The organism is Gordonia rhizosphera NBRC 16068, from assembly GCF_000298195.1.
GTDB classification, from domain to species: Bacteria; Actinomycetota; Actinomycetes; order Mycobacteriales; family Mycobacteriaceae; genus Gordonia; species Gordonia rhizosphera.
In genome coordinates this window covers 1-43,474 of record NZ_BAHC01000117.1, presented here as the reverse complement: position 1 = coordinate 43,474, position 43,474 = coordinate 1, and the positions used below count along the sequence as shown (strand labels likewise).

The following is a 43,474-nucleotide window of genomic DNA, read 5'->3' as shown; positions in this document are numbered from 1 at the left end:
ACCTCTGCGCCGCCGGGTGGTGCGGCGGCGAGGCAGTCACGGCCTATGTAGGTGGCGTGCGGTTTCACCGACCGATCCATATCGGTCAGGTGGTCGAAGTCTCCGCCCGACTCTTGCACACCGGTCGTCAGACGCTGCACATCGCCACGCGTGCCTCTGTGTCCTGGCCACACGAATCCGGAACGCACAAGGCTGCCGAGTCACTGCACGTGCTCGCCGCTCTCGGTTCGGACGGAAACGCCACTGTCGTGCGCCAGTGGGAACCGCGCCTGCCGGGTGATGTGTCCCTCGACGAGCACGCACGACGTCTGATACAGATCCGTGGACCCCGCCCCGCAAGCACCGCGACGCGGATGGTGGCGATCTGATGAGTTGGGCCCCAGACGGATTCGTTCGTAACTTGCTCCGTTCTTCACGCCGCTGCTTGTCGGGCCTTCGCGGGGGCGATCGGTCGGCTGTTCGAGGCCACCGCCGCCTCGGCTTCGATCTTCGGTTGCCGCAATGGGCTGATCGGTATTTGCGCGGTGTCGAATCATGTCGGCATGGAGCCCCGAAATCGCTCTGTTCGACGCCGAGTTGGCGTTGTGCGGCCGGCGAGGTCAATCCGATCTTGCGGCCGACGACCCGGTGCCCGACACGGCGGGCGGCGGCGACGTTGTGCTGTTGGACGGCGTAGGCGCTGTCGATGTCGGTGACGTCGACGTGGTCACGGATCGGGCGCTCGGCATCCGGGTGGCCTCGGCCTAGCCTAGTACTACAGCCGGAGATAGCTGATTGTGAGGTTTGACGGCGTGTTTGCGCTGGTCAGGACGGTTGCCGGGGCATGATCCGAATTTGTGAAGAAACAAAACAAGCCCACGGCAACCGTGGGTCTGAGCGTAGACCATGACAGGTGGCGAGCGGAGTTGGACGCGCTGATGGACACGATCGCACCACGGTTCGCCCGCTGTGAAGCCGCCCGCAACGCGGGCGCATTCGTGCTGGGGGTGCTCTCGTCGCTGGAGACCAAGAACTGCTGGACGATGGCCGAACTGTCCGGGCATGCGACCCCGGACAAGTTGCAGCACTTGTTGTCCCGCGCGAAATGGGACGCCGACGACATTCGTGATGACCTGCGAACAATGGTGGTCGATGCGTTCGCCGAACCGGACGCGGTGTTGGTGATCGACGAGACCGGTGATCTGAAGAAGGGTGACAAAACCGTTGGTGTGCAACGCCAATACTCCGGCACCGCTGGGCGGATCGAGAACTGCCAGGTCGCCGTGTACTTGAGTTACGCCAGCTCGAAGGGCCACGCGTTGATCGATCGCGCGCTCTACCTCCCGAAAAGCTGGACCGATGATCGTGCCCGGTGCGCGGACGCTGACGTCCCCGACGACGTCGGTTTCGCGACCAAACCCGAACTGGCCACCACCCTGATCGAACGCGCCCTCGATGCCGGCGTGTCGGCCCGCTGGGTGGCCGGCGATGAGGTGTACGGCGCGGACCCGGACCTGCGAAAAATGTTGCATGACCGTCAGGTTGGCTATGTGCTGGCCGTGCGCCGCGACACCGTGGTGCCCACCGACGGTGGATCGATGCGCGTCGATGCGCTGGCTGGCATGGTCTCGGAGGCTGCGTGGCAGACGATGTCGGCCGGGGCCGGCGCCAAGGGTGATCGCCTGTATTCGTGGGCGTGGCTGACCACGCGCGAGGACCCCGGGACCGGCGAGTGCTCGGTGTTGATCCGCCGCAACGACGACACCGGAGAGTTGGCGTTCTACCGCTGCTACAGCCCGCACCCGGTGCCGTTGGCGACGCTGGTGCGGGTGGCGGGGCGGCGCTGGACGGTCGAGGAGTGCTTCCAATCCAGCAAGGGATTGACGGGTCTGGATCAGCATCAGGTACGGACCTGGACGTCGTGGCATCGCTGGACCATTCTGGTCATGCTCGCGCACGCTTTTCTGGCCGTTGTCACCGCCGCTCAACGCACCCGAGAACACCCCAATCCGGCGCTTATCCGGTTGAGTGTCAACGAGTTTCGTCGCCTGTTCATCGCGTTGGTTCTGACCCCACTGCACGCCATTGGGCATCGCCTGCTCGACTGGTCGGTGTGGCGACGCAAACACCAACGCCGAGCCCAACTCTGCCATCAAAAGCGCAGGTCACAACCACAATGAACGCGAACTACGACTGTAGTACTAGGCGAGGCGATCGGCCGTGGCGGGGACCCGGACGGGCGATGTCGTGGACACAGTCATGAGAGGTGGGTTGTGTCGGTCGGGTTGGACGCGTAACGACTTCTTCAGACTAGTTGCACTAGTTTGATGGGTGTATCGTTGCAGGATGAAAACGGTCAGCAGCACTGAAGCCAAGACGAGGCTCAACGCATTACTGGCCGAAGTCGAGCGGACCGGCGAATCGGTGACGATCACCAACCACGGACGCCCCGTGGCCGTGGTCTCCCCTGCTGTCCCCCGCGGTCGCCGGTTCGGCCAGTTCCCTGGACTGGTGATCCCGGATGACTTCGATGCACCTCTACCTGGTGACGAGTTGGACGCCTGGGAGCCCGCTTCGTGACCGGCATCCTCCTGGACACGAACGCGCTCCTGTGGTTGCTCCACGATCCTGATCGACTCGCTCGTCCAGCGCTGGAGATCCTCGAGAACCCGGCCAACGACCTGTACGTATCGGCTGTCTCGGCGTGGGAGATCGCCATCAAGACGCGGTTGGGACGCCTCGATGGGGCCCCGCTCTTGTCGGCATGGAGTGACGCCTTGACGGCGATGGCAGCGACCGATCTCGCAATCGACTCAACCGATGCAGCAACGGCAGGGCAACTCCACTGGAAACACCGAGATCCTTTCGACCGCATGATCGTTGCGCAAGCCACCCGCCGAGGCCTGGCCATCGCAACAAGTGACAGCGCCATCCAGGGTGGGACCATAACCCCTGTCATCGACACTCGACGATGACGGTCAGGGAACGGATATAGCACGTCAAGGTTGGGATTGGGCAGTGGTTACGTCACACTGGCGAATCTGTGCGAAGCGTTCGGCATCGCGTCGTGAACGTGGCAAATTGCTCACACGGCTATCGCCCCAAGGTTCGCGTCGATGAGTACCCTGATCCGCTCGGGCGACGCCACGCACAGACCCCTCACGGCGGACCATTCGCAATAGTCTCGAACCGCCAGGTCGCCAAGCGAGTGGACAACGGATGGCACGGTTCGAGGCGGTGGTTCGCAGCCGGCAACTTGGATGGGGCCATCCGATCCGGATACCGAGCCACCGCGGCGATCCTCGACAGCACCAACTGAGCACATCCCAGGGTCGAAAGTCCTCGATTGCCCGGTCACCGCGATCACCCAGAGTGACGACGGGGTCACCGTGACGGCAGCCGCAACGATCACCGCTGCGAAAGCGGTTGTGACGGTGCCACCGCCGATCGCGGCCAAGATCGCCTTCCAGCCCCATGCCCGACAGCCGAATCCGTCTGCAACGCAATACCCATATGGGTGCGGCATATACGGTTTCCTCGCTGCGATCCTCGGTCATGGCGGTGATCATGGGATGACGGTTCTCGAAGTCGACCGTCGCGCGAAACCGCGGGTAACTGTCGGCTCAATGCGGCACCAGGTTGTAGGCTTGCCATCGAGCTGTTTCGCACCACTGCCAGAGGGAAACCGGTGATGTCGCTTCCGCCGTTTCGTCAAGAGCGATATACCTCGCGATCTCCGATACGAAATACTCTACTGCACAGCATCTTTCGTGCCGCTTGTGTTTGCGTGCTCCTGTTGTCCGTGATCGCAGGCGTGGCGGTGCATGTCGGGTCGGCAACTGCGTCGGCTGGGACGAGTTACAACTATGTGGCACTTGGTGACTCATATACGGCGGCGACCGGATTCGACAGTCCGCCCGACACGAGATTCGCGCCATTCGGGTGTTTCCAATCGACTACCAACTACCCGCGCCAGGTCGCCGCCATCCTCAAGGGTGAGAACGAGCTGGGTTCATTTGTCGATGCGTCATGCGGCGGGGCGACGACGGCAGACTTCATCGAGGCGCAACACACACCGTTCGGTTCAATCCTCCTCAGCTCAATCGGATCACCCCGAGAACCAACCTGGTCACCATCGGCATCGGCGGCAACGACGTGGGGCTGATACCGCTTGCACAGGAGTGTGTCGAGGACGGTTTGGCGAACAAGTCCTGCAGAGACGCGCATGTCAGAAACGGCGTCGACGACGTAACCAGAGCGTTCAATCTCACCGAACCCAAGATCGAGGCGATGATCAGACAGGTACGTACCCGCGCCGCAAAGGACGTGCGAATCTTGGTCGTCAACTACCTCGAGGCCGTGCCCGACAACGGCAAGGGCTGCTACCCCATCGTCCCGGTCCGGCCTGTCGACGCAGCGTGGTTCACTCAGAAATATCAACAACTGAATGCGATGCTCGCCACGGCAGCCCGAAATCAGAACGCACAACTCGTCGATACCTATACAGCCACCATCGGTCACAACGTGTGCACCGCCCCGGCCACCCGATACGTGGAACTCCTGGGCGGCCCGTCGTCGAATCCGCCCTTTTCGCTCGCAGCGCCGCTGCACCCCAATATCGGAGGGGCACAAGCCCAGACGCGGGTCGTCGCCGCAGCAATTGCGCGCAAGTGAGATCCAGCGCGGGTCACGCCGCCGGTCCTGTGGGTCTCATCTCCGGCGGCGTTCACGGTGCGAGGAGTCTGAAGGGCGGGGGCCCGGTTCCGAAGGAGGCCGCCTGACGCTCGTCGATCCCACAACGATTTGGCATATCTCGTGTGGCGGTCGCGATGAGTTTTGCCCTCAGGTGCAGTCGGCTCTATGAACTGATGTCCGCGTTCTGGCCGACTGCCGACCAGGACGCAGATGCCACCCCTGTGATCGTGGACTTCGTCTGCATCTGACGCGACATGCCCAAGGTCGTGTTCTCGCACACCCTGGAGTCCGTTGACTGGAACTCCCGCCTGGAACGCGGCGACCCGGTCGAGGTGGTGACGAAGCCGAAAGCCGAGACCGACGGCCAGCTGGAGGTGGCCGGCGCGACGCTGGCCGCGCCGATCGTGCAGGCCGGACTGGTCGACGAGTTCCGGATCGTCATCGCGCCCACCGCCGTGGGTGGCGGTACCGCGTTCTCCCCGACGCTGCCGTCCTGGATCTCGCTGCGGCTGCTGGAGAACCGCACCTTTGCGGGCGGCACGGTCCTGCTGCGCTACGAGGCGAAACACGACTGATCGGACACACAGCCAGGCGAGCTGCGGATGCACTACGAGATACCTGACTTGCTCGTCGAGGGTCACCGAGCTGTATCTGCGTAACTACTGACCAAGTACTTGGTGCCGTGGTGGTTTTGCCGCATCGCTGTCGATCTTGCACACATCGAAGCGAGGTGCCGCCCTCTCGTCGCGGAGTACTGTGGCGTCATGGCTCGCCATTCCGACGCCGAACATGCCACCGCGATCATCGCGAGCAGCGGCCGCCCGGGAAGTTCGTCATCGAGGTCTACGACACTCGTTGGCCGGAACGGTTCGCGGCAGAGCGGGACACGATCATTTCGGTTCTCGACCCGCACACAGTAGTGCGCCTCGAGCACACCGGTTCGACGTCGGTGCCGGGACTGGCGGCCAAACCCATCATCGACATGCTGCTGGTGGTGGCCGCTGTCGGGAATGAGGACAGCTACGTACCCGATCTGCAGACGATCGGCTACCGTCTCGCTGCACGGGAACCGGGATGGTACGAGCATCGTTTCCTGACCCGCCGAACCGACGAGGGCGCCCCGTGCGACGTCAACCTGCACGTGTTCGGCCCCGCTGCGGCACCCGAGATCGAGCGCATTTTGGCGTTCCGTGATCGCCTGCGTACACACGCAGAAGACCGCGCACTGTACGAGCGCATCAAACAGGAGCTTGTCCACCGTGAGTGGATATCGATGCTGCACTACTCCAATGCCAAGAGCGACATTGTCGAGGAGGTCATCGCGTGGGCCTTGGCGGAGAGGGCGAACGGTTGGTCGGCACTGACACAACCAGCCCACTCATCCGACGGCGGCACCGCGATGACGAGAAGGCGCAGCTCTGGCGGCAGCGGGTGAAGGCGTACCGTGGGTATGCGAACTACCAGAAGCGGACCACCGGGGATATCCGTGGCGGTCTGCGAGGGGTCCTGAAGTGGGAAGTCCTCTGCACCTGCGGCTTTCGGCCAGTCCTGTAGGCGGACACCATCATCAGCGGTCACAATCGTCGAACGGAGGAATCACTGTGGACATCGACATCATCGACACCTCAGGTCTGGGCGACCGCAGTTACATGGTGAGTCAGGACGGTGTGGCGGCCGTCATCGACCCGCAGCGGGATATCGACCGCGTGCTCGCGCTCGCGGCCGATCGGGACGTGACGATCACTCATGTGCTGGAGACCCACATCCACAACGATTACCTCACCGGCGGGCTGGAATTGGCGCGCGCGACGGGTGCTCAATACGCGGTGTCCGCCGCCGACGAGGTGGCCTACGAGCGAAGCGCGATCAGCGACGGCGACGTCATCGACGTGGGCCCATTCCGCTTCGAGGTCATGCACACCCCCGGACACACCCACACCCATGTCAGTTACGTGCTGCAAGACGCAGCCGGCACGGCGAAGGGCGTGTTCTCCGGCGGTTCAATGCTGCACGGGACCACCGGCCGCACCGATTTGCTCGGCGCCGACCACACCGAGGAGTTGACCCACGCGCAGTTCCATTCCGTCCGGCGTCTGGCCGCCGAACTCGCCGACGACGTGCAGGTCTACCCCACCCACGGTTTCGGCAGCTTCTGCTCTGCCAGCCCCGCCAGCGGTGACTCGTCGACGATCGCCGAACAACGCAGCACCAACCCAGCGCTGACTCAGGACGAGCAAACCTACGTCGATGAGCTGATCGCAGGACTGTCTGCCTATCCGGCCTATTACGCGCACATGGGCGTCATCAACGCCAATGGCCCCGCTCCGATCGACTTGTCGCTCCCCAAGCCGGTGGACCCCTCGGAGTTGCGCCACCGCATCGACGCCGGTGAATGGGTCGTCGATCTACGCAACCGCACGGCGTTCGCCACCGGGCATCTGTCGGGGACGATGGGCTTCGAACTGTCCACCCAATTCGTCACCTACCTCGGGTGGCTGTATGCGTGGGGCTCCCCGCTGACGCTCATCGGAGAGGACGTCGACCAAATCATGGACGCGCGCCGTGAACTGTCGCGTATCGGCGTCGACAACGTGACCGGCCAGGCTGTCGGCCCCATCGAAATGTTCACCGACGGTGAGACGTTGGCCAGCTACCGCGTCAGTGACTTCGCCGACCTCGCCGACGTTATCGGCACCGATTCCCTCACCGTCCTCGACGTGCGACAGAGCAACGAGTTCGAGGACGGTCATCTCGTCAGTGCGATCAATATCCCCCTCCACGAGTTGATCGCCCGCCTCGACGAGGTGCCGCGCGGAGACGTGTGGGTGCACTGCGAATCGGGCTACCGGGCATCGATCGCGGCATCGCTGATCGAATCACCCGACCGGACCGTCGTGCTGGTCGACGATCAGTTCGAGAACGTCGCCAGCCACCACCTGACTGGGTAGCCCTGGTGGAGCGATCCCATGACGGCGCAATCCCCGGAGTCGATGTTCTGACTCCGGGGATTCTCTACACCCGTTGTGCCGCAGCGCGTTCGCGGTCACCCGTTGGGTCGGGTATTCCCACGGTGACCGGCGGGACCACGGGCCGGGCCGCTGGCCTCTGGGTCGCAAAGCGGATCAGACGGCGAGGACTTCGACGAGGTCATCCAGACCGCGAAAGCCGCTCCCTATCTGGCGGGAAATCCAGCGAGAGGGTCGAGATCTGGTCATGCTGCAAGTACGAGCCCGCCCCCTATCAGTACGCGGCAAAGGTCGCGAACCCCGGCAGGGACGGTTGACCTGCGTCCGGGTAGGCCTGCGATCCGATGACCTCGATCTGGGCGACCACCCGACCCACGCCGGTGTCGGCGGTGGCGACCACCGGTGTGGGATCGACGAAACCCGCGCACGGCTTGACCGTGGCGGTCCCAGATCGCAAGCCGGTGATGTTGATGTAGCTGATCCGCACGAGTGCTCGGCCTGCGCTGCTGCTGCACACATAAGGACTCGCCGGCGCGCTGAACGCAGTGGTCCCGGGAGTGCTGGTCGGTGCGGCGGTGACCGCAGCGAAGTAGGGGCCGGGAATGCCCGACCCGCTCATGGTGACAGCAGTGGCCGGGATCTGGTAGACGGTATGCGCTGCTGCATCAGCAGTTCCCGCGCCCTGAACGATGCCCACCCCGACTGCGATGACGCCGATCGTCACCAGAAATCGCCCGACTGTTCTCCCCATGACACACACCTCCACTCCACCGGGCTCAGATACCAGTCTCCCGCATCGTCCATGCCTGGCAAACGACGCTGTGACCAGGATATCGTCGGCCGGCGCACCGTTTCCCCAGAACGCTCATCACGCATCGGGTCTCGGAGGCATCTGTCATCCGGCCAGCGGCGAGATGACTCGGCGGACTTCGCAGCGGTGGTGGTGGGTGAGCATGACGGGTGTGCCGTTGGCGGCCCGTCCACCGGTTCGCGGCCACGGTCGAACCCGCGGTGGTCATACGCCGCCGCGATCGCCCGGCGGGTCGTCGAGGCGGCGTTCGAGTTCGGCGAGGAGATCGTGCTTTGCGATGAGGCGCAACAGCGCGGGATCCGGGCGATCCGCGTGGGGCGCGCAGCACCGTTCGACGAGCCTCGCCAACACGTCGAGGGCTCGCTGGGCCTCCTTGCAGTCGCGTTCGCGGTCGTCGTCGCCCCACCCACCGTCGTCGGTCTGGCCGGGCACGAAGATCAGGCCCGTCATCTGACGGAAGCGCGTGACATGGTGTCCTGCCGGTGTGGTGGCCGACACCTCCGTCGAGATGAGGTACGAGCCGACGAGCCCCGTGTCGCCGAACGTCGCCCGGTACGCGCCGTGCGCGTCGGGTCCCGCAGTCAGCACCTTGGTCACGCCGTCCGGACGCACGATGTCGAGCCGAACCGGTGGGTCGAGCGAAACCGGTCGCCCGTACAGGGTCGGTTCGAGCACGATCTCCATCGGGGTCCCCGGCAGCTTGCTCGGCTGGACGACGCGTCCGCCCAGTCGCAGGTCGCTCCGGGCCTTCGCCATCACGGAATAGGTGAGGATGCCGGCGAAGAAGTGTTCGCCGCGGGAGAGGTTCTCCACCCAAACCTTCCACTGCCCCACGTGCGCGTCGGGCGCCTCTGGCTTGACGGGGAACTGCACCCGGTAAAAGGCGTGCCCGTCGCCCTGGACGAACTCGGCATTCGGCATTGTGGCGACGTCGGCAGGACCGTAGCGCGTGCCGTCCGGTGCCTCGAGTTCGACCAGCATGTACTTCGGGAACAGGTAGGTCCGCCGGAAGACCACGATGAAGTCGCATGCCACGTCGACTTCGCCGAGGTGGACGGTCGTGGCCTGCCGGTCGCCCGGGTTCGCGATGCGTTTCGGATCGCGAACGAAGGCGTCGTCGGCGACGTCGGACAGGATCTGGACGTAGAGCTTCTGGAGCAGGAACTCACGTTGGTCGACGAGCTCGCCGGTGATCTGGGCGGTGCCGTTCGTGACGCTGGCGATCTGGTCGAGCTTGTCCTCGAGCTGGTTGAGCCCGAGGCCGACGGAGAACACCCGCTGCTTCGGTGTCTTCGGCGAGACGACTGCACTCGCGGCGGGGATGTCGGGCGCTCGATTCTGGATGCCGTCGGTGAGGACGACGAGGGCGCGCGCGGTCGCCGATGCGGCGTCGAGCACCCCGCTGCCGTTGATGATGCCCCCGCCGATCGACGTGTAGCCGTCCGGATGGAGGTTAGTTGTGTTGAGCACTCCCCGTGCGGCGAGGCGTCCGGCGCCCGACGGTGACGGGCCGGCGGGACGCAGGGTGAGCAACACGTCGCCCGGCCCCGACACCTGGTTGTAGCGGACGACGCCGATCTGGTCGCCGTCCTTGAGCAACGACACGTACAGGTTGGCAGCCTCGATCGCGTGATCGATCTTCGTCTGGCCGGGAACTCCGGTCGGATCGCTCATGCTGCCCGAGCGGTCGATGACGAGGACCGAGTCGACCGGCGGAGGTGGCACCGGTCGGGCCGAGAGGGCTACGCCGACGCTCGGATGGGCCGGATCGTCGAGCGTCGACACCACCGCCTGGCCGGTCGGGGTCGGGCTGCCGAGGGACGACGACGTGTATGACACGAAGACGAGTCGTGAGGTGTGCGCGGTGTCGACCGGCGTGGGCAGCGTGAACGACAGCTCGGTGCCGGGTGCGTACGTGAACTCGCCGGTGGGCGGTGTCAGCGTCACACGCAGCGGGCCGGGGCGACCGTTGCGGACGTTGCGGACCTCGAAGGGCAGGTACAGGGTGAGCCCGTGTGCGACGTCGCCGAAATCGAGCGTCAGCGGCACGACCTCGAGCATCGGCGTGGCCGGGACGTACTCGTTCGTCTTGATCGCGATCGCCTCGACGCAGACGCGGCAGAACCCCTGCGTGTTGTCACGCATGCGACAGCGGTAGGCAGGCCGAAAGCGCCCGCAGTGGTAGTACTTCGCGCCCTCATACAGGCCGATCGCGTCGTCGTCGGTCAACACGTTCGCCCTGTCGTCGCAGTGCGCGCAGTCGGGGTTGAGCATCGTCGGGACGGGCACGCCCGGGGTGAGCAGATGCGACCACTTGAGCCCGGCGCGCGTGGTGACCGTCGTGACATTGGGTTGGGCGGGCTCGCCCACCGGCGCGTTGTCCCGGTCGGTCTCACCGCTCGAGCAGCCCTCCCAGTAGTGGTACTCGTCCGCCAGGCCGAAGCCGGCATGGCCGAGTTCGTGGAGGGCGATGTTCTCCCATCCCGTCCGCACGGCCGTCCAGAACACGTCGCCGTTGGCGCAGCCACCGTGGTCGGTTGTGTTCACGAGCACTGCGCCGACGTCCCATTGGGGCAGCTGCGCGGTGAGCGTCGTCCGCACAAGGCCGTAGTCTCCGCTGAGGCAGCGCCGGATCCCGTCGTTGCAGAACGAGGCGTCGAAGTAGGTGTCGACCGCCGTCCCGGACCCGGTCGAACCGTCGCCGCACGTCGTGGGGTCGTCCACGCCGGAATCGTCGGATGCCACGTTGAGCCGGTGCACGTTGATGGCGCTACCGAACAGTGGATACCACGGCTCGGCTTGCAGCGCGGTGACGAAGTTGGTGCAGAGGCCGTTGAACGTTGCCTGTTGGGTTGTCGTGAAGCCCTCGGCGACGAGCACGATGTTCATGCGTGAGGTGTCGGGGCCGTTGTCGAGGATCTTGGTCGTGCCCTGGACGGTGCCGTCGGCGATTCCCACGTCACTGCCCCCGCTTCTTGCCTCGAACCGGCTTCTTCTCCTGAACGAGATCGTGTTCGAGCACGGATGTCGGGGCCTTCTCGCCGGCGTCGCGACCCTGGACGTCCACTGTGCTGGGCACGTAGAGAAGTCGGACCTTGGCACCCTTGTCGACGAGAGGAACGCGCAGGTCGGTGCCGTAGGCGTCGGACGCCGCGGTCATGCGGGAGAGTCGGCCGTCACGATGGTGCAATTCGGGACCAGGTGGCGGCTCGTGAAGGATTTGGCGGTAGAGGACGTGGTCGTCCGCGTCGACCACTTCGAACCACAATCCCGTGACCCGCCGCGCTGGCCCAGGGTCGGGAAGCTCCTGGCTGCCGGGAACGGTCATCTCGTCGACACGGGTCTCCCCGACCACCCGCCATTGTCCGTCGTGCCGCTCCACTGTCAGCCGCAACACCGGACCGGGCCCTCGATGTGCAGCCTCCATTGCCCACCTCCGTCGTCGGTTTCACACTACGACGATCGGCCGCCGCCCGAATGGCATTCGCACCTTGCATGCGCCTCGACTGAGAATCTCTGAACTGCCGCCCGTCGAGAATCGGCCGAAATGGAATTGGTATTCGATCCCGGGATCGTCGTCGGCCACCGCACTGCGGAGTTCGTGCGTCGGTACACGCCGTGTTCGGCGGCGAACCGCACCGACGTGCAATAGCGCACGACACCGCCCTGCCGGGTCGACAAGGACCCGAATCTTAGTCAACGTCAACGTCTTTGACTCACCAGCAACCAAGCCGGTGGTCGAGCCGCCGGGATTCCGCTCGACCAGCGGTGGTCCCGATTCGATGAGTCGGTCCGCGTGCCGAGGGCGGCCCTGAGCGCGACCGATGATTGTTCCGTGTCTACGCTGAATGACCATTGAGCACCCAGCGCCGCTGCCTATAGTCGGTCCATGAGTTCATCGCAGATCCGCACCGTGGTTTCCGGCATGTCCTTCACCGAGTGCCCGCGTTGGCACGATGGCCGTCTGTGGTTCGTCGACTTCTATACCCACACCGTGAATTCGGTGAACGACGACGGCTCAGACCTGCGCACCGAGCTCGAGGTGCCTACGCAACCGTCGGGGCTCGGGTGGCTTCCGGATGGACGACTGTTGGTGGTCTCGATGAAGGACCGCAAGGTGCTGCGCGTCGGAGCCGACGGTGTGGTCGAGGTGCACGCCGATGTGAGTGGTCACGTCAGCGGGCATCCGAACGACATGGTCGTCGACGAGCATGGTCGCGCATGGCTCGGGAATTTCGGTTTCGACCTCATGGCCGGCGCCGACCTCGATACCGCCGATCTGCTCCGCATCGACCCTGACGGAACGGTCACCACGGTCGCGGCAGGGCTGTATTTCCCGAACGGCAGCGTCGTGACACCCGACGGCACCACGCTGTTGGTCGACGAGACCCTCGGTAACCGGATCAGCGCGTTCGCCATCGGAGCGGACGGCTCCTTGGGCCCGCGGCGGGACTGGGCGAGATTTGGTGATCCGCCGGCGACGACGGCGCTCGGCGAGGTCTTGGCGGGCGCGGTGGTTGCGCCCGACGGGTGCGGTCTGGACGCCGACGGTTGCCTGTGGACTGCCGACGCCCTGGGGAACCGCGTGATCCGGGTCCGCGAGGGCGGTGAGGTCGTCGATGAGGTCGTACTCGACACGGGCGCATTTGCCTGCATGCTCGGTGGACGTTCCGGCACCACGCTGTTCATCTGCTGCGCACCGGATTTCGATGAACATGCGCGGTCGGCCGCACGGGAGGCGACGATCCGCGCCGTCGAGGTCGCGGTTGGGCACGCCGGACGACCGTGAGCGGTGTCGACGGACGACCCCGTTCGAGGTGACCCGCCAAAACCCGCAGCCGCGCTCAACACCGGCGGCAGCACCTCGACCACCGTCACAGCTTCGTCGCCACGGCCGACACACACACTGAGCCGCAACGAGAGGATTGGGCAATGGACATCGAAGTCCTCGGGCGTTACCTGTCGACGCTGCCCGCCGACGATGATCACCCGTACCGCACCGGACCATGGCGACCGCAGACCACCGAGTGGCGAGCCGACGACCTCGACGTGGTGTCCGGCGAGATCCCCACCGACCTCGACGGTGTCTACCTGCGTAACACCGAGAACCCTCTGCACCCGTCGATCAAGCACTACCATCCTTTCGACGGTGACGGGATGGTGCACGTCGTCGGCTTCCGCGACGGAAAAGCCTTCTATCGCAACCGTTTTGTCCGTACCGATGGACTCGTGGCGGAAACTGAAGCGCAGCAGTCCCTCTGGGCAGGCATCGCGGAGATGCCGTATGTCGCCAAACGTGAGGACGGCTGGGGTGCCCGACGGCTGATGAAGGATGCGTCGAGCACCGACGTCATCGTGCACCGCGGCGTTGCGCTCACCACCTTCTATCAGTGCGGCGATCTCTACCGGCTGGACCCGTACAGCGCGATGACCCTCGGCAAGGAGTCGTGGAACGGCGCGTTCCCCGCGCGGTGGGGCGTATCGGCGCATCCCAAGGTCGACGACGCCACCGGCGAGATGCTGTTCTTCAACTACGCCAAGGACGCCCCTTACCTGCACTACGGCGTTGTCGACGAGAACAACGACCTGGTGCACTACGTCGACATCCCACTGCCCGGCCCACGTCTGCCGCACGACATGGCGTTCACCGAGAACTACGCCATCCTCAACGACCTGCCCCTCTTCTGGGATGCGACCGCGCTTGCGCAGGGCGCGCACGTGACGCGGTTCCACCGGGATCTGCCGTCGCGCTTCGCGGTGATCCCGAGGCGCGGGCAGCTCGAGGACATCCGCTGGTTCGAGGCCGACCCGACGTATGTGCTGCATTTCGTGAACGCCTTCGAGGATGGTGACGACGTGGTGCTCGACGGCTTCTTCCAGGGTGACCCGGAGCCCCCTGACAATGGCATGGGCGACAAGTGGCAGCGCGCGTTCCGGTTCCTCGCGCTCGATCGGATGCAGGCGCGCCTGCACCGCTGGCGGTTCGACCTGCGCACCGGTCACGTCAAGGAGGAACCGCTCTCCGAGCGGATCACCGAGTTCGGGATGATGAACGCCACGCAGACCGGCCGTGACTACCGTTACGTCTACGCCGCCACCGGCAAACCCGGCTGGTTCCTCTTCGACGGTCTGGTGCGGCATGATCTGCACACCGGTGCCGAGGACCACTTCTCCTTCGGGGAAGGTGTCTATGGCAGCGAAACCGCGATGGCACCGCGGGTCGGGAGCACCGGCGAGGATGACGGATACCTGGTCACCCTCACCACCGACATGAACGACGACGCCTCGTACTGCCTGGTTTTCGATGCGGCCCGGGTCGGCGACGGGCCCGTGTGCAAGCTGCGGCTCCCCGAGCGGATCTCCAGCGGAACACATTCCACCTGGGCCGACGGCGCAGAGCTCCGACGGTGGCACACCGCCGACTCGCCTGCGGACGCGCTCGGGCTCTGAGAACGAAGGTCACCACTGTGCTCGGGGAGCGTTGAGCGATGGCCGAACCGATCTGGGGCGACTGGGGCCCCAAGCTGATGAACAAGGCGCACTGGGTGGTCCTCACGCTCAGTGGCGGTCGGCTGCTGAACAAGCCGTTCGGCATGCCGCTGGTGGAACTGCACACCGTCGGCCGCAAGTCGGGCCTACCCCGCTCGTGCTACCTCACCACCCCGGTGCACGACGATCAACGCATAGTGCTGGTCGCGTCAAAAGGCGGCGACGATCGCCATCCCGACTGGTATCGGAATCTGGTGGCCTCGCCCGACGCGGAGCTCGTGCTCGATGGGGAGCGGCTGCGAGTGCACGCGCGCACCGCAACCCCCGACGAGAAGGCGGAACTCTGGCCACAGGTGGTCAAGGCTTACCGCGGCTATGCGAACTACCAGAAGCGCACCACCCGCGACATCCCGCTGGTGATCTGCGAGCTGGTCTGAAGTCGGAAGTCCCTCTACGCCGACAGCTTTCGGTCACGCGATGAAGTGGCCGTGTGTCGAGGTTGGGCATCCGCTGGGCTTCCGTGGAGGGTTGGTAGGCGGCCTCATTTCCTCGATAATTGCCGTATGGCTGATAGCAGGCTGACAAAGACCGGTGTCGTCGTCACCATCGTCTGCACGATCATCGGCACACTCATTGCCGTGGCCACCTACCTTCGCAGCAACGACGGGTCGACGAACCGATCGCCGGAACCACCGACGATCTCTGTGGGCGGCACGGGGACCAGTGGCGATGGCTGCGGATTGGCCGAACCGGCAGAAGTCACGCTCTCAACTGGCCAGGCCGCCAGGGGCGATCAGGTCACAGTCTTTGGGTCGTGCTTCGAACCCGGTGAGAGAGTGGTGATCCGCGTCCACACGACAGAAGTTGGCTCTGCCACTGCGGACTCCGACGGTGCCTTCGTTCAGACGATCACCGTTCCCGCATCGGCACCACCGCCTGGCTTCCCCACCGATATCAGCGCGACCGGCAAACAGTCTGCAAAGACGGGATCTGCACCGTTCGAAACGAAGTAAACCTCAGAGCCCGTCGCCGCGGGACTCGTGATCACAGTGATGGCCACCCCAGTGCCTCTGGGCGGGCCATCCGCGACTCAGCGCATCGAGCCGGTCTGGAGATAGCGCTGGTGAAAACCGAAGGCCTCGCCCAGGATGTGCGGCGTGTGCCCGGAATCGGGTTGCGCGTCCGCGCGCTCGAAGTAGTCGCGCAGCATCGGACGGTAGTCCGGGTGGGCGCAGTTCTCGATGATCAGGCGTGCTCGTCGTCGTGGGGACAGAGCGCGAAGATCGGCAAGTCCGTGCTCGGTGACGATGATCTGCGTGTCGTGTTCGGTGTGGTCGACGTGCGGCACCATCGGGACGATCGCCGAGATCGCCCCGCCGCGTGCGGTGGACGGACTCAAGAACATCGAGACGTATCCGTTGCGGGCGAAGTCTCCCGAGCCGCCGATGCCGTTCATGATCTTGGTTCCCATCACGTGGGTCGAGTTCACGTTGCCGTAGATGTCGGCTTCGAGCATTCCGTTCATCGCGATGATGCCCAACCTGCGGACGATCTCGGGGTGGTTGCTGATCTCCTGCGGTCGTAGGGTGATGTGCTCGCGGTAGAAGTCGATATTGGCGGTCAGTTCCTCGATGCCGTTCTCGCTCAGGGCCAGTGCCGTCGACGACGCGTGCGCGACGGCTCCGTCCTTGATCAGGCGCAGCATGCTGTCCTGGATGACTTCGGAGTAGCAGGTCAGGCCCTTGTATCCACCACGGTCGAGGCCGCCGAGCACTGCGTTGGCGACGTTGCCGATACCGGCCTGCAGCGGCAGCAGCGTGTCGGCCGGCAGTCGTCCGGCGCGGACTTCGTGCGCGAAGAAGTCGACGACGTGCCCGGCGATCGCCTCACTCACGGTGTCGGGTGGTGTGAGTGGACTAGCGCTGTCGCGAGCATCTGTCTCCACCACGGCGACGACCTTGGCGGGATCGACCCGGTAGGTGGTCTGACCGATGCGATCCTCGACCCGGGTGAGCTGTATCGGAGTCCGATGGGGCGGCAGTGCGGTGCCGTAGTAGACGTCGTGCATACCCTCCATGGCGGCCGGCACCCACGAGTTGACCTCGAGGATGATCTTGTCGGCGACGTCGAGCCAGGTCTTGTTGTTGCCGATCGACGCTGACGGGATGAGCTCACCGCTCTCGGTGATGCCGGCGACCTCGACGACGGCGACGTCGATGGTGCCGTAGTAGCCCTCCCACACCTGCTGGGCGACGTGCGACAGATGAATGTCGACGTAATCCATGCGGCCGTCGTTGATCTTCTTGCGGGCTGTCGACTCGGACTGATAGGGCATGCGCAGCGCAATGCCGTCGATCTCGGCGAGCAGTCGCTCCGTCTCGGTGGAGACCGACGCCCCGGTCAGGAGATTGATCGTGAAGTTCGTCCCGGCCGCTCGGCTCTCGCGGATCCGGTCGGTAAGTGCGGGGATGATCACCTTTGGTGTCCCCGCACTGGCGAAGCCGCTGATGGCGACGGTGTCGGCGGGGTGGATGAACTTCACCGCCTCATCGGCAGACATGACTTTCGTCACGAACGCCGCATTGCGGATCCGTCCTGACGTCTCGGACTGCTCTGATGAGGTGATCACGTCTCAGGATAGACACACCCACATCTGGTCGATGCGAGGTGATCGCGACGCGAATGCCACCCCGGTGTGCAGCGCGCTCGATCACCGCCCCGGAGTCGGTGTCCCGACTGAGCGAACCACGCGGGGTTCGGTGGCAGTTGGCCGTCGAACCCGTGGGCGAGGCTCGGTTGGCAACGGTCTGGGGTACTTCAACTACCTGCTGAGTGGTTGACGGGACAGCCAGGGGCGAAGGTGCCCATGCGCTCGATATCGAAGCCATCGGGGTAGCTACGAATGCGTGACATCTCGTAGACGTACTGCGGCCTGCGTCGGGCCGGCAGCACGGCGACCAGGCGGCCACGCAACTTGAGTCCGCCGATCGACAGTCTGCGAACCAGTTCGGATGGCTTCTGGTAGCCGAAGGCCTCCAGGAGGGCGTCGTCCATCAGTGACCGGCTGAACACCTCGATGACCCGCTTGAGTGGTTTCGGATAGAACGAGCACATCAGGTCCATCGTCGAATCCGCGACGTTGCGGCTTCCCTCGTCGAAGGCGAAATGCTCACGCTCGTAGTCGTCCATCAATGTCGCGAAGTCGTCGTAGGTCTGTGGGATGTCCTTGATGGCCATATGCCGGCCCAGCGTCCCGTAGTAGCGCACCGAGGCCTCGAGTTCGGCCGGGGTGAATGCCCGCGAACCGTAGTCGTCCATCCATCGCTTGGGCACCACGACGAATGTCGACAGTACGTAGCGCATGTCGTCGTTGCTGATGTCGTACATCTTGTGCATCTGGTTGATGCGCCGAACCGCCGCTTTCGCCCGGGGGCTGTCGAACCCCTCCAGCAGTGGCACCTCCAGCAGGATCGACGTGTCGTCGTACCGCTTCTGCGTGTCGCCGGTGAACGCGCCGGTGTCGGCGAGCAGACGACCGATGCTCGGTACCGCGTAGGTCCGAAACAGAGCGAAGCTCAGCGCCTGATTGAGATCCCACGGGAACTCGTAGGTGGCCAGGTTCCGATACATCTCCAGGTAGTCGACCGTCGGATCCAGTCCATCGCTGCGAGAGCTCTTGCCCATGTGTTCCTCCTGGTGTGATTCACGACTCGCTGTAAGTTCACTTGCGGCGACTATAAGTAGACTTACAGTTTTGTGCAAGAGGTCACATCCACCGATCTGGAAAGGTGGACACATGACACCCACCAAGCGCGCGCGACCCTCGGAGTACGCCCGCCGGCGCTACCTCGACGCAGGGCTCGAGGTCTTGGCCGACCGCGGACATGCCGGCCTGAAACTGGCTGCGGTGTGCGAGGCGACCGGCACGACGACCGGCAGCTTTTATCACGCCTTCGCGAACTGGAGCGAGTTCACATCGGCGTTGATCGGCTACTGGCGTGACGAGAAGAGCCGCCGGCCCATCGCCGAGGCCCGCGCAGTCGCCGACCCCCGGGAGCGACTCGACTACCTCATCGACATCGGATTGCGACTGCCCCACGAGTCCGAAGCCGCCATCCGTGTCTGGGCAGCGCACGACCCGGAAGTCCTCGAGATTCAACAAGCCGTCGACGCCGAACGTCGAGCCTTCATCGCCGACACCTACGCCGAGGTCCTCGGCGATGCTTCCGCTGCGAACCAGTTCGCAACGGCGGCAATGTATCTCCTGATCGGTTACGAGAGTGGCACGCTACCGTCGCAGGACGCGCTCGCGACCGGATTTCGGAGCATCCTCTCACACGCACTGAGCACTCATACGCTGCCACAGTGACGACACGTCGCACCCCGCCGAGCGAGGTGCGATGTGTGGTCGCTTTGCGCGCAGTGCATCACACGTGCGGATTGTCCGACAGGTCGAGGACGAGCTTGCCGCGGGCGTGTGCGGCGTCGAGACGCCGGTGGGCCTCGACGATGTCGGTGAAGGGAATCGCCTCCACGGGGAACCGCAGGGAACCGTCGACGACCGCGGAGGCCAGGCGGGCCAGTCGCTCCTTCGAGCGCTGCACGCGCACCAACGGAATGCCGTGGGACGATGCCGTTTCCGGTACGAGGGTGATCGCTCGTCCGCCGGATGCGAGCACGGATTTCGCGATATCACCGGCCTGCGCGGAACCCGCCAGATCGATCGACACCGTGACAGGTCTGGTCGCGGCATCGCGGATTCGGTCGGCGAGTCCGGCACCGTAGACGACGGGAACAGCCCCCAGCTCGCAAAGGTGGTCCTGATTTGATGCGCCGGCGGTTCCGATGACGGTCACGCCGTCGGCGACGAGAAGCTGGGTCAGCACGGAGCCGACACCGCCGGCCGCGCCGTGAACCACGGCCACGTCTCCCGCCCGTGCGTCGACCGCCTCCAGCGCGGTGACCGCCGACTGGCCGACGCCCGACAGGCCGCCTGCAACCGTCCAGTCCAGCGTTGCGGGCTTGTGCAGGAGCTGGCCCGGGGCCGCGTCGACGAGGTCGGCGTCGGCGCCGGAGACGCCGAAGCCGATCACATCGTCACCGACCGCGAAATCGTCGACCCCGGCGCCGACAGCGACGACGGTGCCCGCGAATTCGGTACCCGGGATGTACGGGACGGATCCGCCGAACGACCCGGAGCGGATGCGGGCGTCGACCGGGTTGAGTCCACCGATCCGGACCGCGGCGCGGACCGTGCCGGCAGCCGGTGCGCCCGGTATCGAGAGATACTCGATTCCGATCGCCTCGGGTGGCCCGAAACGGCGGACCACCGCGGCGCGGAAAGTGTTGGGAGCAGACATCGCAAGTCCTCCTAGCTGTCAGGTCTCGTGTCAGCGGGTGGCGACGAGTTCGTCGCCGGCCAACGCACGGAATTCGTCGGCGACCGGCCGGGCGCGTCCGTATCGGCCGGTGACGGTGTTGAACATCCCGCCGATCTCGATGTGGCGCGAGCGTGAGATGTCGCCCGCATACCAGGGCAGCCAACCGGTTTCGGCCAGCAGTGGCCGCACGAGGGCGGCGGTGTCGTCCGAGTCGGCGAGGAAGGGCAGAACCGCGAGTGGGTCATGGTCGGCCGTCGACATGATGAAGTCGGTGGCGAGGTTCGAGAAGGCCTTCGCATGTCCGACGCCCGACGGCAGTAGGGTCGCGACGAACTGGCCGGCGGAGCCCTGCGCAGGCCAACGCGCGACGATGCCGCGCGGGGTGACGTCGAGGGGGTTCGAGACGTCGAGCAGCACCTTGCCCTCCAGGGCCGAGCCGAGCTGCCCGATCACCTCACGCTGCGGGCGGTCCCACAGCGTCGTCAGCGCGACAACCTGCTGGCCGGCCACGGCAGAGGTGACATCGTCGGCGACGGTGACCGCGGTCCCGGGTCGGGCGAGCGTGGCGACGGTGTCGGCTGCGAGGCGCGCCTTGTGTGGGTTGTGATGGTAGAGGGTCACGTCGACGCCGTGGGAGGCGAACAGACCGGCGATTGCGGTGCCGTGGCGACCCGGGCCGATGATGGCGATAGAAGACATCAATACTCCTTCAAGAGATCCGTTGTGGTCATTCGGCTGCGTCGAACTTCGTCCTCGCCACAGCGACGCGGGGCGCCAGCTTCATCACGACGAAGACGAATTCGCTTACAGCAGTGCATATTTCGATCCCGATGTCGGTGAGCACGTACTCCTCACGAGAGCTGGACACCGAGATGGGTCGGCGCTCGACGAGACCGTCACGTTCGAAGCGCTGCAGCGTCTGCGACAGCATCCGGTCGTTGATGCCCGCGACGCGACGTTTGAGCTCGCTGTAACGCATCGGCCCCTGCCGCAGGGCGATCAGCACCGACATGGCCCACACGCCCCCGACAGTTGCGAGCGCACTGCGGATACTGCCCGCCCCGTCGCACAGGTCCTCGATCTCGACGAGACGGTCGGCGCGGGCCGCGATGCGATCGGCGGCGGCCCCGGAACGGGCAGCCCGTTCCGAATCCGATGCGGTTGCCTCGGAACCGTCGGCCTCGAGTGTTTCCTTGCCTGACATCGCCGCACCTCCGATTTGCTCTTGATTCAAGAGTATAGGGAGTTACTCTCAAATCAAGAGCAAATGCCCGGTTTGAGTTGTGGTGTCCGTCACTGCGCGGTATACGACGCTGTCCAACCTGTGACATCACGCCACGAAGTCCTGAGGAGCGACGGCGATGGTGTGTTCGCCCCTACGCCTTGATGCCAGCCGCCGGCTGCGGCAGCCTGGATCACGTCGGCGATGCAAGGAGACACGCACCATGACCATCGACGTGTGGATGCAGCACCCGACTCCTCGGTTCTCCCAGCACGATATGTTCGACTCACTTCGCCGATGGACCGGACAGGAACCTCTCAGCGAGGAACTACCGATCGCGTTCACTCTCGCGGCGATGGATCAAGCGCATGTGGACTTCGGCATGCTCAGCGCCTGGCACTCGCCACGCGAAGGTGAGTTGATCTCCAACGACGAAGTCGCCGCGGTGGTGGCTGCGCACCCGGACCGTTTCGCCGGGCTCGCCGCCGTCGACTTGTTCACGCCGATGCAGGCGGTACGCGAATTGCGGCGGGCGGTATGCGAACTCGGGTTCAAAGGGCTTCGGGTGGTGCCGTGGTTGTGGGAGGTTGCGCCCACCGACCGCCGCTACTACCCGCTGTATGCCGCGTGCGTCGACCTCGGTGTGCCGTTCTGCACGCAGGTCGGGCATACCGGTCCCCTGCGTCCCTCCGAGACCGGCCGCCCGATCCCGTACATCGACCAAGTCGCCCTTGACTTTCCAGAGCTGACCATTGTGGCCGGCCATGTCGGGTACCCGTGGACCGAGGAGATGATCGCGGTCGCACGCAAGCACGAGAACGTTTACATCGACACCTCGGCCTATACCACCAAGCGACTCCCGGTTGAGCTCGTCAACTTCATGCGGACCAACACGGGAAGCCAGAAGGTCCTGTTCGGTACGAACTATCCCATGATCAACCATGCTGCGGCTCTCGCCGGCCTCGATGAGCTCGGCTTGGATGCGGCCGCGACCAACAGATACCTCTCCGACAATGCCGCGCGCATCTTCGGCCTCGGCGCAGCTTCCACATGATTGCCGTCTCGGGACGCGGAGAACACGTGGACCTGTCGGGCGCGGATCTATCGGGTGCAGATCTGTCCGGTGTAGATCTCTTCGGCGCCGACCTATCTGGCGCAGAACTGACCGGCGTACAGGTGGCCGGTCAGCCCGTGACCCCCGCGGAACTGGTCGCCAGGACCGGCGCGGTCGCTCCCAGCTTGGGGAGCACCTCACGGGAACGTGAGATCGCCGAACTTGTCCATGCAGGCCTGTCGAACGCCGAGATCGCAGCTCGACTGTTGGTGTCGGTACGCACCGTCGAGGGCGACATCTACCGCATCGCACGGAAAATGATGTGAGCGGCAATATCTTCCGCGGCTGATGCCATCAGCCGGTCCAAATTGCACTATGCGGGGCGAGCGTGGGTCCTTGCGTGCTCCGGAGCGGGTCGAGATTCGTCGATCGCCGTCGTCGTTCGGTGCGCGCTGTCGAGCGACGGCACTTTTCCCAGCCACTTCGGCCAGTACCAGTTGAAGCGACCGAGGATTTCCATCGTGGCGGGTACCAGCAGCATCCGCACGATTGTCGCGTCGATGAATACTGCGGTGGCCAGCCCCAGACCCATCGCCTTGAGGCCGCGATCATCGAAGAAGACGAAGCTGGCGAACACGCAGACCATGATCGCGGCAGCGGCGGTGATCACACGCGCGGTCGCGGCGAGCCCTTCGGTGACGGACGTCGTCGGATCTCCGGTGGCGAGGTAACGCTCTCGGATGCGGGAGACCAGGAAGACCTCGTAGTCCATAGCGAGACCGAAGGCGACGGCGAAGAGCACGATCGGCACCCAGGCCTCGGTCGGTCCGACCTTGCCGACGCCGATGAGTTCCATCCCCCAGCCCCACTGGAAGACCGCGACGATCACCCCGAATGCGGCACCGAGGGACAGAAGGTTCATCACGATCGCCTTCGTCGGGATGACGATCGACCGGAATGCCAACGCCAACAGCAGGAATGAACAGATGAGCACCGCCGCGATCATCAGTGGGAGCCGATTGAGGGTCAGTTCGGCGAAGTCGCTGGCGCCGACCGCCACACCTGTGAGTTCCACGGGCAAACCGGGATCCGGTACGAGATCGTTGCGGATGTGATGGACCAGATCGAGTGTCTCCAGGTCCTGCGGGCCGGTGGTCGGGGTGACCGACAGCATCGCAACCTGGTTGCCATCGACACGACCCAACGGTATCGGCGGACTGACCGAGGCCACACCGCTCGTGGTCTCGAGGCGGGTCGCGAGCGTGGTGAGCTCCTGGATATCACCAGCACTGCCAGGAAGTTCGGTGACGAGGAAAAGTGGGCCGTTGGCCCCGTCCCCGAATCCGCGGGCCAGGTCGTCGTAAGCGATTCGGGTGGTGTCCTCGGCCGGCCGATTGCCCGCGTCGCCGAACCCGAGGCGCAGGTCGAGGACCGGAATGGACAATACGATCAGGATCGCAAGTGCCACCAAGACCCCACCCCATGGGTGCCGCTGCACGGTCCGGCTCCAGCGTTGGGCGAGCACACCGTCGGTACCCGGTCGGGTTCGCAGGCCCGGTATCGCGAGCTTGTTCACGCGGGTGCCGACGATCGCGAGCAGCGCCGGCAGCAAGGTGAGGGCGGCCAGCATCACGGCGAGCACGCCGGCGCATCCAGCGAGTGTCATCGTCGGCCCGATGACGCCGCCCTGGGTCAGCAAACCGGCTATCGCGATGGTGACGGTCGCTCCGGCGAAGGCCACCGCGCGACCGGCGGTGTCCATTGCGGCGACGACTGCGTCGGGCACCTGGACGCCGTCGGCCAGTGCGGCGCGGAACCGGGTCAGGATCAGCAACGCGTAGTCGATACCCACGCCGATCCCGAGCATCGCGGTCAACGACACGGCGAAGCTCGGGGTGTCCACGACGTTCTGGAGCAGGATCAACACCGACGCACCGACGCCGACGCCGAACAGCGCGGTCAGCAGTGGGAGGCCCGCGGCCACCAGCGTGCCGAACGCGATGAGCAGGATGATCATCGCCAACCCGATGCCGATCGCCTCGCCCATACCTGCCGGAGCTTGTTCGGCGAACCAGTCACCGGCGAAGTTCACGCGGGTGCCCGGGGCGCCGAACTGCGCGGCTGCGTCCTTGATCTCGGCGACGAGATCGGCCCGCTCGCTGTCGGAGTCGGCTGGGACCGTCAGGGTGGTGTAGCCGACGGTTCCATCGGGTGAAATCGCCGTATCGCTGGACACCCCTGGTGCGTAGAGGTCGGCCATCCGAGTGTCCGGGTCGAGGACTGTTATTCGTTCGCGGAGGTCATCGACCTCAGCGTGAACGACCGGGTTGCGTACTCCGCCGGGCACGGATGGATCGGTGGCGACGACCACTCGTGCTTCGTCTGCCGCCGATCCACCGGCCGCGCCGTTGAGAGTCGCCAGCGCACGGCCGGATTCGGTGCGTTTGTCGTCGGCGAAATTCGTGATCGAGTCGCCGCCGAACATCCCAGCCAACACGAAACCAGCCAGCAGGGCCACCACCCACGCGCCCACCACCGACCAACGATTGCGTACCGTCCATCCCGCTAGCGACGTGAACATGTCATCGATCGTTCCGCATCGACACCGCGCAGGATATGGGGGAAACCCCCCAAAAAATGGTCCCTCTGGGGCCCTCAGTCCATGTGTTCGGCGAACCAGTCTTGCAGCCGCTGCCAGGCATCGGCGGCGGCCGCCGGGTTGTAGCGCGGCCCGGTGTCGTTGAAGAAGGCGTGGTTGGCGTCGGGCTCCACCACGAGTTCGTTGACCATTCCTGCTTGGTCGAGCGCCTGCTGCGCGGTGGCTTGGGTGGCGTTGACCCTCTCGTCGAGCGCGCCGTAGAAGCCGAGCACCGCGGCCTGACGAGACCCGGCGAAATCCGGGCTGTCCGGGGCGGGACCGTAGAACGGCACGGCGGCGGCGATGCGTGGTTCACCCGCAGCGAGCAGGCGCCATGTCACCCCACCGCCGAAACAGAAGCCGACGACGGCGAGCGGCATGTCCGGTAAGCGGTTGGCGGTCTCGCCGAGGCCGGACTGCACATCGGCGACCAGTCGTTCGGGGGCGACCTTGCCGAGCGCGGCAGTCGCCGCGGCGGGGTCGTCGAATGTCGCGGTGCCCCCTTCCTCGGACAGCAGGTCGACCGCCAGCGCGGAATAGCCGATTCCGGCGAGCCGGCCGGCGACCGAGCGGACCCAGTCGTTGAGCCCCTTGTTCTCGTGGATGACCACCACGCCGCCGTGTGGATCGGCGGCGGCCGCCCACGCACCCTGCAGTTCGCCGTTCGGTCCCGCCCAGGTGATCGGCTCGGTGGCCACCGCGCTGTCCATTCCCGGCGCGTCCGTGCGGGCACTGCCACTCGTGGCCGGCACTGCGCTGCTGGTCGTCGCGGTCACGTCGTCGTTGCCGGCGCAGGACGCGAGCAACGACGATGCGGCGATGGCCGACAGGCCCAGCAGTCCCAGTCGGCGCAGTGCTTCGCGGCGGGACATCAATCCGTCGGCGTGATCGGTGGCGATCTCTTCGGCGATGTAACGCTGGAGTGGGGTCATGTCCCCGAGTATGCTCCTGCGCACCGGACATCGCGGCAACTTCTCGCAGGCGCCCGGTGCCCGTCATGGCCAGGTCCGCAGCACTCGGTCCGGCCTGTTCTGCCGAGTTCGCGATGCACATCGTAGGCGCGCGGGAGTCAGTCGGTCCCGGTGCGTGTCTCCTCAAATACCCAGGGCGCCAGAACAACTTGCCAACCATCGGGGTCCTCGAAGAGGACCGCGCCGTGTTCGGGCCAGTACGGATTTGCGGCAGGGACCGGGCTGTGTCCACGTTCAGTGAGACGCCGAGTCGCGGTCTCGACCGCCTCGGGACCTCGGAGGTAAAGCACCAGTTGGTTTTCCGGATTCGGCTCGGGGATGTGGTCGCCATGGCGAAGCAGTTCCATGTGCACCGGGGCGCCGGGTAGGCCGAACACGACGCCGTCGTAGCCGTCGTGGTCACGCCACTCTGCGAGCACCGACAGGCCAAGATCGTCGCCGTAGAAGGTCACTACATCGTCGAACTTGGCCGTCGGTCGAGCGAAGCGGACGGCACCGACGTCAAGGTGAGAAGGCCAGCTTTCGGACATGAACCGATGGTGATACCAGCCGCTGACGATTGCGAGCGTTTTCGAACGGATTCTTTCATCGTGACCCGTGGCGATGTGGGATCGGTGATCACCGCAACGAGAGAAACGACCGACTGGTGCTCGGTGGCATTGCGTCAACCGAACATCCGGTCCTTGGAGTCCGCGAGGTCCGAGCCCGGGACTACGGGCGCATGCGCACTCCTCGGGCGCTGCGACGTCGGGCGCAGCGTAGAAAGGAACGATGGATCGGGACCAGCGTCAGGGCGCATCACCGTGAGCACGCCCGACCGCGCGTCGCGGGAGGCGCTGATCGCCGAACGGGGGCGGACGGTGGCGTTGCTCGACTCGATGTCTGCGCGACTGGCCGCGGTCATCGATGCGACCGCCGACGAGACCGCCGACGACGAGCACGACCCAGAGGGGTCGACACTCGCGGTGGAACGCGGACACCTGGTTGCGCTGATGGATCGGTCACGGGTGCGGCTCGAGGAGATCGACGCCGCCCTCGATCGCCTCGGCCACGGGGCGTACGGCCGCTGTGAAACCTGCGGGACGCCGATCGACCCGGAACGGTTGGAGGTCCTCCCGGCCGCTCGGCAATGTGTCAAATGTGCGATGGGAAACCGAAGCGGGCGGTGGTGAGAGCCGCCAAGAAGAGAATTGGTAGAAAAAACCCGCTGATTCGCTGGTCGCCGACGGCGCTGCGGTGATCGTGGAGACATCATCGGGGCGTGGTGCGGTGTTCGCCTACCGCTCGGCGCGGGTCACAGGACGGTCGACTCCCCCAGACCGGCGTGGTCGAGGAACCGCTCGAACAGCAGATCACAGTCGCGAGCAGCGATTTCGGCGTTGGCGGCGATGGCACGGGCCAGGCCGCCGAGATCCACCCCATGGTCGGACATGTCGCCCTTCGTGCCCGAGAACCCGTCCCGCCAGGCGGCGAAGCACTCCGGACTGATCTCCGGATGGAACTGCACGCCGAGGTGCGGTCCGCTCACGAAGGCCTGGACTCCCGCATCGTTCTCGGCGATCACGTCGACCACATCCGGCAGGCTGATCGTGTCGTAGTGGTACTGCATCCACGGTCCCGTGGCCACCAGTCCGGGGCGAGTCGTGCGTACCGGTGTGAAGCCGTGTTCGGGGTGTGCGCTCGGGGCGACCCAACCGCCGAGCGCGGCCGCGAGGATCTGACCCCCGAAGCACACCCCGAGAATCGGCACCTCGGTGGCCACCGCGTCCTGCAGGTACTGCCGCTCGGGCTCCACCCAGGCCAGGGTCTCATCGTGCACCGAATCCGCGGACCCGGTGACCACGATCAGGTCGACCTCTCCGGGTGCGGGCAGGGCCTCGCCCTCGTCTGCGGCGCGGATCTCTACCAAGAACCCGCGGCTCTCCATCGCCGGCAGCAACGTCCCCACGATGGCGCGCCGATACTCCGGCAACACGTTGTGCACCAACGCCAACGCGCGCCGGTTCACCCCGTTCTCAGCAGATCGTTCTCCCACAGCGTGCACCCTACCGATCGGTGGATCGGATCAGGAACGTGATGATGTGGTTGCTGCGATGCCTGTCGACCAGACAGGCGAGCTTGCGGTCGATCTTGGGCTCGCCCCTACCCCGGACGAACACCTCGACGCCTGGTGATCTTCTCCACACGACTCGACCCAATTCCTTACTCGGGAGTAACATAGGGGTCCGAGAAGGTCGGGAGGATGTGTCATGGAAGGTCACGCGGGCGCGTATGAACTGATTTGGTCAGCGGAGTCGCTGTCTCGAGAACTCTTGGCGCCCTTGCCGTCACGGATGCTGCACACGGAGGGTGTGGCGTCGACAGCGGTGGCCCTGGCGAGGACGGTCGCGGTCGAGGACCGCCCCGTGCTGATCGCTGCGGCGTGGTTGCACGACGTCGGGTATGCGCCGCGGCTGCAGTCCACCGGATTTCATCCGCTCGACGGCGCTCGCCACCTCGAGTCGTTGGGGTGGCGGCCGGAGATCTGCGCTTTGGTGGCACACCACTCCGGAGCACGCTTTGTCGCCTCCCTGCGGGAGCTGGGCGAAGATCTTCGCACCTTCGAGTTCACCGAGAACGCATTGACCGATGCGCTGACCGTTGCCGACCAGACGTCGGGACCTTGCGGAGAACCCCTGACCTTGGATGAGCGCATGCGCAACATGTTGAGGCGTCACGGCCCCCGATCACTCAACGCCCGCGCCCATGCACGTCGCGAACCCTACTTCCGCTCGGCGTGGGCGCGTGTTGCGACGCGCCTTCTGTCTATCGACGACGTCGTCGTCGATGCCCCCATCGCCGTCTGACCCTGGCGATCGAGTTCCCTCAATGTCGCCGATCATGGCGATCGCCTCGAATGTCACAGCCCTGCCCTACCCTGACAGCCCCACGAACCATCCGGTTCCACACACGTCAGGAGCAGCCATGCCGGAGATGTCGTTCGACGACCAGATGCAGTCGGCCTGGATCGACTACGGCCTCGAACTCTCCGCACGGCTCAGCGCGATGCGGCCCGGCGATGTGGTGACCATCGCGCAGCCGATCGACGAGGTCAGCGAGAGCCCGCATGGCCAGGTCACCTTCACTCTCACCGGGGTGGGCGCGTCCGCGCCACCATCGACGACGCCAGCCTGCCCATATCCCGCGACTCGTCTGAAGATGCGGTGCGACAACTCACCTACCGTGGTTGGCGACGCCTGAGGGACGGCACACTCATCGCCGAGGCGTCCGTCCGTGAGCCTCGTCGTGTCGCGGTGTTGGCCACCCTCGCGCTGCAGGACGTCTGGCAGCTCGTGCACCCGGCGTTCCTCCGCGACCCCTCGACGGCACCCAAGGAACCGGTCGCGCCCGCAGCGCCGGCCATCGAGGAGACCGTGCAGGTCGACGACCCTGATCAGCTCCGCGACCTGATCGCCGCGTTCCTGTCATCAGTCATGGGAGCCGAAGTCAAACCCGCCGGCGGCAGCATCGAACTCCCGGTCATCGAAGGCATCCGCTCCTGGGTGCGGGTGGGTCTGTCCGGGCCCACCGTGGAGTGCTTCGCGCGCCTCGTGCCGCTGTCTGATCGGCATCTGCTCTGGCAGATCGTCGGCCACCTCGGCGAACGCTGGCGTGGATTCTCGCTGTACCTGTCCGGCGGATACCTCTGCGCCCAACGCGAGATCGAATGTGCTGCATTCCATCCCGACAATCTGCGCAACGGTTTGCGGGAATGGCAGCATTTTCTGGCCGACGGTGGGCGAGGCATCATCGACCGGGTTGTCGCCGAGTCGTCGGCCACGGGGTTCGTCGACGAGTCCGCGATCCCGGAGCGTCTGCGTGATGTCATCACGCAGTCCAAGACGCGCGTGTTGTCGTCATCGGACGTCGCTGACCTGTGCAGCCGTGACACCAACCTCATCCTCGAATACCTGCGGATATGCGATCACCAGTTGGTCGCATGGACCGAACGTGCCACGGATTCCATGTCGCAGCGCGCCCGCGGCGATGTCCGTGATCGGTTCCTCGAGGCCGGTACGTGGCGTTTGACCGGTGACCTCCTGCGTTCGGCGCTTCGGCTGACGGTGATACAGAACCAGCGCAGAAGGCAGGGGCCGATCAGACCCGACAAGTCTTGACCCCTCACACATGCGTCGGCCGACACCATCCGTTGTCATACGTTTGACTCTCGATCTCAAAGCCTCGGTGTGGGAAAATCAATCAGAAGTCACGAGCCCGCACTCCGGAGGATAGGTGGCATTCGCGCGGGACAAGTGAGCGAGCTGACTACTCGATGTCCGCAACAGAATGGTCGGTCGGGATGTGTTGAGACCGTTGGAGATCGGACAGTCAGTGATTTGATGTCAGCTTCACAGATCTCGAGAGGACAGCAGCCATGACCACCACTATCCGAAAGATCGCGGTCGGTGTCGCCCTCGGCGCGGCGGCATCGCTGGCCCTGGCACCGACGGTATCGGCGGCCCCACTGGATGTCACCACGACCGCGCCGAACAACGTGGACACGATCATCCGAATCCCCAATCTCCCGGTGCCTCTTCTCCCGGTGCCTCTTCTCCCGGTGCCGCTGCTCCCGGTACCGCTCCTCCCGGTACCGCTGGTCCCGATCTTCCCGTTCCCCGACGCTCCGAAGACTGTTTGCATCACGATCTTCTGTGTTCCAGTCGACTGAATACGGTGAGCGGAGCCGGTGAGAGGCCAGATCTCTCAACTTGACGTGGGGCTCGGGGTGCCCGTCACGCGCGATCTGATGCACGAAGCCGCCAAACTCGATGTGCCGTTACTGCTATGAGCCTTGTCATAGCAGTGCTCGAGAGACACTGTTAGGCTGGACGACGCAGCGACGACCGGGTCTGCTGCAGAGACCGAATCAGGTGAGTTGATGTTTGTCGCGGAGACCACTGCCATGAGCGGTGCCCGAATCATCCTCACATCCCGGGCCTCCTCCTGACCTACACTATCCGTCCTCCCCTCGCGGGAGTCGGTCGCACGTGCCGTCGGGAAGGCCCCTATCCCCAAAGGTCTCAACGTGTTTCAACAACCTGATGCTCAGCAATCCACTTCTTCTCCGGCACGCGTACCGACGATGGCCGACTACGGCTGGGACACCGAACGCGAGGAGGCATTCGCGGTCCTCCGCTCCGACGGGCTGGTGCCCGGCCGGGTCGTGCGGGCCGAGCGCGGTCTCTGCGAACTTGTCACCGAGTCCGGACCGGTCCGGGCGGCGGTTCCACTCTCCTCGGACATCGAGGACCGGCTGATGCCGTGCACCGGTGACTGGGTAGCGCTACGCCCGGCCACCGCCGCCGACTCGGCCGTCGTCGTCGAGGTTTTGCAGCGACGGACCGCCGTGGTCCGCTCCACCGCCTCGCGCACCTCCCACGGACAGGTCCTGGCCGCGAACGTCGACACCGTCGCGGTGGTGGTCTCGCTCGCCGATCCGATCCGACTCGGTCGGATCGAGCGGATACTCGCCCTGGCCTGGGAGAGCGGCGGCACACCGGTGGTGGTGCTCACCAAATCCGACCGGTGCGCGGATACGGGGCAGGCGGCGGCCGAGGTGGCCGAGAGTGCGCTGGGTGCGCAGGTCTTGGTCACCAGCGCCGAGACCGGCGAGGGTATGGACGCTCTCGACGCCGCGCTGTCGGGCACGGTCGTCTTGCTCGGTCCCTCCGGGGTGGGCAAATCCACCCTCGGCAACCGTCTGCTGGGCGAGAACCGCCTGGCCACCGGATCGGTACGCGCGAGCGACGGCAAGGGCCGCCACACCACCGCCTGGCGGGAGCTGGTGCCGCTACCCCACGGCGGGGTCTTGCTGGACACTCCGGGTCTGCGTGGCGTGGGCCTGCACGAGGTCGACGAAGGTCTGGACCAGACCTTCGCCGAGATCACCGCATTGGCCCAGGACTGCCGCTTCGCCGACTGTGCCCACACCGTCGAGCCGGGTTGCGCGGTCCTGGCCGCCGTCGAGTCCGGCGAGCTGACCGGGCGGCGCCTCGACAGCTACCACCGGCTGTTGCGGGAGAACGCCTATGCCGCTTCACGAACCGACGCACGGCTACGCGCCGAGCAGGAAAGGCCCAAGAAGGACATCGCGCGCATGCGCCGGGCCATCAACCGGTCCGGCAAGCGCAACGGCTGACCGAGCAACTCGCACCACACCTGCGCTACCCCGTGACCGGTCACATCGGGTGGTGCGGGTAGAGGTGCCAGCGCTCCAGTTCGGAGAGGAAGACGTGCGAGCGGCCCAGCAGACCGGCCAGCGCCGCACGGTCTGGTGGGTCCTCCGCCGATTCTCCGGTCACGTCCGATGCGGCCCGCCGCAGGTCGGCGAGCCTGCGGTCGACCTCGGGGTGGTCGGAGCTCCAGTCCCCGTCGGAGTCGCCGCCGGGATGGTAGCGCTTGCGGAAGTGGTCGATGACCCGCGTGAGCGCGATGTCCAGAATACAGCCGTGCCAGCGTGCGGACGGCAGCGTGTTCAGGGCTATTCCGAAGCGAAGCTGCAGCGAGATGAGGCTCGCCGCGTGAATGGCGGTGGTCAGTGACGCGTCCGGGTCGCGGGAGTGGAAGTAGTAGAGGATCGGAAACCGCTGGGTGCTCTCGTCGAGCTGGATCAGGTCGCGTTGCAGCGCCTGCAGCCTCGACACACCGCCGTGGACAATCAGCTCCGCGGCGTCGTGATCGTTGTGGACGCAGGCCAGTTCACCGGCCATGACACGGATCTCGGAAGCGCGCGGATACACCGCGAGCACGTAGGCGATCGCGGCACCGAACACCGCCAGCCCGCCCGCGGATTCGGCCACGGTCAGCAAGCGCAGGAGGTCGGTTTGGGCGACCAGGTCGCCGAAGCCGACCGTGGTCAACGAGGCGCCGCTCAGGTAGAGGGCATCGGGTAGCCCCTGCGCGACCGATTCGTCCGGTGAGGCGTAGCCGAGCTGGTCGGGGTGGCCGGCGTAGACCAGCGCGAAACCGAGCCACAGCCCGAGAACCCAGCCGACGAGCTGCGCGAGCATCATCGTCGGCGCCGCATAACTGACGATCACCTCGCGGTGAAGCCGCGTCGCCGCGGCCAGCGACACGCGCCAGATTGTCCGCATCGTAGTCCGGCTCAGCGGTCCGCTGCGTGTCGGGTGCAAGACGGTCAACAGCAGATCGGTGGCGGTCAACGCGATCAGCACCACCCCACCGACGATGACCGCGATCACCATGGGGTACCTGCACGTGTCCCGCCTACCAGGGCCATGCGCCAGAACTTACGCCGAGTCGGACCGAGACGTATCGCAACCCGCGCGCGTGCTGAAACAATCCGCGATCTCTCGGGGTCGACATTCCGTAGAATTCGTGCGGTGGCCGCCCGAAAAGATCGGTCCCCCGTATGAGCGCACCGGCCCGCAGTAACCGAGCAGCCGGTGCGGAGATGGCTCCGGCCACCGCCGCTCTGCATCGGGCCATGTCCTATGCCCGGTTGACCGATGGCGGGATGAACCCCGCCGACGCACGCATCCTGCTCGCCGAGACCGCGGCGGGCGACGACTGGACGCAGACCGCCTCGTCCTTGTCCGACCGGCGGGCCGACGCGGCGGCGCTTGCTCTGGTGCGGGGACAGCACCGCACCGCGGAGCTGATGCAGCGCTGGGCCGTCGGTGCGGCGCTGTTCGCCCAGATGGCCGAGAACACCGACACCGATCTGAAACGATCGCTGTACGGTCGCTATGTCGATCAAACCCGACAACTCGCCGCGCTGCCCACGCCCGTACTCGAGCGGATCGAAACTCCTTACCGTACTGGACGTCTCACCGGCTGGTTGCGGCTACCGCGGTCCGGCTGCGCAGAGGCCACCGTGATCATGTGGGGCGGTCTCACCGGCTGGGGTGCCGCGTATCTGCGATCTGCAGACGCGCTGGCCGAGCGAGGTGTCGCCTGTCTGCTCGCCGAGGGGCCAGGGCAGGGTGAACCACGCCTGCGCGACGGACTGCACGTCGACACGGACACGGTCGCGGGATTCGCCCGGTTCGTCGACGTCGTGGCGGCGGACCCGCGAATGGGCGATGCGATCGGCGTCCAGGGCAACAGTTCCGGCGGCTTGTTCGCCGCTCACCTCGCCGCCATCGATGACCGGATCCGGGCCTGCGTCGTCAACGGTGCCCCGGCCGCACCGACGCTGCCCAGATTCCGGTCGGCTCGGGAACAACTCGCCGCCGAAGTGGGCACATCCGACGACGACGAGATCAACTACATCCTCGCCGGGCTGCGGTTCGACCCGCACAGCCATCCGATCCGGTGTCCCGTCCTCGTGTTGCACGGCGGAAGCGATCCGCTTGTCGCCTCACCCGACCTCCAGCAGCCGTTCGTCGACGCCGCCGGAGACCGCGGAGAACTGCGGATCTGGTCCGATGGCGACCACGCCCTGCACAATCATGCCGAGGAACGCGACGCCTTCACCGCCGACTGGTTTGCCGGTCACCTGATGGCGTCGCCCTGACGGGGGTGCGTCCCACTTCGGATAGGAGTACAAGAGATTCCGAGGAGGACACATGCAGTTCGCTACGAGCACATTCATGGTCCCGGTGTCGGACACGGACATTGAGGAGACGATGACCTTCTACCGTGCATCACCTTCCGGCCGTGGACCGAGCAATGCGCAGGAGCTTGCGCAGGCGCGCGCCACGCGGGCGTCGTCGCCGTCGGCGGGTCCGGTGATGGTCGGGATGGCCGAGTCGGGTGGGCGCAGTGTGCCGACGAGGATCATCGTGCCCGAGGGCGGGTTTCGTGGCGTGCACCTGAACCTCCACGGCGGCGGCTTCTACATGGGGTCCGCCGCCGCCGACGACGCCCGCAGCAGCCGGCTCGCCGAGGCGCTCGTGGTCGTCGTGGTTGGTGTGGACTACCGACTCGCCCCCGAACACCCCTGGCCGGCCGCGCCCGATGATTGCGAAACCGCGGCGCTCTGGCTGATCGACCGCGCCGAAGAACTGTTCGGCACCTCGAGCATCACCGTCGGTGGATTCTCCGCTGGTGCCACCCTGGCCGTGACGACGCTGTTGCGGTTACGCGAGCGCGGGATGGCCCAGCAGGTGGCCGGCGCCGCGCTGCAGTTCGGCACCTGGGACCTCAGCGGCACCACACCCGCGGGGCGCCTGATCGCGGACGAGTATTTCCTCGACGCCTACGTCGGCCACGTGACCGATCGCACCATCGCGGACGTCTCCCCCATCTTCGCCGACCTCGCCGGCCTGCCGCCGACGTTGCTGATCGTCGGCGAACGCGACATCCTGCTCGAGGACACCATGACGATGGCCACCCGCCTGTCGCTGGCCGGCGGGGACGTCGATCTGCGTGTCTACCCAGTGTCGCCGCACGGCTTCACGGCCCATCCGACGCCGGTGGCCGCCGCCGCCGTCAACGACATCACGACGTGGCTCGGCGAACGCCTCGACCTCGACGACGGCACGCACTCCGTGGCCACGCCGCAGTCGATGCCCGACGACCGCGAGCACGCGATGGCGTGGGACGACGCCTCGATAACGGCGTTGCGGATGGCCGTGGCCTCGGGCGGTCGCGTGTTGGTTGATCTGTTGCGGGCGAGCGCATTTCAGGCGGTCTTGCAGTTCGTCGCTGACGCGTTGATCGCGGCCGTCGAGGACGGCGTGACCGGTGCCGATGCGGTGGCCACCGATGTCGCCGCCGCGCTGCGCGTTCGCGACTGGAGTGGCGACCTGGAGTTGGCCGAGCAGATCGACGCTGCTCTGACCTCGACCACGCCCATGCTCCGACCCCTCACCGTCGATCTCGATGAGTTGTCCTCCCTGTTGGAGGGCGACATGGCCTACGGCGGAGGCCGCATCGACCTTCAGACCGGGCAAACCTGGCCGGACAACGTCTTCGAGGTCATGGACAAAGAGATGTTCGACGACGAAGCCCTGGACGATCCCGATCGTTGGTTGTTCGTGGAGTGCACCGGATCGCGTGCCGGCTACAGGGATATGGAGGACTTCGTCGATTCGGTGGTCGACGAGGACTTGGCGGAGAAACTCCGCATCGCCCTGATCGGGAGAGGCGCGTTTCGCCGGTTCAAAGACGTTCTGTTTTCATCGACGGACGAGTACGCCCGGTACCACCTGTTCTCCAAGGAGCGCAAGGCCGGGCGTGCTCGTAGCTGGCTCACAGACCGGGGGTATCGCGTTCGTGTCGGGCGTTGACGACGGCGCGGTGTCGCTGTCGGTTCGCATCGACAACTTTCAGCGCCGATACCCGAAGAGTGGTTTTCCGCTGGCCGTAGCCTACAAGTTCTTCGACGACCAGGGCGGCTATCTCGCCGCCCTCATCACCTACTACGGATTCATCTCGCTGTTCCCGCTGCTGTTGGTATTCAGCTCGGTGCTCGGTTTCGTGCTCGACGGCAACCCGGAACTCCAGTCGCGCATCGTCGACTCCGCGCTCTCCCAGATCCCGGTCGTCGGCTACCAGCTGGGTGAGACAGGACAGATCAGCGGGAGTGCGACCGCGGTGGCCATCGGCGTGGTCAGCGCGGTCTACGGCGCGCTTGGTGTCTCCGTGGCGATACAGAACGCGATGAACATCGTGTGGGCGGTGCCGCGCAACGACCGCCCCAATCCCATACGGGTGCGAATCAAGGGTGCGGGGCTGCTGTCCACGGTCGGGATGGCGGTCATCGGACTGACCGTGCTCAACGGTGCGACCGCCGCGATCGACATCGGTGCCGACGGACGGGTACTCGCGTTCGTCGGGTCGTTGCTGCTCTACAGCGCGGTGTTCGTCATCGGGTTTCGGTTCGGTACGGCCCGATCGGTCAGCATCCGCGATGTGTTACCCGGTGCGTTGGCCGCCGCGGTCGGGTGGCAGGCGTTGCAGACCTTCGGCACCGTCTTCGTGCAACGTGTCATTGCCGATGCCAGTGCCACCAATGCGGTTTTCGCGGTCGTTTTGGGCCTGCTCGCCTTCCTGTATCTCGCCGCGGTGATGGTTGTCGTGTGTCTCGAACTCGATGTGGTGCGGGTCGACAGACTCTATCCGCGGTCGCTGCTGACCCCGTTCACCGACAACGTCATCCTCATGCCCGGAGACGAGGCCGCGTACTCGGCGCAGGCGCGGGCACAGCGCAGCAAGGGTTTTCAGGAGATCGACGTGACCTTCGACAACCCTGCGGGTGACCTTGCGCCCGAATCTCGCGCCGACGACGGTGAGAGTCGGTGACGTGACGGGCCTCCCCCTCTCTGGGGGGTGCCGGAGTTGTCCGAATCGCTTCAAGATGTGATCTGCCCCTCAGCGAGCGACGGCTGTGACCCACGACCGACCCGTGACCCGTGGGGCTCGCCGAGGCCGACCCGCCTCGACTCCCTGTGAAGACAAGGACCCCGGATGACGACGATCCCGACCACCCCGAACACCCCCGCTCCACAGCCCCCACCGCAACGTACGAGCCTGCGCCGAGTCGCGGCAGCCAGCTCGATCGGCACGACGATCGAGTTCTACGACTTCTTCATCTACGGGACGGCCGCCGCGCTCGTGTTCCCCACGGTGTTCTTTCCCGCGGCCGACGAGGTGACCGGCACCATCGCATCCTTCGCGACATTCGCGGTGGCCTTCTTCGCCCGCCCGGTCGGGGCAATTCTGTTCGGTCACTTCGGAGATCGCATCGGCCGCAAGCGCACCCTGGTGTGGACGCTGCTCATCATGGGTGTGGCCACCGTCGCCATCGGACTGCTTCCCGGCTACGAGACCGGGGTGTTCGGATTCGCGGAATCCGGGATCGGCATACTCGCACCGATCTCACTGGTGGTGCTTCGGTTCCTGCAAGGCTTCGCCGTCGGCGGCGAATGGGCGGGCGCGACGCTGCTGACCGCCGAGTACGCACCCCCGGGAAAACGCGGAACATATGCCATGTTCCCGCAGCTCGGGCCGGCCTTCGCATTCTTCCTGTCGAGCCTGACCTTCCTGATCGCCAACCTGACGCTGGGCGAGAAGAGCTCGGCCTTCCTCGACTACGGTTGGCGGATCCCGTTCATCCTGTCGTTCGCGCTGGTAGCCGTCGGCCTCTGGGTCCGTCTGGCGGTGGCCGAGACCCCGGTGTTCCGGGAGACGCAACGCAAGCAGGCCGACCGCCCCGCATCCGGACAGCCCGCCTTGCCCTTCCGTGACGCCGTCCGCTACCAGTGGAAGGAAATCCTCATCGCGGGTGGCTCGCTGGCCAGCCTGTTCTCGCTGTTCTACATGGGCACCGCGTTCATGACCAGCTACGGCACCAAGACACTCGGCTTGTCGCGGACGTTCGTGCTGACCACGGGCATGGTGGCCGCGGTGGTGTTCGGGCTGTCCATCGCCGCGTCGGCGATGTGGTCGGACCGAATCGGTCGACGGCGAGTGATCATGACCTCGTGCCTGGTCGCGGTCCCGTGGGTGCTCGTGCTCTTCCCGATCCTGCAGAGCGGCAGCGGAGTGGCGTTCGTCGTCGGATTGATCGGCACCCTGCTGATCTTCGGCATCGCCTACGGTCCGGCCGGCGCCATGCTCCCGGAACTGTTCCAGGCGCGCTACCGCTACACCGGAGCGGGTATGGGCTACAACCTCGCGGGAATCTTCGGCGGCGCGATCCCGCCGCTGATCGCGGCACCCCTCATCGCCGGTCCGGGTGCGCTCTGGGTGGGCGTGATGCTGGCGGCCCTGTCCGCGGTCAGTGTGGTCTGCACCTACCTCGTGGTGGAGACCAAAGATCGCTCGATGCAGGTGGATTCGACCGAACACCTCGATGCGTCGGCGCAGCCGGCCTCGGTGGGCTGATATCGGACCGCACCTGTGAGGATCGAGACCGTTGAGCCACCCGCAGCCGCGGGTGGCTCAACGCTTTCGACTGCGGGGGGCCAGCAGAAGACCAGAGTGCGCAATGGAGTCGATGAACGAGGTCATAGGCTGTCGCTGTGCGGGAGTGCGGGTTCGAGGTCCGGCAGGCCCAGCGCGGCCCGGACGGTGCGCACCACCCCGTTCTCCGCGTTGGACGGGGCCACGTACCGGGCGGCGGCCAGGATGCCGGGATGCGCGTTGGCGACCGCATAGGACCAGTCGGCGGTGTCGAGCATCGCCAGGTCGTTGAGATAGTCGCCGAAGACCATCGTCTGGGCGGGTGTGATGCCGAGTCGCTCCTGGACGGCGCGCACGGCAGCCGCCTTGTCGACGCCGGGCGCCATCACGTCGAGCCAGTTGCGGCCGGAGACGACAACCTCCATGTCACCGCCCAGCGACTTGATGGCCGGTGCGGTCACGTGCTCGATGTTGCCGAAGTCGAAGATGGCGACCTTGACGAGTTCGACGTCGACCGCAGCGAGGTCGTCGACCACTTCGTGCGCGACGTAGTAAGGCTGAACCTGCTCGAGGAATGCCTCGTCGCGGCGTTCGATGAACGCGCCGTCCGGTCCGCACAAGACAACACCGAGGTCGGACCGCCCGGCCGTGAGTTCACGCGCCCGGGCAAGCACCGCCGCGACGACTCCCTCAGCGAGTGGTGTGACCCGCAGGTGCTCGCGGTCGCGGGCGACGACGGCGCCGTTCTCGGCGATGACGACGAGACCGGGCACCGCATGGCCGAGTTGGTGCAGCAAGGTCGCCGCTTGACGGCCACTGGCCGGGCTGAACACGATGCCGCGCTCACCGAGATCGTCGAGCAGCGGCCACAGCGATTCCGGGATCTGTTTGGCGTCGTCGAGCAGGGTGCCGTCCATATCGCTGACGACGAGCCGGACGTCGGTGGGCACGGGAGGAAGCGGAGTAGTCATCGTCGACAATCATCCCAAACGCGGGGTGGGCGTATGCGGATGATGTGCCATGCTGGGACCGTGACCACATCGGGCGACATCGACGGCGTGCGACACGGGTCGGTTCACGGCCTCGACGCGATCGTGGTGGAGACTCCGCATTCCACGGCCGCGATCTCGGTGTTCGGCGGGCAGGTACTGTCGTTCACCCCGGCGGGCGCGGGCGAGGATGTGTTGTGGGTGTCTCCCCTCGTCAAGTCTCCCCCGACCCCGATCCGCGGCGGGATCCCCGTGTGCTGGCCGTATTTCGCGCGCGAAGGGCAGGGCCGTGACGTACCGTCGCACGGCTATGCGCGCACAGCGCGGTGGGCGCTGATCGCCGGTGGCAGGACCGATTCCGGTGATTGCGAGCTCGAATTCGCACCCGAGGGACTTGATCATCTCCGTCTGGAGCTACGGATGACGGTGCGGGTGGGAGCCACCCTCGAGCACGGCCTGCACACGCACAATCCCGGCGCCGAGCCCGTCTCGATGACCGAGGCGTTCCACAACTACTTCCGGGTGTCCGACGTCTCCAGCGTCCGGGTCTCCGGTCTCGACGGACTGTCCTACCTGGACCAGTTCGACGACATGAGATCACATCCACAGCACGGTGATTGGATGTTGCCGCGCGAGGACGGACGCAGCGACCGGGTCTACCCGGGCGCCGGTGGTGTCTACCGGATCGTCGACCCGGGGCTCCGACGCGCAATCGAGGTGTCCGTGCGCGGCGGACGTTCCGCAGTGGTGTGGAACCCGGGCGAGGACGGGGCCGCCGGAATGACCGACGTGGGTCCGCATTGGCGTGATTTCGTATGTGTGGAGGCGGCCAACGTCGGGCCGGACGTCGTCGAGGTGCCCGCCGGCGCCGACCACTCACTGTGGCAGACGATCTCGGTGACCACGATCGAGTGAAACCGGACGCGCATCCGATCTGTTCCGGGTGCGATCAGCGCGGTCGGTCCTGTCGGACGATGTCGATCGAGATCTCCACCGCGGGAATCGATCCCCTGTTCTCCAGCCAGTGTCGGGTGTTCGCATCCTCGGGCCAGCCCACGCCAGGGCCGTAGTCCGTGTCGACGCCGTCGCGATGGTCGGTGATCGTGCCCTGCAGGATGTAGACGACGCCGGGTCTGTCCTTGTGGTCGTGCAGCGGACCGAAGACTCCTCCGGGCTCGATGGTCACCATCCGCATGCGGAGTTGCCGCCCGGCCATGCCCTCGATTTCGGGGCCGAGGTCGAGGGCCGTGAGAAGTTTGGTTGCAACACCTTTCGTCTCGGTTGCTGCCTGTTCGTCGCCCATCGCACTCTTCTTTCTGCGTGTCGGTCTACGGTGTCGTGGATCGCCCCGGGGCCACGGCTATGACGATCGTGTCCCGAGCGCCTCGAGCACGACGTCGGCGGCCGACGGCCGGAACTCGTCGAAGTACGCATGGCGCGCGCCCTCGAACAACACCACCCGACCTCGCGGGATGCGGCGCTCGAGCAACTGCGCGTTGCGTGACGGAATCAGCGCGTCGTCGGTGCCGTGCAGGATGAGCGTCGACGCCTCGATGGACGGGAGCACGTCCCATGCGTCGTGTGTAGAGCTGGCCCGCAGATGAGCCTGACGGTCGGTCGTTGTCATCGTCGGGTCGCCGAGCACGTGGTAGGGACCAGCATGTGTCGCGATCCATTGTCTGGTGTACATCAGACTCAGGAGATAGGGCCGCGCGTCGGGCGCCATGAGTCGACGCCGCACGGCCACGTCGCTGTGCAACGCGTGCTCACCTCCCGGCGTGGTACAGCCGAGGACCAGCATGTCGACTCGCTGCGGTGCCAGAACCGCCAACCATTGGGCGACGCGGCCTCCCATGGATGTTCCGTACACCGAGAACCGGTCGATGAACAGCGAGTCCATCACGGTGAGTGCATCCCGGGCGAACAGTTCGGTGGCGTAGCGCTCCACTCCCGACGAACTTCCGCCCGTTCCCCGATAGTCGAAGGTCACGGTCGTGTGGTCGTGTGCGAAATCGGCGCGGGCGCGGTCCCACCAGTGGTGACTGTTGGCCTGGCCGGAAAGCAGCAGTAGCACGGGACCCGATCCGCGCACCTGGACCGACAGGCGAGCGCCGTCGGGTGTGCGCGCCGACTGGTGGTATTCGGCGGTGACCACCATGTCAACCTCCCTCCGACCGGACGGGTGCATCGCCCTGGATTCGCCGGGGCCCGGTCACGTGCTTCCGGGCCCGCAGGGGCAGGCTTTTCACGGTAGTCGGTCGCGACCGGACCGACCAGCAGTTCTGTCCCGAAAGGTCAGTGGTCCTGCGATGTCCCGGGCTCTTCGTCGGCCGCATACCGGCGGGTACATCGCCTCAGATCAGCTCGTGCCGTGTGTATCGTCGGGCAGAATGCGTCACGATGCGCACCACGAGCGGCGTACCGTCGGACACGTGGACGCAGTCGAGGTCGACGGCCTGCGGATCGCCTATCGACGCCAGGGGTCCGGCGATCCGCTGGTGATCCTGCACGGTGCGTTCGAGGATTCCCGCGTGTGGCTCGACGATATGCGTCGGCTCTCCGAACATGTCGACGTCATCGCGTGGGATGCCCCCGGATGCGGTGCATCCGACGACATTCCCGCGGGGTGGACGTCACGCGACTGGGGCCGGGTGGCGGCGTCGTTCATCCGCGCACTCGGGCTGTCGCGGCCTGCGGTCGCCGGGCTCTCGTTCGGCTCGATCGTTGCGCTTCTCCTGGCCCGCGACCACCCCGAGCGTGTCGGTGGACTCGTCCTCATCGGCGCATACGCAGGCTGGGCCGGATCCCTCGATCCCGACGCGCTCGAGGAGCGGTTTGCGCAGGCGCGCTTCATGATCGAGCACCCGGTCGAGGAATGGGCGGACGAGTTCCTGGTAAGTGTCTACTCCCCGACCGCAGACCCCGCGCGCCGCGACCGCGCCCGGCGGTTGCTCGACGATTGGCGTCCCGAGACGACGCGGGCTTTGCTCGACGTTGCGTCGCTCGATCTGCGGTCCGCGCTGCCCTCGATATCGACACCGGTCGTCGTGGTCCGGGGTTCCGATGATGTGCGCAGCCCCCACGAGGCGGCGGTCTCGCTATGCGACCGGCTACCCGACGCGCGGCTCGTGGAGCTCGACGGCGCGGGCCACGACTGCGCAGGCCCGGACCTCGACGACGTGCTGGTAACGGCCGCGCACACGGCCGCGAACCTCGAGCTCAGGGAGGGTTACCGATGACCGTCGAACTCAACCACACCATCGTCAGCGCCACCGACAAACACGCGTCGGCGCGGTTCCTCGCGGAGATCTTGAACGTGCCCGAGCCGCAACCGTTTGGGCCGTTCCAGGTCGTTCAGGTCGGTCGGACATCGCTCGATTACGCCGACGCCGCGCATGTGACGCCGCAGCACTACGCGTTCTTGGTC

At 65.8% G+C, this 43,474-nt stretch carries 45 protein-coding genes and 2 pseudogenes; 31 read left to right on the top strand and 16 right to left on the bottom strand.

What is annotated here, in order from left to right:
* From GORHZ_RS13465 to GORHZ_RS13425, 10 genes and pseudogenes are all read left to right on the top strand, one after another.
* Nucleotides 1–368 (top strand): acyl-CoA thioesterase (locus GORHZ_RS13465; RefSeq protein WP_006333850.1); only part of this gene is annotated, 368 nt, incomplete at its 5' end.
* Nucleotides 369–534: 166 nt separating this feature from the next.
* Complete coding sequence (locus tag GORHZ_RS13460) at nucleotides 535–747, top strand: hypothetical protein (RefSeq protein WP_006333849.1); 213 nt, start codon at nucleotides 535–537, stop codon at nucleotides 745–747.
* A gap of 170 nt (nucleotides 748–917) precedes the next feature.
* Nucleotides 918–2,159: an IS701 family transposase gene (locus GORHZ_RS13455; protein WP_040531836.1), complete on the top strand. Its 1,242-nt coding sequence runs from the start codon at nucleotides 918–920 to the stop codon at nucleotides 2,157–2,159.
* A 166-nt stretch (nucleotides 2,160–2,325) separates the two neighbouring features.
* Nucleotides 2,326–2,559: a type II toxin-antitoxin system Phd/YefM family antitoxin gene (locus tag GORHZ_RS13450; RefSeq protein ID WP_006333841.1), complete on the top strand. Its 234-nt coding sequence runs from the start codon at nucleotides 2,326–2,328 to the stop codon at nucleotides 2,557–2,559.
* Nucleotides 2,556–2,954 carry a type II toxin-antitoxin system VapC family toxin gene (locus GORHZ_RS13445; protein ID WP_006333837.1) on the top strand — a complete coding sequence of 133 codons (399 nt, stop codon included), beginning with the start codon at nucleotides 2,556–2,558 and terminating at the stop codon, nucleotides 2,952–2,954. The genes GORHZ_RS13450 and GORHZ_RS13445 overlap by 4 nt, the downstream gene beginning before the upstream one ends.
* Before the next feature lie 285 nt (nucleotides 2,955–3,239).
* The gene (locus GORHZ_RS30855; RefSeq protein ID WP_157205168.1) at nucleotides 3,240–3,671 is read left to right on the top strand and encodes an FAD-dependent oxidoreductase; all 432 of its coding nucleotides are present in this window, start codon (nucleotides 3,240–3,242) and stop codon (nucleotides 3,669–3,671) included.
* 337 nt (nucleotides 3,672–4,008) lie between these two features.
* Nucleotides 4,009–4,653, top strand: a complete 645-nt coding sequence (locus tag GORHZ_RS13440; protein ID WP_006333827.1) for a GDSL-type esterase/lipase family protein — start codon at nucleotides 4,009–4,011, stop codon at nucleotides 4,651–4,653.
* 152 nt (nucleotides 4,654–4,805) lie between these two features.
* Nucleotides 4,806–5,249, top strand: a pseudogene (locus tag GORHZ_RS13435) (dihydrofolate reductase family protein); the annotation flags it as partial.
* 155 nt (nucleotides 5,250–5,404) lie between these two features.
* Nucleotides 5,405–6,109: a GrpB family protein gene (locus GORHZ_RS13430; protein ID WP_006333825.1), complete on the top strand. Its 705-nt coding sequence runs from the start codon at nucleotides 5,405–5,407 to the stop codon at nucleotides 6,107–6,109.
* Nucleotides 6,110–6,275: 166 nt separating this feature from the next.
* Nucleotides 6,276–7,622: an MBL fold metallo-hydrolase gene (locus tag GORHZ_RS13425; protein ID WP_006333824.1), complete on the top strand. Its 1,347-nt coding sequence runs from the start codon at nucleotides 6,276–6,278 to the stop codon at nucleotides 7,620–7,622.
* Between the two features lie 292 nt (nucleotides 7,623–7,914).
* Here the strand turns inward: GORHZ_RS13425 and GORHZ_RS13420 are convergent, their stop codons facing one another.
* The 3 genes from GORHZ_RS13420 to GORHZ_RS13410 all read right to left on the bottom strand — a co-directional run bounded on the left by GORHZ_RS13420 (nucleotide 7,915) and on the right by GORHZ_RS13410 (nucleotide 11,878).
* Nucleotides 7,915–8,391 carry a hypothetical protein gene (locus GORHZ_RS13420; protein WP_245551416.1) on the bottom strand — a complete coding sequence of 159 codons (477 nt, stop codon included), beginning with the start codon at nucleotides 8,389–8,391 and terminating at the stop codon, nucleotides 7,915–7,917.
* A gap of 264 nt (nucleotides 8,392–8,655) precedes the next feature.
* Nucleotides 8,656–11,409: a M64 family metallopeptidase gene (locus GORHZ_RS13415; protein ID WP_006333819.1), complete on the bottom strand. Its 2,754-nt coding sequence runs from the start codon at nucleotides 11,407–11,409 to the stop codon at nucleotides 8,656–8,658.
* Between the two features lies 1 nt (nucleotide 11,410).
* Nucleotides 11,411–11,878: a hypothetical protein gene (locus GORHZ_RS13410; RefSeq protein ID WP_006333812.1), complete on the bottom strand. Its 468-nt coding sequence runs from the start codon at nucleotides 11,876–11,878 to the stop codon at nucleotides 11,411–11,413.
* A gap of 462 nt (nucleotides 11,879–12,340) precedes the next feature.
* Between GORHZ_RS13410 and GORHZ_RS13405 the strand changes: the two genes are divergently transcribed.
* From GORHZ_RS13405 to GORHZ_RS13390, 4 genes are all read left to right on the top strand, one after another.
* Nucleotides 12,341–13,240, top strand: coding sequence for an SMP-30/gluconolactonase/LRE family protein (locus GORHZ_RS13405; RefSeq protein WP_006333811.1), 900 nt, complete (start codon nucleotides 12,341–12,343; stop codon nucleotides 13,238–13,240).
* A gap of 143 nt (nucleotides 13,241–13,383) precedes the next feature.
* Entirely contained in the window at nucleotides 13,384–14,901 is a 1,518-nt protein-coding gene (locus GORHZ_RS13400; RefSeq protein WP_006333810.1) for a carotenoid oxygenase family protein, read from the top strand.
* A 38-nt stretch (nucleotides 14,902–14,939) separates the two neighbouring features.
* Nucleotides 14,940–15,377, top strand: coding sequence for a nitroreductase family deazaflavin-dependent oxidoreductase (locus GORHZ_RS13395; RefSeq protein ID WP_006333809.1), 438 nt, complete (start codon nucleotides 14,940–14,942; stop codon nucleotides 15,375–15,377).
* A 126-nt stretch (nucleotides 15,378–15,503) separates the two neighbouring features.
* Nucleotides 15,504–15,953 (top strand): hypothetical protein, encoded by a 450-nt coding sequence (locus tag GORHZ_RS13390; protein ID WP_006333808.1) that lies wholly within the window; start codon nucleotides 15,504–15,506, stop codon nucleotides 15,951–15,953.
* Between the two features lie 77 nt (nucleotides 15,954–16,030).
* On the opposite strand, the gene scpC is transcribed toward GORHZ_RS13390, so the two are convergent.
* Together scpC and GORHZ_RS13380 are read right to left on the bottom strand one after the other, a co-directional pair.
* Nucleotides 16,031–17,566 (bottom strand): succinyl-CoA:acetate CoA-transferase ScpC, encoded by a 1,536-nt coding sequence (gene scpC, locus GORHZ_RS13385; protein WP_373279606.1) that lies wholly within the window; start codon nucleotides 17,564–17,566, stop codon nucleotides 16,031–16,033.
* A 191-nt stretch (nucleotides 17,567–17,757) separates the two neighbouring features.
* Nucleotides 17,758–18,624: an oxygenase MpaB family protein gene (locus tag GORHZ_RS13380; protein WP_006333805.1), complete on the bottom strand. Its 867-nt coding sequence runs from the start codon at nucleotides 18,622–18,624 to the stop codon at nucleotides 17,758–17,760.
* A gap of 112 nt (nucleotides 18,625–18,736) precedes the next feature.
* Between GORHZ_RS13380 and GORHZ_RS13375 the strand changes: the two genes are divergently transcribed.
* The gene (locus tag GORHZ_RS13375; RefSeq protein WP_006333803.1) at nucleotides 18,737–19,309 is read left to right on the top strand and encodes a TetR/AcrR family transcriptional regulator; all 573 of its coding nucleotides are present in this window, start codon (nucleotides 18,737–18,739) and stop codon (nucleotides 19,307–19,309) included.
* Nucleotides 19,310–19,367: 58 nt separating this feature from the next.
* On the opposite strand, the gene GORHZ_RS13370 is transcribed toward GORHZ_RS13375, so the two are convergent.
* The 3 genes from GORHZ_RS13370 to GORHZ_RS13360 are packed head-to-tail and all read right to left on the bottom strand — an operon-like array spanning nucleotide 19,368 to nucleotide 21,525.
* A complete protein-coding gene (locus GORHZ_RS13370; protein WP_006333801.1) occupies nucleotides 19,368–20,300 on the bottom strand; it encodes an NADP-dependent oxidoreductase in 933 nt (310 codons plus the stop codon).
* A 30-nt stretch (nucleotides 20,301–20,330) separates the two neighbouring features.
* Nucleotides 20,331–21,020, bottom strand: coding sequence for an NADPH-dependent F420 reductase (locus GORHZ_RS13365; RefSeq protein WP_006333799.1), 690 nt, complete (start codon nucleotides 21,018–21,020; stop codon nucleotides 20,331–20,333).
* A 28-nt stretch (nucleotides 21,021–21,048) separates the two neighbouring features.
* Entirely contained in the window at nucleotides 21,049–21,525 is a 477-nt protein-coding gene (locus tag GORHZ_RS13360) for a winged helix-turn-helix transcriptional regulator (RefSeq protein WP_006333798.1), read from the bottom strand.
* Between the two features lie 241 nt (nucleotides 21,526–21,766).
* On the opposite strand from GORHZ_RS13360, the gene GORHZ_RS13355 reads away from it, so the two are divergent.
* A complete protein-coding gene (locus GORHZ_RS13355; protein WP_006333797.1) occupies nucleotides 21,767–22,597 on the top strand; it encodes an amidohydrolase family protein in 831 nt (276 codons plus the stop codon).
* A gap of 26 nt (nucleotides 22,598–22,623) precedes the next feature.
* Nucleotides 22,624–22,923 carry a pentapeptide repeat-containing protein gene (locus tag GORHZ_RS32240; RefSeq protein WP_083877292.1) on the top strand — a complete coding sequence of 100 codons (300 nt, stop codon included), beginning with the start codon at nucleotides 22,624–22,626 and terminating at the stop codon, nucleotides 22,921–22,923.
* Nucleotides 22,924–22,970: 47 nt separating this feature from the next.
* Here the strand turns inward: GORHZ_RS32240 and GORHZ_RS13345 are convergent, their stop codons facing one another.
* The 3 genes from GORHZ_RS13345 to GORHZ_RS13335 form a co-directional block, all read right to left on the bottom strand.
* Nucleotides 22,971–25,178, bottom strand: coding sequence for an MMPL family transporter (locus tag GORHZ_RS13345; protein ID WP_006333795.1), 2,208 nt, complete (start codon nucleotides 25,176–25,178; stop codon nucleotides 22,971–22,973).
* A 74-nt stretch (nucleotides 25,179–25,252) separates the two neighbouring features.
* Nucleotides 25,253–26,167 (bottom strand): dienelactone hydrolase family protein, encoded by a 915-nt coding sequence (locus GORHZ_RS13340; protein ID WP_006333794.1) that lies wholly within the window; start codon nucleotides 26,165–26,167, stop codon nucleotides 25,253–25,255.
* Nucleotides 26,168–26,304: 137 nt separating this feature from the next.
* Complete coding sequence (locus GORHZ_RS13335) at nucleotides 26,305–26,736, bottom strand: VOC family protein (RefSeq protein WP_040531833.1); 432 nt, start codon at nucleotides 26,734–26,736, stop codon at nucleotides 26,305–26,307.
* Nucleotides 26,737–27,009: 273 nt separating this feature from the next.
* Here GORHZ_RS13335 and GORHZ_RS13330 point away from each other — a divergent pair, with 273 nt between their 5' ends.
* A complete protein-coding gene (locus GORHZ_RS13330) occupies nucleotides 27,010–27,378 on the top strand; it encodes a TraR/DksA family transcriptional regulator (RefSeq protein WP_006333792.1) in 369 nt (122 codons plus the stop codon).
* Nucleotides 27,379–27,500: 122 nt separating this feature from the next.
* On the opposite strand, the gene GORHZ_RS13325 is transcribed toward GORHZ_RS13330, so the two are convergent.
* Nucleotides 27,501–28,241, bottom strand: coding sequence for a type 1 glutamine amidotransferase (locus GORHZ_RS13325; RefSeq protein ID WP_245551415.1), 741 nt, complete (start codon nucleotides 28,239–28,241; stop codon nucleotides 27,501–27,503).
* Between the two features lie 214 nt (nucleotides 28,242–28,455).
* On the opposite strand from GORHZ_RS13325, the gene GORHZ_RS13320 reads away from it, so the two are divergent.
* From GORHZ_RS13320 to rsgA, 5 genes are all read left to right on the top strand, one after another.
* On the top strand, nucleotides 28,456–29,052 hold the full coding sequence (locus GORHZ_RS13320; RefSeq protein WP_006333790.1) for an HD domain-containing protein: 597 nt from the start codon (nucleotides 28,456–28,458) through the stop codon (nucleotides 29,050–29,052).
* Nucleotides 29,053–29,170: 118 nt separating this feature from the next.
* Entirely contained in the window at nucleotides 29,171–29,446 is a 276-nt protein-coding gene (locus GORHZ_RS13315) for a hypothetical protein (protein ID WP_006333789.1), read from the top strand.
* On the top strand, nucleotides 29,362–30,363 hold the full coding sequence (locus GORHZ_RS13310) for a TY-Chap domain-containing protein (RefSeq protein WP_373279605.1): 1,002 nt from the start codon (nucleotides 29,362–29,364) through the stop codon (nucleotides 30,361–30,363). Before GORHZ_RS13315 ends, GORHZ_RS13310 begins: the two co-directional genes overlap by 85 nt.
* A gap of 257 nt (nucleotides 30,364–30,620) precedes the next feature.
* Nucleotides 30,621–30,914: a hypothetical protein gene (locus GORHZ_RS13305; RefSeq protein ID WP_006333787.1), complete on the top strand. Its 294-nt coding sequence runs from the start codon at nucleotides 30,621–30,623 to the stop codon at nucleotides 30,912–30,914.
* Between the two features lie 414 nt (nucleotides 30,915–31,328).
* Nucleotides 31,329–32,384 carry a ribosome small subunit-dependent GTPase A gene (gene rsgA / locus GORHZ_RS13300; RefSeq protein WP_006333786.1) on the top strand — a complete coding sequence of 352 codons (1,056 nt, stop codon included), beginning with the start codon at nucleotides 31,329–31,331 and terminating at the stop codon, nucleotides 32,382–32,384.
* A 40-nt stretch (nucleotides 32,385–32,424) separates the two neighbouring features.
* Here the strand turns inward: rsgA and GORHZ_RS13295 are convergent, their stop codons facing one another.
* Nucleotides 32,425–33,450 (bottom strand): potassium channel family protein, encoded by a 1,026-nt coding sequence (locus GORHZ_RS13295; RefSeq protein WP_006333785.1) that lies wholly within the window; start codon nucleotides 33,448–33,450, stop codon nucleotides 32,425–32,427.
* 209 nt (nucleotides 33,451–33,659) lie between these two features.
* Between GORHZ_RS13295 and GORHZ_RS13290 the strand changes: the two genes are divergently transcribed.
* The 5 genes and pseudogenes from GORHZ_RS13290 to GORHZ_RS13275 all read left to right on the top strand — a co-directional run bounded on the left by GORHZ_RS13290 (nucleotide 33,660) and on the right by GORHZ_RS13275 (nucleotide 39,040).
* Nucleotides 33,660–34,724 carry an alpha/beta hydrolase family protein gene (locus GORHZ_RS13290; protein ID WP_040531822.1) on the top strand — a complete coding sequence of 355 codons (1,065 nt, stop codon included), beginning with the start codon at nucleotides 33,660–33,662 and terminating at the stop codon, nucleotides 34,722–34,724.
* A gap of 52 nt (nucleotides 34,725–34,776) precedes the next feature.
* Nucleotides 34,777–35,676: pseudogene (locus GORHZ_RS32235) on the top strand (alpha/beta hydrolase); the annotation flags it as partial.
* Nucleotides 35,677–35,718: 42 nt separating this feature from the next.
* The gene (locus GORHZ_RS32230; protein ID WP_373279604.1) at nucleotides 35,719–36,441 is read left to right on the top strand and encodes a UPF0158 family protein; all 723 of its coding nucleotides are present in this window, start codon (nucleotides 35,719–35,721) and stop codon (nucleotides 36,439–36,441) included.
* A gap of 10 nt (nucleotides 36,442–36,451) precedes the next feature.
* The gene (locus GORHZ_RS13280) at nucleotides 36,452–37,456 is read left to right on the top strand and encodes a YihY/virulence factor BrkB family protein (RefSeq protein ID WP_040531845.1); all 1,005 of its coding nucleotides are present in this window, start codon (nucleotides 36,452–36,454) and stop codon (nucleotides 37,454–37,456) included.
* Between the two features lie 165 nt (nucleotides 37,457–37,621).
* Nucleotides 37,622–39,040 (top strand): MFS transporter, encoded by a 1,419-nt coding sequence (locus GORHZ_RS13275; protein WP_006333780.1) that lies wholly within the window; start codon nucleotides 37,622–37,624, stop codon nucleotides 39,038–39,040.
* Nucleotides 39,041–39,162: 122 nt separating this feature from the next.
* On the opposite strand, the gene GORHZ_RS13270 is transcribed toward GORHZ_RS13275, so the two are convergent.
* On the bottom strand, nucleotides 39,163–40,029 hold the full coding sequence (locus tag GORHZ_RS13270) for a Cof-type HAD-IIB family hydrolase (RefSeq protein ID WP_006333779.1): 867 nt from the start codon (nucleotides 40,027–40,029) through the stop codon (nucleotides 39,163–39,165).
* Nucleotides 40,030–40,089: 60 nt separating this feature from the next.
* Here GORHZ_RS13270 and GORHZ_RS13265 point away from each other — a divergent pair, with 60 nt between their 5' ends.
* Entirely contained in the window at nucleotides 40,090–40,962 is an 873-nt protein-coding gene (locus GORHZ_RS13265) for a D-hexose-6-phosphate mutarotase (protein ID WP_040531842.1), read from the top strand.
* Nucleotides 40,963–40,996: 34 nt separating this feature from the next.
* Here GORHZ_RS13265 and GORHZ_RS13260 read toward each other — a convergent pair whose 3' ends face one another.
* Both GORHZ_RS13260 and GORHZ_RS13255 read right to left on the bottom strand, forming a co-directional pair.
* On the bottom strand, nucleotides 40,997–41,350 hold the full coding sequence (locus tag GORHZ_RS13260; protein WP_006333777.1) for a cupin domain-containing protein: 354 nt from the start codon (nucleotides 41,348–41,350) through the stop codon (nucleotides 40,997–40,999).
* A 57-nt stretch (nucleotides 41,351–41,407) separates the two neighbouring features.
* Nucleotides 41,408–42,205, bottom strand: a complete 798-nt coding sequence (locus tag GORHZ_RS13255) for an alpha/beta fold hydrolase (protein WP_006333776.1) — start codon at nucleotides 42,203–42,205, stop codon at nucleotides 41,408–41,410.
* Nucleotides 42,206–42,479: 274 nt separating this feature from the next.
* Here GORHZ_RS13255 and GORHZ_RS13250 point away from each other — a divergent pair, with 274 nt between their 5' ends.
* Together GORHZ_RS13250 and GORHZ_RS13245 are read left to right on the top strand one after the other, a co-directional pair.
* Nucleotides 42,480–43,286: an alpha/beta fold hydrolase gene (locus GORHZ_RS13250; RefSeq protein WP_006333775.1), complete on the top strand. Its 807-nt coding sequence runs from the start codon at nucleotides 42,480–42,482 to the stop codon at nucleotides 43,284–43,286.
* Nucleotides 43,283–43,474: VOC family protein (locus GORHZ_RS13245; protein ID WP_006333774.1), on the top strand; the 192-nt coding region annotated here is incomplete at its 3' end. The genes GORHZ_RS13250 and GORHZ_RS13245, both read left to right, overlap by 4 nt.

What these genes read in the sequence shown, in the direction of transcription:
- GORHZ_RS13460 (WP_006333849.1), top strand. Translation starts at nt 535, where the DNA reads ATGTCGGCATGGAGCCCCGAAATCGCTCTGTTCGACGCCGAGTTGGCG.
- GORHZ_RS13455 (WP_040531836.1), top strand. Translation starts at nt 918, where the DNA reads ATGGACACGATCGCACCACGGTTCGCCCGCTGTGAAGCCGCCCGCAAC.
- GORHZ_RS13450 (WP_006333841.1), top strand. Translation starts at nt 2,326, where the DNA reads ATGAAAACGGTCAGCAGCACTGAAGCCAAGACGAGGCTCAACGCATTA.
- GORHZ_RS30855 (WP_157205168.1), top strand. Translation starts at nt 3,240, where the DNA reads ATGGGGCCATCCGATCCGGATACCGAGCCACCGCGGCGATCCTCGACA.
- GORHZ_RS13440 (WP_006333827.1), top strand. Translation starts at nt 4,009, where the DNA reads ATGCGGCGGGGCGACGACGGCAGACTTCATCGAGGCGCAACACACACC.
- GORHZ_RS13420 (WP_245551416.1), bottom strand. Translation starts at nt 8,391, where the DNA reads ATGGGGAGAACAGTCGGGCGATTTCTGGTGACGATCGGCGTCATCGCA.
- GORHZ_RS13410 (WP_006333812.1), bottom strand. Translation starts at nt 11,878, where the DNA reads ATGGAGGCTGCACATCGAGGGCCCGGTCCGGTGTTGCGGCTGACAGTG.
- GORHZ_RS13405 (WP_006333811.1), top strand. Translation starts at nt 12,341, where the DNA reads ATGAGTTCATCGCAGATCCGCACCGTGGTTTCCGGCATGTCCTTCACC.
- GORHZ_RS13400 (WP_006333810.1), top strand. Translation starts at nt 13,384, where the DNA reads ATGGACATCGAAGTCCTCGGGCGTTACCTGTCGACGCTGCCCGCCGAC.
- GORHZ_RS13395 (WP_006333809.1), top strand. Translation starts at nt 14,940, where the DNA reads ATGGCCGAACCGATCTGGGGCGACTGGGGCCCCAAGCTGATGAACAAG.
- GORHZ_RS13390 (WP_006333808.1), top strand. Translation starts at nt 15,504, where the DNA reads ATGGCTGATAGCAGGCTGACAAAGACCGGTGTCGTCGTCACCATCGTC.
- GORHZ_RS13380 (WP_006333805.1), bottom strand. Translation starts at nt 18,624, where the DNA reads ATGGGCAAGAGCTCTCGCAGCGATGGACTGGATCCGACGGTCGACTAC.
- GORHZ_RS13375 (WP_006333803.1), top strand. Translation starts at nt 18,737, where the DNA reads ATGACACCCACCAAGCGCGCGCGACCCTCGGAGTACGCCCGCCGGCGC.
- GORHZ_RS13370 (WP_006333801.1), bottom strand. Translation starts at nt 20,300, where the DNA reads ATGTCTGCTCCCAACACTTTCCGCGCCGCGGTGGTCCGCCGTTTCGGG.
- GORHZ_RS13365 (WP_006333799.1), bottom strand. Translation starts at nt 21,020, where the DNA reads ATGTCTTCTATCGCCATCATCGGCCCGGGTCGCCACGGCACCGCAATC.
- GORHZ_RS13360 (WP_006333798.1), bottom strand. Translation starts at nt 21,525, where the DNA reads ATGTCAGGCAAGGAAACACTCGAGGCCGACGGTTCCGAGGCAACCGCA.
- GORHZ_RS13355 (WP_006333797.1), top strand. Translation starts at nt 21,767, where the DNA reads ATGACCATCGACGTGTGGATGCAGCACCCGACTCCTCGGTTCTCCCAG.
- GORHZ_RS13345 (WP_006333795.1), bottom strand. Translation starts at nt 25,178, where the DNA reads ATGTTCACGTCGCTAGCGGGATGGACGGTACGCAATCGTTGGTCGGTG.
- GORHZ_RS13340 (WP_006333794.1), bottom strand. Translation starts at nt 26,167, where the DNA reads ATGACCCCACTCCAGCGTTACATCGCCGAAGAGATCGCCACCGATCAC.
- GORHZ_RS13335 (WP_040531833.1), bottom strand. Translation starts at nt 26,736, where the DNA reads ATGTCCGAAAGCTGGCCTTCTCACCTTGACGTCGGTGCCGTCCGCTTC.
- GORHZ_RS13320 (WP_006333790.1), top strand. Translation starts at nt 28,456, where the DNA reads ATGGAAGGTCACGCGGGCGCGTATGAACTGATTTGGTCAGCGGAGTCG.
- GORHZ_RS13315 (WP_006333789.1), top strand. Translation starts at nt 29,171, where the DNA reads ATGCCGGAGATGTCGTTCGACGACCAGATGCAGTCGGCCTGGATCGAC.
- GORHZ_RS13305 (WP_006333787.1), top strand. Translation starts at nt 30,621, where the DNA reads ATGACCACCACTATCCGAAAGATCGCGGTCGGTGTCGCCCTCGGCGCG.
- rsgA (WP_006333786.1), top strand. Translation starts at nt 31,329, where the DNA reads ATGGCCGACTACGGCTGGGACACCGAACGCGAGGAGGCATTCGCGGTC.
- GORHZ_RS13295 (WP_006333785.1), bottom strand. Translation starts at nt 33,450, where the DNA reads ATGGTGATCGCGGTCATCGTCGGTGGGGTGGTGCTGATCGCGTTGACC.
- GORHZ_RS13290 (WP_040531822.1), top strand. Translation starts at nt 33,660, where the DNA reads ATGGCTCCGGCCACCGCCGCTCTGCATCGGGCCATGTCCTATGCCCGG.
- GORHZ_RS32230 (WP_373279604.1), top strand. Translation starts at nt 35,719, where the DNA reads ATGCCCGACGACCGCGAGCACGCGATGGCGTGGGACGACGCCTCGATA.
- GORHZ_RS13275 (WP_006333780.1), top strand. Translation starts at nt 37,622, where the DNA reads ATGACGACGATCCCGACCACCCCGAACACCCCCGCTCCACAGCCCCCA.
- GORHZ_RS13270 (WP_006333779.1), bottom strand. Translation starts at nt 40,029, where the DNA reads ATGACTACTCCGCTTCCTCCCGTGCCCACCGACGTCCGGCTCGTCGTC.
- GORHZ_RS13260 (WP_006333777.1), bottom strand. Translation starts at nt 41,350, where the DNA reads ATGGGCGACGAACAGGCAGCAACCGAGACGAAAGGTGTTGCAACCAAA.
- GORHZ_RS13255 (WP_006333776.1), bottom strand. Translation starts at nt 42,205, where the DNA reads ATGGTGGTCACCGCCGAATACCACCAGTCGGCGCGCACACCCGACGGC.